Origin of the sequence: Kitasatospora sp. NPDC048365, from assembly GCF_043200835.1 — a bacterium.
In the GTDB taxonomy this organism is placed as follows: domain Bacteria; phylum Actinomycetota; class Actinomycetes; order Streptomycetales; family Streptomycetaceae; genus Kitasatospora; species Kitasatospora terrestris.
The window spans coordinates 57,672-112,464 of the sequence record NZ_JBICYJ010000014.1; the positions used below are offsets into that span (position 1 = coordinate 57,672).

Sequence of the window (54,793 nt, forward strand, 5' to 3'; positions counted from 1 at the left end):
TCAGGTCGGTGCCGAGGACGGGCCAGGTGCAGCGCTCCGGCCCGGCGAAGGCCCGGGTGGTGGCGAGCGTCCAGATGACCAGGGCGCCGAAGTAGATCCAGCCGGAGACCGGGTGGTCGAACTCGTGGAAGGAGTTCAGGTAGCGGAGCAGCGCGTAGGCGAGGGCGAGCACCCGGAAGTACGAGATGGCCCGCCAGAGCGGCAGTTCGACGGACATCCCGCCGCCCGCGAGCGAACCGAGGGCGCCGAGCGCGCCGCCGCGGGGGCGGACGACGGTCCGGCCCGCGGGGCGTACGTCGACGGCTCTGTGGTCGTCCATGTGTGCTGCTCTCCCCCGCCCGGACGTGGAGCTACTCGGCGTTCTTCTCGGACTCGGACGCGGACTCGGAGGCGGACTCGGCCTTGGCCGCCTCGGCTTCGGCCTTCTCGGCTTCGAGGGCGGCCTTCTCGGCCTCCTTCTCGGCCTTCTGCGTGGCCTTGCGCTCGGCGTCGGCGCGCTTCTTGTCCTCGGTGATCTGGCGCTTGGCGGCGGTCGCGTAGATGTCGACGTACTCCTGGCCGGAGAGCCGCATGATCTCGTACATCACCTCGTCGGTGACCGAGCGGAGGATGAAGCGGTCGTTCTCCATGCCCTGGTAGCGGGAGAAGTCGAGCGGGCGGCCGATCCGGATGCCGGGGCGGATGCCGAAGTTGGGGACGACCTGGCCGGGCGGCTGGACCTTCTCGGTGTCGATCATGGCGATCGGGATGACCGGGGCGCCGGTGGCCAGCGCGACGCGGGCCAGGCCGCCGACCTTGCCGCGGTACAGCTTGCCGTCGGGCGAGCGGGTGCCCTCGGGGTACACGCCGAAGAGCTCGCCGCGCTCGATCACCGCGATGCCGCTGCGGATCGCCGCCTCACCGGCGCCGCGGGCGCCGGAGCGGTCCACCGGGAGCTGGCCGACGCCCTTGAAGAAGGCGGCGGTCAGCCGGCCCTTGAGGCCCGGCGTGGTGAAGTACTCGGCCTTCGCGATGAAGGTGACCCGGCGCTTGAGCAGCGCGGGCAGGAAGAAGGAGTCCGAGAAGGAGAGGTGGTTGCTGGCGAGGATCGCCGGCCCCTCGTCGGGGATGTTGTCCTCGCCCTCCATCCAGGGCCGGAAGAAGATCCGCAGCAGCGGTGCGACGATCATCTTCATCAGTCGGTAGAACAACCCGGGCCTCCTGTTATGCGGACCGCACGATCCTAATGCCAGCTCGGTCCGGCCGGTGCACCGGCGGGGCCGGGATCGGGGCCGGAGCCCCGGTACGGGCGGAGCCGGGGCCTCTGTACGGCGCATCGCCACCGTGGGACGATTCTGCCCCCGCTCCGTTCAGTCATGAGTCCGGTCCGCGGCCCGTTCGAAGACGTGTCCGAGGTTCCGCCCGAGTCGAGGGAGCTCCACCGATGCCGCTGCTGCCGGGTGCCGAACCGTTCCGCCACCGCGCCGGGCCGGTGGGCGTCCTGCTGGTGCACGGCTTCACCGGGTCGCCGCAGTCGATGCGGCCGTGGGCCGAGCACCTGGCGGCCGCCGGGTACTCGGTGTCCCTCCCGCTGCTGCCCGGCCACGGCACCCGCTGGCAGGACCTGCAGGTCACCCGGTGGGAGGACTGGTACGCGGAGGCCGACCGGGCGCTGCGCGAACTCTCCGCCGAGTGCGAGCAGGTGTTCGTCTTCGCACTGTCGATGGGCGGCTCGCTGGCCCTGCGGCTGGCCGCCGAGCACGGCGACCGGATCGCCGGACTGGCCCTCGTCAACCCGTCGGTGCGTTCCGACAACCCCGCGAGTGTGCTGTTGCCGGTCCTCCGGCACCTGCTGCCGAGCCTGCCCGGTGTCGCCGATGACATCGCGAAGGACGACTCGGTGGAACTCGGCTACGACCGGGTGCCGCTGCACGCCGCCTGGTCGCTCAGCCGGCTGTGGCGGACCGTCCAGGCGGGAATGGGGAAGGTCACCCAGCCGGTTCTGTTGATGCACAGCCCGCAGGACCACGTGGTCTCGCCGGGCAACTCGGCACTCGTGCTCGCCCGGATATCCTCGACCGATGTGACGGAGCTGCTCCTGGAGCGCAGCTTCCACGTGGCCACGCTGGACCACGACGCCGGTCTGATCTTCGAGGCGAGCCTCGACTTCGTCCGGCGGCTCGCCCCGGTGGCCGCGGTCGAGGTCGACGCCGAGAACCACACGGGCTGAAAGGGCTGAAGGGCCGGCTTTGAACGACACCAGCAGGGCGGGCGGCGACGAGGAGCTGCCCCGCGAGACCACCGCCGCCCGCGACGCGGACGCGCACGCGGACACCCGGCCGAAGGCCGACGCCGAGGCGCAGCCCGACGCGGCGCCCGCCGACGCGGGCACGGGGACAAGCACGGGCACGGGGACGGGCACGGACACCGCGCCCGAGAAGGAGGCGCCGGAGGCCGTCCGGAGGCCGTCCATCGGCAGCCAGGCCGAGCAGGACGCGATCTTCGCCGCGCTGGTCGCGCAGTTCGACGACCCGGTCGACCTGAACAACCCGCAGTGGCCGGAGGTGGAGAACCTCCGCGCGCAGAACGAGCGCAAGCGGGCCACCGCCGCCGACCCCGGCCTCGCGGACTTCGCTCCCGAGCCCCGTCCCCGGCAGGGCGGCAACCCGTCCGCTGCGGCGGGTGCGGCGGTCCCGGCCGGCCCGCGCGACTACGAGGTCGCGGAGGACCCGGACGAGGGCCACTTCGTCCCGCCGGAGCCGCCGCCGCTGCCGCAGGCGGACACCACCGCCAAGTTCGCCTGGCTCGCGGTGCTGGGCGGTCCGGCGCTGCTGCTGTTCGACGCGCTGGTCTGGCGCGAGGTCTCGGGCTGGCCGGCCTGGGTCGGCGTCACCGCGTTCCTCGGCGGCTTCGCCACCCTGGTCGCCCGGATGAAGAACAACGACGAGGACGAGGGCCCGCAGGACCCGCACGACGGCGCCGTCGTCTGACCCCGGCACCGGCCCCGACCTCGGCCCCGGACGCGCGCGTCCGCCCGTTCCACGGCCGTCACCCGGCGGTGGGCGGCGGCGCGTCGCGGGTGGCCCGGGCGATGCGGTGGCGGGCGAGTTTGGCGAGGAGCAGGACGACCGCGGCCGCGATGCCGACCGCGGCCCAGGCCGGGAGCAGGGCGGCGGCGGGGACGAGGGCGCCGGCGACCAGCAGCAGGCTGGGCAGGTACCAGGCGGCGACCGACCTGGCCTCGTCGCCGTAGCGCAGGGCGATGGCGGCGTTGGCGGTGTAGAAGCCGAGGACGCCGCCGCACAGCGCCCAGCGGGCGCCGGTGGGCAGGGTGTGGCCGGGTTCGGCGACCGCGGTGCCGAGGGCGCCGGAGAGCACGGTGATCGCCGAGACCAGCAGGTACGGCAGGTACATCACGGTGTCGCGCATCGCCCGGTCGGCCCGGCCGGCCTGGGCCCGGTCGAGGCCGCGCAGGGCGCTGGAGGTGCCCCAGGCGAAGAAGACCATGGCGAGCTCGGCGACGACCACGAAGCCGAGCAGGGCGGCCGCGGCCGCTTCGGCGGTGAAGTGGTCGGCGAGGGTGGAGACGACGACGAAGACGCTCTCGCCGAGGACGATGACCACGAACAGGCCGATCCGTTCGACCAGGTGCTCGGTGGACAGCCGCTGGTAGATGTCCGGGGAGAGTCCGGTGCGGACGGCCAGCAGGACCACTTCCAGCGCGATGGCGAGGGCCCACAGGACGAACCGGGCGGGGCTCGGCACCGCGGCGGACACGGCCCACAGGGCGGCGGTGGCGAGCCCGTACGTCAGCGGGCGCCAGAGCGGCAGCGGGTTGTCGCGGCGGCGGGCGTGGTCCCACCAGATGGCGAAGATGGCGACCCGGACCCAGGCGGCGCCGAGCGCGTACGCCCAGGCGCGGTCGCCGAGGCCTTCGGGCGCGGCAGCGGCCATCAGGCCGAGGCCGGGCATGGCGCCCAGCAGCGTGGCCTGGATCCGGGTGGCGCCGGACCCGAAGACGTTGACCGTGACGGTCAGGTTGACCCAGGCCCACCAGGCGGGGAAGAACAGCACCAGGAAGGTGCCGAAGTCGGCGGCGTCGGGGTCGCCGTGCAGCCCGTGGGCGAGCACGGCGACGGTGACCACGAAGACCAGGTCGAAGAACAGCTCGAACCAGCCCGCCCGGTGGTCGTCCGGCTCCGTCCCCGGCTCCGCGCCCGCTCCCGCGCCCGCTCCCGGAACGCCCGCGCCCGCAGCCATCGCGTTCTCGCTCACGGGCCCCACTCTGCGGCAACGGGCGCCGGCCGGGCGCCTACTCGGCGCTTCCGATCACCGTGTCGCGCACCGCGAACCAGCGCAGCGAGTCGCGGATGCCGTCCTCCAGCGAGAACTGCGGCTTCCAGCCGAGCAGTTCGGCCGCCAGCGTGGAGCGGGTGTAGGCCCCGGCGGCGTCGCCCGGTCGGGGGCCGGTCTCGACGGTCGGCAGCGGCTCGCCGATCACCGACTCGAAGGCGGCGAGCAGTTCGCGGACGGTGGTGCCGTCGCCGGTGCCGAGGTTGATCACCCGGGAGGGGTGCTCGGCGGTCGCGACCTCGTCGAAGTGCCGGACGGCCCGCAGGTGGGCGTCGGCGAGGTCCCAGACGTGCACGTAGTCGCGGATGCCGGAGCCGTCGCGGGTGGGCCAGTCGGTGCCGGTGACGGCGAAGGTCTCCCCGGCGTGGTGGATGTCGATCATCTTGCCCAGCGCGTGGCTGGGACGGCGGACCTGGAGGCCGGTGCGCAGCTCGGGGTCGGCGCCGATCGGGTTGAAGTAGCGCAGCGAGATCACCCGCACGGTGCCGGCGGCGGCGACGTCGGCGAGGATCGTCTCGAAGATCGCCTTGGTGCGGGCGTACGGGCTGAGGGTCTCGATCGCGGAGTCCTCGTCGACCGAGAAGTCGCCCGGGTCGGCGCGGTAGATCGAGGCGGAGGAGCTGAAGATCAGGCGGGTGCAGCCGTTGCGCACCACGTGCTCGACGAACTGGATGCCCTTGGAGACGTTCTCCCGGTAGTAGCCGAGCGGGTTGGTGACCGACTCCGGGACGAGGATCAGCGCGGCGCAGTCGATCACGGCGTGGATGTCGGGGTGCTCGGCGAAGATCCGGTCGATCAGGTCCCCGTCGGCGATGTCGCCCTGGTAGAACGGGCGGCCCTCGGTGAACTCCCGCCGGCCGGTGACCAGGTTGTCGAGGACCACCGGGACGACGCCGCCGTCGAGGCACGCCGAGGCGATGGTGCTGCCGATGAATCCCGCTCCGCCTGCGATCAGAATCTTCATCCGCCGCACTCTAGCCGCACCCTAGCGCGCGTCCGGAATCCGGAGAACGGCGAGCACCGGCAGGTGGTCGGTGGCGGCGAGCAGGTCGGCGGGGTCGACGCCGGGCTCGTCGTGCGGGACGCCGCAGGAGAGCACCTCGATGCCGGGGCTCGCGAAGACGGCGTCGATCCGCTGGTAGGGGTTGTCGGGGACGGAGGTGAACTCGCCGCCCCACGGCGCGGTGGGGTAGCCGTCCTGGAAGGCCTCGGCCAGCCGCTGCCAGCCGGGTCCGTCCGGGTGCTCGTTGAAGTCGCCCGCGATCACCCCGAGTTCACCGGCCTTCAGCTGCTCGGGCAGGAGCGCGAACTGGCGCAGCCGCTCGGCGGGGTCGAGCGAGAGGTGGCAGCTGGTGACCGAGAACGGCCGGGAGTCGCCGATCCGGACCAGGGCGCCGGCGAAGCCGCGGGCGTGCAGGCCGCGGGTCTTCGGCAGCAGCCGGTCGCGGACCTCCAGCACGGTCACGCCGAGGCCGCCCAGCAGCAGCGGGCCGGCGGCGATCCGGCCGCCGCCGGAGAGGATCACCGTGCCGGTGGCGTGCGCCAGCCGGGCCGCCTGCTTGAGCGGCTTCCAGTAGCGCGGTGATTCCTGAACACAGATCAGGTCCGGGCGGCAGGCGCGGATCACCCGCACCAGCGCGTCCCGGTCGTCGCGCAGCGAACGGACGTTGTAGCTGAGCACCCGCACCGGAGTCACGCTGTCGATGCTAGAGCAGACCGGGGCGCGGGGCTCGGCCCCGCGCCCCGAATTGGCCGGAACCCGGCACGGGAATCCGCACCCGGAATCCCTCGGCCGGAACCCGGCGGCCACCCCCCGGTGCGATCCGGAAGGCGGGTCCTAGATCCGGGCCAGGTCGCCGGCGCCGGCGATGCCGGCGGCCGAGCCCATGGAGGCGAGCACGACCTCGGCGCGGGGCCGGGCCGGACCACCCGTCAGGTACTTCTCGAACGCGGCGGCCACCGGGTCGAGCAGCAGGCGGCCGGAGTCGGACACGCCGCCGCCGAGCACGAAGACGCCCGGGTCGAACAGCGCAGCCAGGTCGGCCATGCCGCGGCCCAGCCAGTCGGCCAGCTCGCTGTAGCACTCCAGCGCGAGCGGGTCGCCGTCCTCGGCCGCCTCGGTGATGTGGATGCCGCGGATGGTCTCGGCGACGCCGTCGTTGAGCTCCAGCATCCGCTTGCCGGCGATCGGGTCGGCGGCGGCCTTGTCGCGGCCGTAGCGGCGCAGCGCGCGGCCGGAGCCGTACTGCTCCCAGCAGCCGTGGCCGCCGCAGCCGCACTCCAGGCCGTCCGGGACCATGTTGAGGTGGCCGATCTCGCCGGCGACGCCGAAGCGGCCGCGGTGCAGCCGGCCGTCGAGGACGATGCCGCCGCCGATGCCGGTGCCGACGGTGATCAGGACCATGTCCTCGTGCGCGGCCGCGGCGCCGAAGCGGAACTCGGCCCAGGCGGCGCAGTTGGCGTCGTTCTCCACCACGGTGCCGAGGCCGGTGAGCTCCTCGACCCGCTGCTGGAGGGGCTCGTTCTCCCAGGCGATGTTCGGGGCGAAGATCACCGTGGAACGCTCCCGGTCGACGAAGCCGGGGGCGCCGACGCCCACTCCGGCCACGTCCGGGTACTGCTCCTTGAGCTCCCGCACGGCCTGCGCGATGGCGTCGACCGCCCACTGGGGGTCGGCCGGGGTGGGTACCCGGGTCTTCGCCAGGATCTCGCCGGATTCGTCGACCACGCCAGCCGCGATCTTCGTCCCGCCGACATCGACGCCAATGGTCAGAGCCATGTGTCCCTCAGCTATTCACTCGTTCCCGCTGAGCGGAACGCTACCGGTACACAGGGGTTCCCGTACACACCCAGGCCTACATTATTCGAAGACATTTCGCGGACTATGGCATGTCATGCCTTCAGAAGTCGTATCGGCGGTCTCGCTCCGTCACACATGATCGCCCGATCGTGACCTCCGCTGACCTGCGGCTTCACTTGTTGTCGGTGGCCTCGTCCAGGTCGATGCGCTCCGCCTCGGCGTGTCCGGAACCGGCCCAGCGGCGTTCATGGCCGGAGACGGCCGCCCGGTACGCGGCCAGCAGTTCACCCCCGGCCGCCGCGAGATGTCCGTACACCTCGGGGTTGTTCTCGCGCAGCCGCGCACCCACCTCCTGGGCCTTGGCGCCGACCGCGGAGGCGAACCGGCGCACCTCCTCCACCAGCTCGGCGGTCCGGTCGCCGGACTCCTCGGTCATCTGCACTCCTGTACCTAGGGCGCCATCGGGGTTACGCGAGCGCGGACGGCCACAGCTGCGGGTCGGGGGTGAACCGCACCGCCAGCACGCCGTCCGCGAGGCCGGCACCGCTCACCGTGCAACGGCGCAGCGCGGACGGCAGCGGCAGCAGCCGCCGGTAGGGGCCGACCCCGACCGCCAGCTCGTCGCCGCGCCGGACCAGGTCCAGCTCGGTGCGGTCGGCGCCGGGCAGCGGCAGGTGCCAGACCAGCAGCCCGTCCTCGGCCCGCCGGTCCTCGACCCAGGGCTCGGACGGCACCGGCACCGCCGGCACGCCCTCGCCGTACAGCTGCTCGGCGAGGGCCTCCAGTGCGGTCTCCGGCCGGCGGGTGACCAGCAGCGGGAGGTCGAGCCGCTCGCCGAGCTCGGCCAGCCGCTCCTGCTGGCGGGCGGCGTGCGCGGCCAGCCACGGGTCGGGCGAGGTCACCGCCTGCGCGGGGTAGGCGCCGTGGGCGACCACGGCGTCGGCGCGCAGGCCGTGCAGGGCGAGTCCGGCACGGATCCGGTTCAGCTCGCCGGGCGCCGGTCGGTCGGCGTCCACCGTCAGGCGCACGGTCAGACCGGGGGCGCGCACCGCGGCCTGCGCTCCGGTCAGTGCGGCACTCGCGGCGGTCCGGGCTTCGAACATCCACTCGGCGGGCATCGGCACGCCGGCCACCGCGGCGAGCAGCGGGCGCAGCGCGCGGGCGGCCTGGCGCTGCTCCGGGAGCAGGCGGGCCAGGTACCGCTCCAGCTGCTCGGGCAGGGCGAGGGCGGCGATCAGTTCGGCGGGCGGCGGCGCGGCGACGACCACGACGTCGGCCCGGTCGTCCGCCGCGGCGGCGCGCAGCGCCCGCAGCAGGGCGAGCGGGCGGGTGCCGGGGAGCGGGGTGAGCTCCTCCGGGTCGAGCGGCTCGGCGCCGATCAGGTCGAGGACGGGGGCCAGCCGCCCGCGGTAGCCCTCCAGCGCGTCCCGGAAGGCGGCCTGCTCGTCGATCCGGGCGACCGCCAGGTGTGCGGCGTACGCGGCGGGCTCGGCGGGGAGTCGGGTGTCGAGCAGGTCGTCGACGGTGCGGTGCGGGTCGTCGGCGGCCAGCAGCAGGGTCCGCCGGCCCTGCGCGGCGGAGTGCAGTGCGGTGGCGGCGGCGACGGCGGCCGAGGCGACGCCGCTGACCAGGATCGTCCGGGTGACCACGCCCCCGGTCAGCCCTCGACGCGCTTCTTCAGACCGGCCAGCGCCCGGTCGATGATGACCTTCTCCGCCTTGCGCTTGATCATGCCGAGCATCGGGATCTTGACGTCCACGGCCAGCTGGTAGGTGACCTCGGTGCCGCCGCCGCTGCGCGCGGCCAGCGTGTAGGAGCCGTCCAGGGAGCGCAGCATCTGGCTCTTGACCAGCGTCCAGGACACCTCGCGGTCGCCGTCCCAGGTGTAGGCGAGCACGTGCTCGTCGCGGATCGCACCGGCGTCGAGCAGCAGGCGGACCTCGGCGGCCCGGCCGCCCTCGGCGGAGGCCAGCACCTCGATCTCCTTGACCTCCCCGGTCCACTCGGGGTAGGCGGCGAAGTCGGCGATGACCGCCATGACCTCGGCCGGGGTGGCCTCGATGATGATGCTCGACCTGGTGTGCTCCGCCATGGCGGCCTCCGCGTCCTCTTCTGTACTGCAGCCCAGCGAAGGCTATCGCGGGTGGCGGACCCGCCGGTCGCCTGCCCGGTCGGCGGACCCCTGGTCTAAGGTGCGAGTCGGAACAATCACGACCTGACCTGCGATGTGACGCTTCGAACACCGGAGCCGACCCCCCTGGCCGAATCGACCTACCGGGCAGTAACGTCCTGCCGTCCCGCAGCGTCGCAGACGAGGAGCAGTCTTGCTCGAGTTCAGCCTTCCGGCCCGATTTCAGGTACCGAGCGGCGGTAACCTCTCCGACCTGGTCCACCAGAACGCCGAGCGGCACCCCGACACCGCCGTGCTCAGCCGCAAGGTGGACGGCCACTGGCAGGACCTCACCGCGGTCCAGTTCCTCGCCGAGGTGCACGCCGTCGCCAAGGGCCTGATCGCCACCGGCGTCCGCCCCGGCGACCGGGTCGCCGTGATGTCGCGCACCCGCTACGAGTGGACGCTGCTGGACTTCGCGATCTGGTGCGCGGGCGCGATCACCGTCCCGGTGTACGAGACCTCCTCCGCCGAGCAGGTCACCTGGATCCTCGGCGACTCCGGCGCGCTGGCCGTGGTCACCGAGACCGCCGTGCACGCCGCCGTCGTCGACTCGGTACGGGCCGAGCTGCCGGAGCTGAAGCACACCTGGCAGATCGAGGCCGGCGGCATCGCCGCGCTCGTGCAGGCCGGCCTCGACGTCCCCGACGCGACCGTGGCGGAGTACCGCGCCACCGCCGACGAGAACGCGATCGCCACCATCGTCTACACCTCCGGCACCACCGGCCGCCCCAAGGGCTGCCAGCTCACCCACGGCAACTTCATCGCCGAGCTGGGCAACGTGGTCGCCCGGATGCCCGAGCTGTTCCGCACCGGCGAGTCCTCCGTCCTGCTCTTCCTGCCGCTCGCCCACGTGCTCGGCCGGATCGCCGAGATCGCCGCCGCGATCGCCCCGATCAAGCTCGGCCACGTCTCCGAGATCAAGAACGTCACCGAGGAGCTCGGCTCCTTCCGGCCGACCCTGATCCTCGGCGTCCCCCGGGTGTTCGAGAAGGTCTTCAACACCGCGCGGGCCAAGGCCCAGGCCGACGGCAAGGGCAAGATCTTCGACAAGGCCGCCGACACCGCGATCGCCTACAGCCGCGCGCTGGACGCCGACGGCCCGGGGCTCGGCCTCAAGGTCAAGCACGCCGTCTTCGACAAGCTGGTCTACGGCAAGCTGCGCGCCGCGCTCGGCGGCCGCTGCAACGCCGCGATCTCCGGCGGCGCCCCGCTCGGCGAGCGCCTCGGCCACTTCTACCGCGGCATCGGCTTCAAGGTCCTGGAGGGCTACGGCCTCACCGAGTCCTGCGCCGCCACCGCCTTCAACCCCAACGACAAGCCGAAGATCGGCACTGTCGGCCAGCCGCTGCCCGGCTCCTCGATCCGGATCGCCGAGGACGGCGAGGTCCTGCTGAAGGGCCCGCAGATCTTCACCGGCTACTGGAACAACCCGGTCGCCACCGCCGAGGCGCTGCGCGACGGCTGGTTCGCCACCGGCGACCTCGGCAGCCTGGACTCCGAGGGCTACCTCACCATCACCGGGCGCAAGAAGGAGATCATCGTCACCGCCGGCGGCAAGAACGTCGCCCCCGCGGTGATCGAGGACCGGATCCGCGCCCACGCCCTGGTCGGCGAGGTCATGGTGGTCGGCGACCGCAAGCCCTTCATCGCCTGCCTGGTCACCGTCGACCCCGAGTTCTTCCCCCGCTGGAAGGAGCTCAACGGCAAGCCCGTCACCGCCACCGTCGCCGAACTCGCCGAGGACCCGGACCTGCTGGCCGCCCTGCAGGCCGCCGTGGACGACGGCAACCAGGCGGTCTCGGCCGCCGAGGCGGTCAAGAAGTTCCGCCTGCTCGACACCGTCTTCTCGGAGGACAGCGGCCACCTGACGCCGTCCCTGAAGCTGAAGCGCAACGTCGTCCTCAAGGACTTCGCCGCCGAGGTCGAGGGCCTGTACCGGAAGTAGCCGCCGGTACCCCGGAATTCCTGCGCCCGCGCTGTCACACCCGCCGGGCGGGATCCGTCGAGGGAGTGTCCGCACCTCTCGCAGCCGTTCAGGAATCCGGGGTACCCGCCATGTCCGTCGCCCACGTCGTCCTCGCCGTCGTCAGCGCCCTCTGGGTCGGCTTCTCGGGCGTCTCGCTCGCCCGCCGCGCCGAGTTCGTCACCCAGCCCCTGGTCGAGTACGGCGTCCCGCGCACCTGGTGGACCCCGCTCGCGCTGGCCAAGCTGGCCGGGGCCGCCGGTCTGCTGGTCGGCCTCGCCGTCCCGGCGATCGGCGTCGCGGCGGCGGTCGGCCTGATCCTCTACTTCCTCGGCGCGGTGGCCACCTGCGTCCGGGCCCGGTCCTTCAGGACCGTCCCGTTCCCGCTGCTCTACCTGGCCCCGGTCGCCGTCACCCTCGGCCTCGGCCTCGCCGCCTGACCTCTCCGACGCCCACCCGCACCCCCGCGACCGGCCGCCCGTCAGCCCGCTGACGGACCGCCGGTCGCGGCGTTCCCGGGGGCTACGGCGCGGCCAGCAGCGAGGTCAGCCGCTCGGCGAGCATGTCCCAGCGCCACGCGCGGTGGACCCAGCGCCGCCCCGCCTCGCCCATCGTGCGGCGCAGCGCCTCGTCCCGGAGCAGCCGGACGATCCGCTCCGCGGCCGCCCCGGCCTCCCGGCCGGGCACCACGTAGCCGGTCTCCCCCTCCAGGACCGCGTCCGGCGCCCCGCCGGAGTCTCCGGCCACCACCGGCAGCCCGGTCGCGGACGCCTCCAGGTAGACGATCCCGAGGCCCTCCACGTCCAGGCCGCCGCGCCGGGTCCGGCAGGGCATGGCGAACACGTCTCCGGCCCCGTAGTGCGCCGGCAGCTCCTCCCACGGCACCGCGCCGGTGAACACCACCGACCGCGCGACCCCGCGGGCCTCGGCCAGCTTCTCCAGGTCCGCCCGGTACGGCCCGCCGCCCACGATGAGCAGCACCGCGTCCGGCACGTCGGCCAGGATCTGCGGCATCGCCTCGATCAGCGTGTCCTGTCCCTTGCGCGGCACCAGCCGCGAGACGCACACCACCACCGGACGGTCCGTCAGCCCCAGTCGCGCCCGGATCTCCGCGCCGCCCGAGTCCGGCCGGAAGGTCTGCTCGTCGACGCCGGGGGGCAGCTGCACCATCCGCCGGGCCGCCTCCGGACCGACCGCCGCGGCGATCCGCGAACGGGTGTACTCGCCCAGGTAGGTCAGGGTGTCCGTGCCCTCGCCGATCCGGCGCAGCAGCTGCCGGGAGACCGGCAGCTGCGCCCACGCGGCCTCGTGGCCGTGCGTCATGCCGAGCAGCCGTCCGGCGCCCGCCCGGCGCAGCCGAGGCGCCATCAGGCCGAGCGGCGCGGCCGCGCCGAACCAGACCGAGGAGCAGCCCTCCGCCTTGAGGATCTCCGCCGCCCGCCGGGTGACCCGGGGCGTGGGGACCATCATCCGGGTCCGGTCCCGGATCACCGGAAAGGGCTGTTCGGCGTCGAACTTCGCGACCTCGGTCCCGTCCCGCCACTGAGAGGCATAGACCACAATGGACCCGGCCGGCTGGCGGATGGCCATATTGTGGACGAACGCCTGGATCCCACCGGGCCGCGGCGGGAAGTCGTTGGTGACGATGAGGGTCTTGTGCATCTGCCGCGGCTCGCTCGGTAGGGGGGTGCTCGGTGGACGGGTGGGTGATCCGTACGATAGGTCACCGCCGCGGTGTGTCGGGAACGAAGGTCTTGTCGGGAACGAAGCCTGCCCACGCAACCGTTTCTGCTCGGGGCCGGTCCTAGTAGGTGCCCACGGCGTACGAGACGAACCGAAGGAGCGTTGTGGAGTTGGCCCCGGCCGGCCGGACCGGCAGTACCGCGCATCTGGCGCTGCCCTCGGGCCCCGCTCCGACCCGCACCCGCGGGCCGCTCTGGGCGCTGACCGGGGGCTGGCTGGCCACCCGGACGCTGATCGTCCTGCTGATCCTGGGCATCCTCAAGATCTCCAACACCGACGTCTCCACCGACGTGTCGGTGATCTACCACGGCTGGTACGAGGTGCTGCGCACCGGTACCTTCCCGCTGGACGACGTCACCTGGCAGTACCCGCCCGGGGCCGCGCTGGTGATCCTGGCGCCGGGGCTGCTGCCCTGGTCGTACCTGACCTCGTTCTTCGTGCTCTGCGGCGTGCTGGACGCGCTGGCGATGTTCCTGCTGGTCCGGGCGGGGACGCGGAAGGGCCGCAGCTTCCTCGGCGGCTGGATGTGGGTGGCCGGCGTGCCGCTGCTCGGCCCGACCGTCTACTGCCGCTACGACATCCTGGTGACCGCGATCGCCATCGCCGGCCTGCTCGCGGTGGCGCGCCGGCCCGGCTTCGGCGGCCTGCTGCTGGGCCTGGGCGGCCTGCTGAAGATCTGGCCGCTGCTGGCACTGATCGGCACCCCGCGCGGCCGCCGGACCCGCCGCTCCTGGACGGCCGCCGCCGCGACCGCCGCGGCCCTGGGCTTCCTGCTGACCGCGGGGATGAACGGCGCCTTCGAGTTCCTGAAGTTCCAGACCGAGCGCGGCATCGAGATCGAGTCGCTGGGCGCCCTGCCGCTGCACTTCGCGCGGCTGACCGGCAACTGGCACGGCACCGTCACCATGAACTACGGCTCGGTCGAGATGCTCGGTCCGTGGGTGCCGGTGGTCTCCAAGGTGATGGTGGCGCTGACCGTGACCGGCTTCGGCTGGCTGCTGCTGTGGCGCCTGCGCGCGGGCCGCTGGCAGGCCTCGACCACGTACGACGCGGCGCTCACCGCGCTGCTGATCTTCACCGTGACCAGCCGGGTGATCTCCCCGCAGTACCTGGTCTGGATCATCGGCCTGACCGCCGTCTGCCTGACCGTGCGCGGCACCAGCCAGCGGCCGGTGGCGGTGCTGATCCTGATCGCCACCGTGCTCACCACGCTGGAGTTCCCGGTGCTGTTCGGGCAGGTGCACAAGAGCCAGTTCTGGGGCGTCCTGGTGCTCAGCGCCCGCAACCTGCTGCTGCTCGCCGCCACCCTGGTCTCCTGCCGCCGGCTGTGGCGCTCCACCCGCCGCCCCGACGCCGACCCGACCGTGGTCCTGCCGGCCGTCGAGCCGGTGGCCGGCTACCCGGTCCGCCCGGGGATCGCGTACGAGCAGGCCCTGCTGGACGACCTGGGCCAGCCGGCCGGGCGAGCCACCACCTGAAAGTTTCAGCAAGTTCTTGCGGGCCCGGTGGGCGCGCTGGCACGATCTTCGGCATGCCCGAACACGAGATCGCGTACGACGTCCTGATCGCCGGCGGTGTCGGGGTCGACACCATCGTCCGCGTCGATTCCCTGGAGATCCCCGCCGGCGACTCCGTCGGCGTCCCGCCGGTGGTCGACTACGTCGGCCACACCGGCAACGGCGTGGCCCTCGGCTGCCAGGCCCTCGGCCTGCGCACCAAGCTGATCGACTTCCTCGGCGACGACCCGCAGGGCGAACTCGTCCTCGCCGAGTACCGCCGCCGCGGCCTCGACTTCAGCCACCTGGTCTCCCCCGCCGGCACCCCGCGCGGGGTCAACCTGGTCGACGCCGGCGGCCGCCGGTTCTCCTTCTACGACGGCCGGCACCCGGCCGACCTGCGACTGCCCCGCGCGTTCCACCTCCCCCACCTGCGGCGCGCCCGGCACGTCCACCTCTCCATCACCGGCGTCACCCGCGACATGTACGACGACGTCCGCGCGCTCGGCCTCAGCTCCTCCACCGACCTGCACGCCTGGGACGGCCGCAACGAGCACCACCGCTGGTACGCGCTCCGCTCCGACCTGGTGTTCCTCTCCGCCGCCGGCTGCGGCGGCCGGCCGGAGGAGATCATGCGCGGCATCCTCGCGGACGGCGTCGCCCGCGTCGTGGTCGCCACCGCGGGCGCGGACGGCAGCTACCTGCTCACCCGCGAGGACCCCACCGTCCGCCACCACCCGGCGCTGGACCCCGGCCTCCCGATCGTCGACACCAACGGCGCCGGCGACTCCTTCGTCGCCGCCTTCCTCGCCGCCCACCTCGCCGGCCGCCCCCACACCACCGCCATGCGTGCCGGCACCCTCGCCGGCGCCCACGCCTGCACCACCGCCGGCACCCACACCAGCTTCATCACCGCCGCCGAACTCGAACCCCTCCTGCACACCGCCTGACCCGGCCCGCCCGGCCGCGCCGGGCGTGGTCAGCCGAGGCGGGCGGTCAGGTCCTTGGCCCACTGCCGGGTGAACTCCGCGACGCCGATCCCCAGCTCCGTGCGGAACGCCTTCTCCAGCTGGCCCGCCCCGGCCGCGGCGACGGCGCGGTAGAGCGCCACCAGGCGCGTCGCTCCCCCGTACTGCCGGGCGACCAGGTCGCAGGCCAGCCACGACATCTCGTACGCCTGCGCGATCCCGGCCGCCCCGGCGGCGAAGGCCGCGTCGTCCGGCAGCGCGGTCGGCACCCGCCCGGCCCGGACCTCGGCCGCCAGCTCCGGCGCGATCTGCCGGGCGGTCCGCCCGCTCTCCCGGTACGCCGTCCAGTCGGCGACGCCCTCGGAGAGCCACAGCGGCGTCCAGGCACGGGTGTCGGCGCGGGTGGCCACGTGGGTGGCCTCGTGGGTGACCACGACCCGCCGGCCGAGCTCGCTCAGGTCCCGGTACGCCTCGGGGTTGACCAGCACCCGGTCGGCCGGCGTCCGCACCGGCGCGCCCGCCATCGCCAGGGTGACCGCGGCTATGCCCCGGTAGGTGTCGGCGGGCACGTCCAGCAGCCGGGCGAACTGTTCCTCGGTCTCGGCGAGCTCCAGCAGCAGGTGCCCGCCCCACCCGGCGCCCCAGACCTCGCCGACCGCGGGCACGGCCCGGTCGGCGAGGCCCGCGACCTCGCCCAGCGCGTCGGCGTCGGCCACCCCGAGCACCAGGCACCGCTTGCCGGAGGCGGTCCGCACCGTCCCGCCGAGGTCCCACAGGGCCGCCGACCCGACCGGCTCCTCGCCGGCCACCAGCCAGCGCCCGCCGTCCCGGACCAGGTCGACCTTCCGCTGCAGCACCGCCGGGTAGTCGTCGACGCCGGCGAGCCGGAAGGCGAGCTCCACGGCCACCGAGGCGGAGACGGCCTGCGGGCCCGGCTCGGTGAACGAGGGACCGACCCGGTAGGCCAGCTCCGCGAACGGCACCCCCGCCGTCCGCCCGAGCAGGGCCGCCTGCGCCTCGGCCGCGCCGGGCGCGGAGCCGCCGAGCAGCGCCGCCCGGTCACCCGTGCGCAGCGCGGCCGCCCGGGCGGCGAGCAGCGTGTCCAGCTCCGCCCGGCCGAGCGACGGGCCGGCCGCCGGGCCGGACGGCGACCCGGTCGAGCCGGCGGAGGACGGAACGGTCGGCAGCGGGACGCCGACCGGCGCGGGGGCGGTCACCCGGGGCAGCGAGAGCTGCGCCAGGCCGCCGGCGGCCAGCAGCAGAGCGGCGCGGCGCGACAGCAGCGGCCGGCCCGCCCCCGGCCGGGGGGGGGGCCGGCCGTCGGCCGCGGGATCCGTGGAGCTCAGACCCGCACCACCCCGGTGACGGGCATCGCGTTGACGCTCTCGTACCGCACCGGCGCGCCCGGGTAGGGCGCGTGCACGACGACACCGCCGCCGGCGTACATGCCGACGTGGTGCATGTCCCTGTAGAAGATCACCAGGTCTCCCGGTCGTGCTTCGGCGAGGCTGATCCGCCGGCCGGCGGAGGCCTGGGCCTGCGAGGTGCGGGGCAGGGTCACTCCGGCCTGCCTCCAGCTCCAGTACATCAGACCGGAGCAGTCGAAGGCACGGGGGCCGGTGGATCCGTACACGTAAGGGGAGCCGATCTTGCTGATCGCGGCGGCGAGCGCGACGGCGGCCCGGTCGGAGGAGGGCGGCAGGGTGCCGAGGTCGAGCCGGTCGGTGCCCCGGGTAACGCGCTGCTCGGCCTCGCGGGCGTCGTCGTCGGCCATCCGGGCGCGCTCGGCGGTGCCGAGGCCGTTGAGCAGTTTCTGCGCCTTGAGCAGCCGCTGCCGGATCTCGTCCTTGGAGTCGGCGAGGGCCTGCCGGACCCGGTCGAGTTCGGCGAGCTTGCCGGTGGCCTCGGCGCGCCGCTGGTCGAGCCGGCCCTGCCGGTCGAGCACCTGGCGCAGGGTCTCGTTCTGCCGCTCGGTGGCCTGGTCGAGGGAGCGGGCACGGGCGAGGTAGCCGGCCGGGTCGGAGTCGAGCATCAGCCGGATGCCGGGGTCGATGCCGCCGGAGCGGTACTGGGCGGCGGCGACCACGGAGAGGTCCTGGCGGAGCCGGTTGAGCTCCTCCTGGCCGGAGGCGATCTGGTCCTGCAGCGCGGAGGTCTCGGCCTGGAGCCTGCGCTGGAGTTCCTGGGCCGCGTTGTACTTCTCGGAGGCCTGCTCGGCCTCGTCGTAGATCTGGTCGATCTGGGCCTTGACGTCCTGCCTGCTGGTCGGCTCGGCCTGGGCCGGTGCGACGGTCACGCCGATGGCGCTGGCCGCGGCTGCGGTGAGGGCCAGCGCGCAGGCCAGCCGCTGGACGCCCGGCAGGGTGGGGCGGCGGTGCAGTGACATGGGCCAGAGGCTAGCGAGTCGTCCCGATCTAGTCCAAACCCTTCCACCACCGAATATTTGACCCCAAATCGGACAGAAGTCCGACCGGTGTGCGAAGGGCCCGGCACCCCATGGGGGTACCGGGCCCTTCGGGAGCCACGGGGCGTCAGACCCGGACGATCCGGTTGATCGGCATCGCGGTCGCCGACTCGTAGCGGACCTGCGCGCCGGTGTGCGGCGCGTGGATGATCTGGCCGTTGCCGACGTACATGCCGACGTGGTGCTGGTCGCCGTAGTAGATGATCAGGTCACCGGGCTTGGCATTGGCGATGTTGCTGCCGACGCTGGTGCCGGCACCCGCCTGGGACTGCGAGGTGCGCGGGATCGAGACACCCGCCTTGGCGTACGCCCACTGCATCAGACCCGAGCAGTCGAAGGTGGACGGGCCGGCCGCGCCGTAGGAGTACCAGCTGCCCAGCTTGGACTGGGCGGCGGCGATGGCGGCGGCCGCGTAGCCGGAGCCGGCCGGCAGGTTGGCGGGGGCGGCGGGGGCCAGGTCGGCCCGCGGCGTGTCGCGCGAGGCGCGCTCGGCGGCGGCCTGGGAGCTGGCGGCGGCCTTGGCCTCGGCGGCGGCGAGGTCGTCGCGCTCCTTCTGGGTGAGCGAGTTCAGCAGCTCCTGGGCCTTGGCGAGCTTGCCCTGGATCTCTTCCTTGCCGGCCTTGAGGCTCTTGGTGGTCGAGTCCAGCTCGCCGAGCTTCTGCTCGGCCTCCTTGCGCTGCTGGTCGAGCTTGCCCTGCTCGTCCTTGAAGGCCTTCAGCAGGTCCGCCTGGGTGGCGCCGACCTGGTCGAGGCGGCCGGCCTCGCCGAGGAAGACGTCCGGGTTGCTGGAGAGCATCAGCTGGACGGTCTGCGGGATGCCGCCGGTGCGGTACTGCTCGACGGCGATGCCGGCCAGGGTGTCCTGAACCGTGGTCACCTGGGCCTGCTGGCGGGCGACCTGGTCCTGGAGCTGGGTGACCTGCTTCTGCAGGGTCTGCTGCTTCTCGACGGCGGCGTTGTACGCCTCCGTCTTGACCTCTGCCTGCTCGTTGAGCTCGTCGACCTGCTGCTTGACCTGGTCCTTGGTCGGCGCCGGGTCGGCGTGGGCACCGGCCTGGGCGGAGAGCGCCACCGCGGTGGCGGCGGCGGCGGTCAGGATCGAGATGCGGGCGCGGCCGACGGGCTTGGGACGACGATGGGACGCCACGAAGGCGGACTCCTTCTCCTCACACCGCCTACCAGGTGAGCTGACGGGTTCGGGCGAAGAGCTGCCCTACGGCGCCTCCCCGCCCGCTCGCGCGGCCGTCCTGGCGCCGATTCACCCCGGAGGAACTGGTGGTTCCCCGGCTCCGTTCCACAGCACCCCCGCAGGGGCTTCCCCGTGGGCAGACCAGCTGCCCCGCTGCTTCTCGGACTCGGCGGCGACCTCCGCCGTCGCCCGGGCTGGGCGATCGACTTCACGGTGGTCGAGGCATGACCCTAGTAACCCAACCGTGATCCGTTCAAATCCTTGTCAGAAAAAAATCTGAAAGAGGCTCAATTTCGATTTCAAATATGACCGCTTGTGATCACATAGTTACCGGCTGCTGATTTATTCGCATCATAAGCCCGGAAAACACAACGCCCGGACGTGTCGCAGATCACAGGGTGATCTCGACGCGTCCGGGCGTGTCACAGCCCGTCAGAAGCCGCGCGAAACGGTCAGACCCGACGAATGGTCTTGATCGGGAGGGTGTCGACGGCCATCACCTTCACCACGTCGCCGGTGCGCGGCGCGTGCACCACCAGGCCGTTGCCGATGTACATGCCCACGTGGTGGGCGTCGCCGTAGTAGATGACCAGGTCACCCGGCTGGGCGGCGGACAGCGGCACCCCGGTGCCGACCGAGGCCTGGGACTGCGAGGTGCGCGGCAGCGAGACGCCGGCCTGCTTGTACGCCCACACCATCAGGCCGGAGCAGTCGAAGGTGCTCGGGCCGGTGGCGCCCCAGACGTACGCCGAACCGCGCTTGCCCATCGCCGCGTTGACCGCGACACCGGCGTAGCCGCCAGGCTGCGGCAGGCTGGAGAGGTCGTAGCGGGAGTCGCTGCGGGAAGCGGCGGCACCGCCGCCGAGGATCGCGGCCCGGTCGGCGGCGCTGAGCTTGCTCAGCAGCTTCTGGGCCTCCTTCAGCTTCTCCTGGACCTGGTTCTTGGCGTCGTTCAGCGCCTGGGTGGAGCTGTCCAGCTCGGCGAGGACGGCCGCGGCCTCCTGCTTCTGCTGGTCCAGCCGGCGCTGCTGGTCCTTGAGCGTCCGGAGGGTGTCGGCCTGGGTGTTGGCGGCCTGCTCGAAGCTGGAGGCCTGCGCCAGGTACTTGTCCGGGTCGGTGGAGAGCATCAGCTGCATCGACGGGTCGACGCCGCCGGTGCGGTACTCGTCGGCCGCGACCGCCGCGAGGCCGGCGGCCAGGTCGGTCATCTGGGCCTGGCTGCGGGCGATCTGGTCCTGCAGCTGGTCGGCCTGCTTGTGCAGCTGGTCGGCCCGCTCCTTGGCACCGTTGTACTTCTCGGCCGCCTGCTCCTGCTCCTCGAGGAGCTTGTCGACCTGGGCCTTCACCTCGTCCTTGTTCGGCTGGGCGGGCGCGGCGTGCGCGCTCACCTGGGCCGACAGGGCGACCGCGGTCGCGGCGGCAGCGGTGAGCACGGATACCCGCGCACGGCTCGGCTGCTTGGGACGGCGGTGGGAGGCCAAGGGTGTAGCTCCTTCTTCCAGCTGGACTCACCCGTTCGGGCGATAGTCCGGAAAATAGGTTTGACGCCAGACCCTAGTGAACTCGGCGCTCCGGCGCCACTCCCCTACCCCCACGAACTTCCCAACCCGGGCGGGCTTCACGCGATCGACACATCGCGGCCACCCAGGCGCCCCGACCAGCACCGACGGAGCGCCTGAGCCCGGCTCAGCTCCGGGACAACCGATTCAGCAGCAGCACCGAGGCGACCGGTCGGGCACCGGCCTTGCGGACCCCGTCCGCCACCTCCCGGTCGGCCGAGACCACCACCACCGGACGGCCCTCCGGCTCGGCCCGCACCAGCCGGCGGATCAGCTCGTCCGCGGTCTCCCCGGTCCGGCTGAACCGCACCCGCACCCCGCGCGGCGGCGCCATGATCACCGGCACGTCCAGGTCCTGCCCGTCGAAGACGCAGGTCACCTCGGCCTGGGTGCGCTGGGCCAGCATCGCCAGCCCGCCCAGCAGCCGCAGCCGCTGCTGCTCCAGCGGCAGCGTCGGATAGCCGGTCTTGGTCACGTTGTAGCCGTCCACCACCAGGTGCACCTGAGGGATGGCCAGCAGCTGGTCCAGCAGCGCCGGGTCGTCCTCCGCCAGGCCCCGGCGGGCCACGTCGTTCGGCGAGGCCGAGCCCGGGACCACCGCCTCCACCAGGTCGGCCGGCCGGATCTGCGAGACCGGCAGCGCCAGCTCCCGCTGCAGGCCCTGCGCCGACTGCAGCACCGTGTCCAGCAGCAGCCGCAGCCGCATGTCCTCCACCGAGCGGCCCTCGCGGGCCGAGCGGCGGCCGGCCTCCACCGCCGCCTCCAGCTCGGTGACCCGGTGCCGCAGCCGGCGCGCCTCGGACTCCGCGGCGCTCCGCTCGGTCGCCACCGCGGTCCGCGCCGCGTCCAGCTCGGCCTGCAGCTTGCGGGCCTCCGCCTGCGCCCGCCGGGTGTCGCTCTCCAGCGTCCGCACCCGCTTGCGCAGCGACTCCACCTCGCGGCGCACCCCCTCGGCGTCCGCCCGGTGGCGCTCCTGCTCGGCCCGGGCCGCGCCGCGCGCCTCGGCCAGCTCCGCCTGGAGCTTCTCCACCAGGCGGCCGGCCTCGGCGGCCGCGCCCTCGGCGTCGACCCGCTCGGCCTCCTCGCCGGCCTCCGCGACCACCCGGGTCCAGCCGGGCGTGCGCAGCAGGTAGGCGGCGGCCGCCACGTCCATCGGGTCGGCGGCCGAGGGCACCGACCCGGCCTCCAGCGACTTCACCAGATCGGGCTGGCCGAGCCGCAGCCGTTCGGCTATCCGCAGCCGGAAGGCCGGCTCGGCCTCCAGTGCCGCGGCCAGCGCGGTCGCCGCGTACTTGGCCCGGCGGGCCGGCGTGAACTTGGCGTACTGGCGCAGCGAGGCGGGCAGCTCGGCCGGCGGGATGGCGCCGAGCGCGTCCGCGGCGATCCCGACCACCCGGCGCCGCACCCCCTCGGGCAGCGGCCGGTCCAGCACCTCGGCCGGCTCCTCGGCAGGCCCGGAACCCTCCGCCGGCCCGCTCGCTGCCTCCACCACGTCGTCGGCTCCGATCCTGATCACTGGGCGGTGCCGGTCGGCCGGTTGCCGACGCCCTGGAACTCACCGCTCCCTGCAATTGTCCCGTCTACCCTGCCCCACCGACAGCACCCCCGCTACGAGTCCGCCCCGCGGCCCACCCCGGACGGGGCAGAACGCGGGGCGGGGGTCGCCGGACGGGCCTGCGTCAGGCCTGCTGCTCGCCCTCGGCGGCAGCCTCCTCGGCACCCGGACGGGCCACCAGCTCGACCTGGTCCACCGCGTTGCACCAACGGCAGCGCACCGACTCGATGGTCTCGGCCAGCACCTCGGTCTCCTCGACCTTGGAGTCGCCGGACAGGTCGAAGTGCACGAAGTCGATCACCCGGGAGGAGCGGGTCACGTCGAAACGGGTCAGGTTGCCGCACAGCGTGCAGCGCCAGCGGGTCTCGTCAGTCGGCGCGGCGATGGTCACCAGGGGTCCTCTCGGCGGGTTCCGGCTCGGATCTCCAAGCCTATTGCCTGCACCGACGCGCCCGGGAACCGGTCCACGGCGCGGACACTTCACCCGTCCGCAGCACCCCGCGGTGTCGCCGGGGCGGCCCCGAGGAATGCTCCCCGGCATGGTGCTCCCCGTCCTCGACCGGGCCGCTCCGCCCGCCCCCGGGCCGGGCCCGGCCCCCGTGGTCACGTACGCGCTGATCGCCGTCTCGGCGCTGGTGCTGCTGCTCGGTCCGAGCGGCGTCAATCCGCTGTACGGCACCGGGGCCGCCCGGCTCTGCGCCGAGCAGCGCTACGAGCACCGCTGGGGGGCCGTCCCCGCCGAACTGATCGACCGTCGGCCGCTCTCCGCCGAGCGCCTCCAGCAGATCGCCCCGGTCACCCCGGACTGCGTGCTCTCCCCCACCCCGGGGAAGGTGCCCGCGCTCTCGGTGCTGACCTCGCTGTTCGTGCACGCGGGCTGGCTGCACCTGCTGGGCAACCTGCTCTTCCTCTTCGTCTTCGGCCCCGGGGTGGAGCGCAGGCTCGGCCGGGCCCGTTTCCTGCTCTGCTACCTGGCGATCGGCTACCTCGCCACGTACGGCTTCGCGCTGGCCGAGGCCCGTACCCCGGACGCGGTCCGGGCGCTGGTCGGCGCCTCCGGCGCGATCGCCGGGGTGCTCGGCGCGTACCTGCGGCTGTACCCGAGGGCGCGGGTGACCACGCTGGTGCCGGTGCTGCTCTTCCTGCCGCTGCGTTTCCCCGCCTGGCTGGTGCTCGGCCTGTGGTTCGCCCTGCAGTGGTGGTCGGTGCGCGACGGCGGCTCGGGCGTCGCGTACCTGGTGCACGTCATCGGCTTCACCGCCGGCTGGCTGTTCACCTGGGCCGCCTGCCCGCGGACCGCGGGCCCGCCGGCCGCCCGCCCGCCGACCGGGAGACGCGGCGACAGGGCGGCCGATACGCTGGCCGCACCCCCGTTTACAGGAGCGCCAGAGTGATCACTGCGATCGTCCTCATCAAGACCAGCGTCGACCGGATCCCCGAGATCGCGGAGGCCGTCGCCGCGATCGACGGGGTCAGCGAGGTCTACTCGGTGACCGGCTCCTGCAACCTGGTGGCGATGGTCCGGGTGCGCCGTCACGAGGACCTCGCCGAGGTGATCCCCGGTCAGGTGAACAAGGTGCCCGGCGTCACGCACACCGAGACCCAGATCGCCTTCCGCACCTACTCGCAGCACGACCTCGAGGCGGCCTTCGCGCTCGGCCTGGACGAGTAGCCCCCGCTCACCTGCCCGAGGTGTCGGCCACGCAGCGGCCGTCCTCGTTGCGGTAGGTCCACTTGGCGCCGTCCGCGACCAGCTCGCGGACGGCTGCCAGGAAGCGGTCCACGTGCTCCTCCGGGGTGCCCGCGCCGAAGCTCACCCGGATCGCGTTCAGGCTCCGCTCGCCCGGCAGCGACGGCTCCGGCGCCCCGCACTCGCTCGGCGCGGCCTCCTCGCCGCCCAGCAGGGTGCGCACCAGCGGGTGCGCGCAGAACAGCCCGTCCCGGACGCCGATCCCGTACTCGGCGGAGAGCGCCGCCGAGAAGTGCGAGCTGTTCCAGCCCTTCACCACGAACGACAGCACGCCGACCCGGGCGGCGTCCTCCCCGAACAGGCTGAGCACCCGCACCTCGGGCACCTCCGCCAGACCCTTCTTCAGCTTCTCGACCAGCTGCTGCTCGCGGGCCTCCAGCTCGTCGAAGCCCGCCTCGCCCAGCGCCCGGCAGGCGGAGGCGATCGCGTAGGCGCCGATCACGTTCGGCGAGCCGGCCTCGTGCCGGGCCGGGCCCTGCTGCCACTCCACCGCGACCGAGCCGTCCACCTCGCGCGCCACCGTCCGGCTCGCCCCGCCGCCGGCCAGGTACGGCTCGGCCGCGTCCAGCCAGTCCGCCCGGCCCGCCAGCACCCCGGCGCCGAACGGGGCGTAGAGCTTGTGGCCGGAGAAGGCGATCCAGTCCACGTCCAGCTCCCGCACCGACACCCGGTGGTGCGGGGCGAGCTGGGCCGCGTCCAGCACCACCCGGGCGCCGTGCCGGTGGGCGACCCGGGTCAGCTCGGCGACCGGCCACAGCTCGCCGGTGACGTTGGAGGCGCCGGTGACGCAGAACAGCTTGGGGCCCTCGGGGGCCCCGGCCAGCGCGGCGTCCAGGGCGGCGACCGCCTCGGCGTGCGAGCGCGGGGCGCGCAGGTACGACACCGTCAGGCCCTCGCGGCGCCACGGCAGCAGGGAGGCGTGGTGCTCGGTCTCGAAGGCGAACACCCGGGTGCCGGCCGGCAGCACCCCGGCGAGCAGGTTCAGCGAGTCGGTGGTCGCCCGGGTGAAGACCACCTGGTCGCCCGCGCGCAGGTCGAGGAAGTCGGCGACGGTGCGGCGGCTCTGCTCGAACAGGTCGGTGGACAGCTGCGAGAGGTAGCCGGCGCCGCGGTGCACGCTGCCGTAGTACGGGGCGTAGGCGGCGATGTCGTCCCAGACCCGCTGCAGGGCGGGCGCGCTGGCGGCGTAGTCGAGCGCGGCGTAGCCGACCTTCTCGCCGGAGGCCAGCGGCACCTGGACGTCGTGGCCGAGCACGGCAAGGGGGGCACAGATCTCGGTGGAAACGGCCATGGGATGCACTCCTCCTGGGGTAAGGACCCCGGGGTGCATCGACCGGTGGTCCGCGCTTGCCGCGCGGACGGATCGCCGCGAAGCCCGGTCTTCACCCAGGGCACCCCGCCACGGACGGAGGGTTGCCGGACAGCAAGCTGGGGCTTGTCGCTGCCACTCATGACCTAGTGCCAGACCCTAGCATGATCTTCGGGGGCTCGGCAGCCCCCGAAGACCACGCGTCGTTCGAGGGCTACTTGGTGGTCGCCTCGGCCCAGCGCTTGAGGGTGGCCTCGGCCGCGCCGGAGTCGATCGCGGCCACCGTGCGCTCCATCGCCGCGGCGATCTGCTCGGCCAGCGGAGCGTCCGTCAGGTCGAGCGCGACCAGCGCCGCGGCGCTGTTGAGCACGACCGCGTCGCGCACCGGACCGCGCTCGCCGGCGAACACCCGGCGGGCGACGGCCGCGTTGTACTCGGGGTCGGCCCCGCGCAGCGCCTCGATGCCCACCAGCTCGATCCCGACCTCGCGCGGGTCGAACTGCGTCTCGGTGACCGTGCCGCCCCGCACCACCCAGACGTGCGAGGTGGTGGAGATCGTCAGCTCGTCGAGCCCGTCGTCACCCCGGAACACCAGTGCGCTCGCGCCGCGGGCGGCGAGCACGCCGGCGATCAGCCCGGCCAGCCGGGTGTCGAAACAGCCGATCGCGTGTGCGGTGACCCGGGCCGGGTTGGTCAGCGGGCCGAGGATGTTGAACGCGGTCGGCACCCCGAGGTCCCGTCGGGCCGGGGCGGCGTGCCGCATCGCCGGGTGGAAGCGGGCCGCGAAGCAGAAGGTCAGCCCGACCTCCTCGGCGATCTCGGCGACCCGGCGGGTGCTGACGTCGGGGCTGATCCCCAGCTTCTCCAGCACGTCGGTCGCGCCGCTGGCGGACGAGGCGGCCCGGTTGCCGTGCTTGACCACCTTGGCGCCGGCCGCGGCCGCGACCACCGCCGACATGGTGGAGATGTTGACGGTCTTCGCCCGGTCGCCGCCGGTGCCGACGATGTCGACCGCGGGGCCGGGGATGTGCAGCGGCTCCGCGTGCGCGTACATCGACTCGACCAGACCGGAGATCTCCTCGACGGTCTCGCCCTTGGCCCGCAGCGCGACCATGAAGCCGGCCACCTGGGCGGGGCTGGCCTCGCCGCTCATGATGCGGTCCATCGCCCAGGCGGTGTCCGCCCGGTCGAGGTCCTCGCCGCGGAGCAGGACCGACAGGACGTCCGGCCAGGTGCGGACCACCTGCGCGGGGTCGCTACCGCCGTTCGCAGAGTGCACGTTCACCATGGCCGTCTCCAGCTCGTCTCGGTACCGGCGGAAGGCCGCCGGAAGGATGTGAGCCAGCCTAGCGAGAGCGACGGGAGCGATGCGGGCCGTTCCCGACCCGCATCTCTCCAGGTGAGACAGGTCCGACCGTCAGCGGTGCGCGGGCGTCCGGCGGGCCATGCGGGCGGTCAGCAGCGTGGTGGCCGCCGAGGCCAGCGCCACCGGGTCGACCGGGTGCGAGACGGCGGCGTCGGCCCGGCTCCAGGCGGCCAGCCAGGAGTCCTGCGGGCGGCCGATCAGCACCAGGACCGGCGGGCAGCCGTAGATCTCGTCCTTGAGCTGCCGGGTGAGTCCGAGCCCGCCGGCCGGCACGGCCTCGCCGTCCAGCACGCAGAGGTCGACACCGCCGCGCTCCAGCGCCTTCAGCACGGCCGGGGTGGTGGCGCACTCCAGGTACTCGATCGCGGGGAGGTCCGCGGCGGGCCTGCGGCCCAGCGCCAGGGTGACCTGCTCGCGGGTGTTGCGGTCGTCGCTGTAGACGAGAACGGTGAGCGTCTCGTCGGTCGTGTGCGCCATGGGCCCTGCTCCCGGGTGCTCGTCCTCTTATATGTGCCGCTCCGAACGGCCCAGTGTGATCCGGACCACGTTCACTCCGGATGCTACTCCCGCGCACCCCCGCCCGTGAGCCCCTGACGCGATCTCCTTCAACGCGCCACGCCCACCGGTCACCCGCCCGGGGGACGCCGCCACCGCCAGACCGAACAACCATCAGAAAACGGACGGAGCCCCAGGTGGGCATACCGCACGCACCGGACACTCCGAGGGAGACCCCCCGGCGTGAAGACGGAATAAGGGACCGACATAATGTCCGTCGTGGCGACAGCAACAGCAACAGAAACCGGACACGCGCACGGAGCGGTCAACCGGCCGAACCTGGTCAGCGTGGGAACCATCGTCTGGCTGAGCTCGGAGCTGATGTTCTTCGCGGCCCTGTTCGCGATGTACTTCACCCTCCGCTCCGTCAAGGGCGCAGAGTACTGGCACGAGAAGGCCGAAGCCCTCAACGTGCCGTTCTCCCTGACGAACACCATCATCCTGGTGCTCTCCTCCCTCACCTGCCAGCTCGGCGTCTTCGCCGCCGAGCGCGGTGACGTGAAGAAGCTCCGTTCGTGGTTCTACATCACCTTCGTGATGGGCGCGATCTTCATCGGCGGGCAGATCTTCGAGTACACCGAGCTGGTCAAGAAGGACGGCCTGTCGCTGTCCTCGGACCCGTACGGCACGGTCTTCTACCTGACCACCGGCTTCCACGGTATGCACGTGACGGGTGGTCTGATCGCCTTCCTGCTGGTCCTCGGACGGACCTACGCGGCGCGGCGCTTCACGCACGAGCAGGCCACCGCCGCGATCGTGGTGTCGTACTACTGGCACTTCGTCGACGTCGTGTGGATCGGCCTGTTCGCGACCATCTACCTGATCAAGTAACCAGCCGACCACGCCCCTGACCCGGTCTCAGCCGCCGGGACGTCGGGGCGGGCCGGCTGTCGACCGATCCTGACACCGGGGTTATTCCGTGAAAAAGCTCTCCGCACGACGGCGCCACCCACTGGCAGCGCTGGTCGTCCTACTTCTCGCCCTGGCGGCCACCGGGGGGCTGTACGCCGCGTTCGCGCCCGCCGAGAAGGCGCAGGCCGACACCTCCGCGCAGTCGCTCGCGATCGACGAGGGCAAGAAGCTCTTCGCCGTGGGCTGCTCCTCCTGCCACGGCCTGAACGGCCAGGGCTCCTCCGACGGTCCGAGCCTGGTCGGCGTCGGTTCCGCCGCGGTCGACTTCCAGGTCGGCACCGGCCGCATGCCCGCGCAGCAGCCGGGCGCCCAGGTCCCGCGCAAGAAGGTCATCTACTCGCAGCACGAGATCGACCAGCTGGCCGCGTTCGTGGCCTCGCTCGGCCCCGGTCCGGTCACGCCCGGCCCGAAGGCGTACACCCCCTCCACCGACCCGGCCGTGAACGGCGCGGAGATCGCGGCGGGTGGCGAGCTGTTCCGCACCAACTGCGCGCAGTGCCACAACTTCGCCGGCCAGGGTGGAGCCCTGACCAACGGCAAGTACGCGCCCTCGCTGGACGGCGTGGACCCGAAGCACATCTACGAGGCCATGCAGACCGGCCCGCAGAACATGCCGTCGTTCCCCGACACCACCATGCCGGAGGAGCAGAAGCGCCAGATCGTGGCCTTCGTCCGCCACACGACCAACGACGAGCCCAACCCCGGCGGTCTGACCCTGGGCAGCCTCGGTCCGGTGACCGAGGGCCTGTTCGGCTGGATCTTCGGTCTCGGCCTCCTCATCGTCATCGCGATCTGGGTCGCCGCCCACACCACCAAGGCCAAGAAGTCATGAGCCACGACATTTCCGACAACATGCCCGAGGCGCACGACGCCTCCCACGGCGCGGTCGCCACGCACGGAGACCCGTTCGCCGACCCGGGCCTGCCGGCCCACGAGCCGCGTCGCACCGACATCGACGAGCGGGCCGCCAAGCGCGCCGAGCGCCAGGTCTCCCTGCTCTTCATCGTGTCGATGCTGGCCACCATCGGCTTCATCGCCTCGTACGTGGTCTTCCCGATCGACGAGATCGTCTACATCTTCCCGATCGGCCACGTCAGCTCGCTCAACTTCGCCCTGGGCCTGACCCTCGGCGTGGCGCTGTTCTGCATCGGCGCGGGCGCGGTCCACTGGGCCCGCACGCTGATGTCGGACCACGAGCTGCCCGCCGAGCGTCACCCGATCGAGGCCGACGACGAGCTGCGCGCGGACGTCATCGAGCAGTTCAAGACGGGTGCCGCGGAGTCCGGCTTCGGCCGTCGCAAGATGCTCCGCAACACGCTGATCGGCTCGATGGCCCTGGTGCCGCTCTCCGGTGTCGTGCTGCTGCGCGACCTGGGCCCGCTGCCGGAGCAGAAGCTGCTGCACACCGGTTGGGACAAGGCGACCCCGCAGAACCCCATCGCGCTGGTGAACATGAACACCAACAAGCCGATGAAGGCCGAGGACATCATCCAGGGGTCCCTCACCTTCGCCAAGCCCGAGGGCCTGGAGGAGGACGCCGAGGACTTCCAGGTGCAGATCGCCAAGGACGCGCTGATGCTCGTCCGGATCGCCCCGGAGGACATCAAGGACAACCAGTCCCGTGAGCTGGGCTTCGAGGGCATCCTGGCCTACTCGAAGATCTGCACCCACGTCGGTTGCCCGATCTCGCTGTACGAGCAGCAGACCCACCACGCGCTCTGCCCCTGCCACCAGTCGACCTTCGACCTGGCGGACGGCGCTCGCGTCATCTTCGGCCCGGCCGGCCACCCGCTGCCGCAGCTGAAGATCACCACCGATGAGCAGGGCTACCTGGTCGCCACCGGCGACTTCGACGAGCCCGTCGGCCCGAGCTACTGGGAGCGTCCGCGATGAGCAGCGCAAGCGGCACCAGCACCGGTGCAAACAAGCCGAGCAGTACCCGCGCCAAGCCCGCGAACAAGGCGGAGTCGGCCGCGGACTGGGTGGACGGCCGCCTGGGCATCTACACCCTGGCCAAGTCCAACCTGCGCAAGATCTTCCCGGACCACTGGTCCTTCATGCTCGGTGAGATCTGCCTCTACACCTTCATCATCATCATCCTCACGGGTGTCTACCTGACGCTGTTCTTCAAGCCCAGCATGGCCGAGACCGTGTACCACGGCTCGTACGTGCCGCTGAACGGCATCCGGATGTCCGAGGCGTACGCCTCGACCATGAACATCTCGTTCGAGGTCCGCGGTGGTCTGCTGATCCGTCAGATCCACCACTGGGCCGCGATCGTGTTCGTCGCCGCGATGCTCGTGCACATGATGCGCGTGTTCTTCACCGGCGCGTTCCGCAAGCCGCGTGAGATCAACTGGCTCTTCGGCGCCGGCCTGCTCTTCCTCGGCATGTTCGACGGCTTCATGGGCTACTCGCTCCCGGACGACCTGCTCTCCGGTACGGGTATCCGCTTCATGGAGGGCGCGATCCTGGCGGTGCCGATCGTCGGCAGCTACATGGCGATGTTCCTGTACGGCGGCGAGTTCCCCGGCACCGACATCGTGCCGCGGTTCTTCACCATCCACGTGCTGCTCATCCCGGGCATCATGCTGGGCCTGCTGGTGGCGCACCTGATCCTGGTCTTCTACCACAAGCACACCCAGTTCGCGGGCCCCGGCCGGACCGAGAAGAACGTCGTCGGCATGCCGCTGATGCCGGTCTACATGGCCAAGGCCGGTGGCTTCTTCTTCCTGGTGTTCGGTGTCATCGCGGCCATCTCGGCCATCGCCACCGTCAACCCGATCTGGGCGTACGGCCCGTACCGTCCGGACCAGGTGTCCACCGACGCGCAGCCCGACTGGTACATGGGCTTCTCCGAGGGCCTGATCCGTGTCATGCCGGGCTGGGAGATCTCGGTCTGGGGCGGCCACACCCTCAACCTGGGCGTGTTCATCCCGCTGATGGTCTTCCCGCTGGTGCTGGCCGTCATCTGGCTGTACCCGTTCGTCGAGGCGTGGGTCACCAACGACAAGCGCGAGCACCACATCGCCGACCGTCCGCGCAACGCGCCGGTCCGCACCGCCTTCGGTGCCGCCTGGATCTCGCTGTACCTGATCCTGCTCGCCGGTGGTGGCAACGACCTGATCGCCACCCACCTGCACCTGTCGATCAACACCATCACCTACGCGGTCCGCATCGGCTTCTTCGTCGTCCCGGTGGTCGTGTTCGTGATCACCAAGCGCTGGTGCCTCGGTCTCCAGCGCCGCGACAAGGAGAAGGTGCTGCACGGCCGCGAGTCGGGCATCATCAAGCGCCTGCCGCACGGTGAGTTCATCGAGGTCCACGCCGAGCTCTCGGCGCAGGACAAGTTCAAGCTCACCGCGCACGAGCAGCCGCAGCCGATCGAGCTGCCCGCCGCGGTGGACGAGAACGGTGTCGCCCGCAAGGCCGGCGTCGTGGCCAAGACCCGCTCGAAGCTCTCCGAGGGCTTCTACGGCGAGTCCGCCCAGATCGCCAAGCCGACCGCCGAGGAGCACGCGGAGATCACCAGCGGCCACGGCCACCACTGATCAGCCACTGATCGCCACAGCCTGAGGGCCCCCTCGCCGAGGGGGCCCTCAGCGCATTCCAGGAGCGGAGCCACCCTCATGCAGTTGACGATCGACCACGACTCCCCCACGCCCCCGTACGAGCAGATCCGCCACGCGGTCGCCGAGCAGGCCCGCACCGGCACGCTGCCGGTCGGCACCAAGCTGCCCACCGTCCGCGCGCTGGCCGAGCAGCTGGGGCTGGCCGCCAACACGGTGGCCCGCGCCTACCGCGAGCTGGAGACGGACGGCGTGGTGGAGACCCACGGCCGGCGCGGCACCCTGGTCGCCGCCACCGGCGACACCGCGCACCGCCTGGCCGCCGCCGCGGCCGCCGCCTACGCCGAGCGCGCCGAACGCCTGGGCCTCTCCCTGGAGGAGGCCCAGGCGTCCGTGCTCACCGCCCTGGACGTCGCCTACCGGCAGCGTTCCTAGGGCTGCGGCACCAGCGCGCTCTGCACGCCGTTCCCGGTGGTCGCCGCCGTGGAGACCGGGGCACCGAGCGCGCTGTGCTTCACCCACTCGGCCCACGGGACGTTCCAGTCGCCGAAGCCGTTGCCGAACGGCTCCATCTCGTGGCCCTTGCTGTTGACCACCTGGACGATGTCGCCCACCCGGGTGTTCTGGAAGAACCAGTGCGCGTTCTCGGTCGACATGCCGGTGCACCCGTGGCTGACGTTGTCCTTGCCCTGGGAGCCCACCGACCAGGGCGCGGCGTGCACGTACTCGCCGCTCCAGGTGACCCGGGTCGCCCACTTCACGTCCAGGTCGTAGGACTCGCTGCTGCCCGCCGCGATGCCGATGGTCTCGCCGCTCATCCGGACGTCGGCCTCCTGGCCCAGCACCACCTTGATGCCGTTGCGGGTGGAGAAGCCGGGCTTGCCGGTGGTCACCGGGATGGTGTTCACCACCTGCCCGTTGCGGCGGTAGGTCAGCTGGTGCGCGGCGGCGTCGACCACCGCCTCCACCCGGTCGCCGGTCTTCAGCGACAGGGTCTGCGCCTCGCCGCCGTACACGCCGTCGGAGATCCGGACGCCCGCCCGGTCGAAGGACAGCTTCACGGTGGCGTTGGCGGGCCAGTACTCCTGCGGGCGGAAGTGCAGCTCCTTGTCGTCCACCCAGTACCAGGCGCCGGTCACGGCGGGCTGGGAGACGACGGTCAGGCCGCGTTCGACCTCCTGGCGGGCCGCCGGGTCCTTGACCGCCTCGGAGAGCTTCACGGTGAGCGGCTGGCCGACGCCGTAGACGCCGCTGCCGGAGGAGTCCGGGCCGAGCTCGGCGGTGAGCAGGTTCTGCGCCTGCTGGGTGGTGAAGGTGGCGGTGGTCTCGCCGCGGCCGCCCTTGCCGTCGTCGGCGGCGACCTTCACGGTGTAGCTCGTTCCGGCTCTCAGATGGCCGGTGGTCTTCCAGCTCTGCTGGTCGGCGGCGAGCTCTCCGGCGACCACCTGTCCGTCCGGCCCGGTGACCGTGACGTCGGTGATCCGGGCACCCGGCTCGGCGGTCACGGTGAAGGGCTGGGAGGGATCGACCAGCCCGGCCGCGGAGGTGTGCACCAATCCGGCGGCGTCGACCTGGTGGAAGGTGGTGACCGCCGTCTCGTTCCCGCCTGTGCTCTCCGCGGAGCAGGCCACGAGCGGCGTCAGAACGAGCATGGCCACCGCGAGGGAACGAGTGCTGGTGCCTATTCGACCTGTTCGAGTGCCGTTCAACGGAACCTCCCTGGGTCCGATCTGACTCGAAGCGTATGAACGGCTCATCCGTTCGGCACTCCGACTGATCCTTCCGGGGGAACGGCGGCGGGCCGGGCCCCCCGAAGGGAAGCCCGGCCCGCCGTGGTGCGAGGGGAACCTACTGGTTCTGGTTCTCGCCCCGGTAGAACTCGAAGACCCAGCCGTACAGGCCGACCAGGATGATCGGGATCGACCAGTAGAGCAGCCACCAGCCGAAGATGACACCCAGGAAGGCGAGGGCGCCACCGATGGCCAGCGACAGCGGCTGCCAGCTGTGCGGAGCGAAGAAGCCCACCTCGCCGGCGTCGTCCGCGACCTCGGCCTCGGGGTTGTCACCGGCACCGGTGTCGACCCGCTTGGCGGTGAAGCCGAGGTAGAAGCCGATGAAGGCGCACAGGCCGAACGCGAGGAACAGCGCGGTGGTGCCGGCCGCCTCCAGACCCGTGTCGGAGTTCATGGTCCACAGGCCGTAGACGACCGCCATCACCAGGATGAAGGCGGCGAAGCCCATGAAGATCTTGCCCTGCTCCTTCATCAGGCGTCGCCCTCCTTCTTGCCCTTGCCCAGCTCGGGACGGTCGTACTGCGCGGGGGTCACCCCGGCGAAGTGGCTGGCCGGCTCACCGTGGTTCTCCAGGTAGTCCAGCGCCGCGATCTCCGGGTGGTGCAGGTCGAACGCCGGGGATTCGGAGCGGATCCGCGGCAGCGTGGTGAAGTTGTGCCGCGGCGGCGGGCAGGCGGTGGCCCACTCCAGCGAACGGCCGTAGCCCCACGGGTCGTCGACCTCGATCTTCTCCCCGTACTTGGCGGTCTTCCAGACGTTGTAGAGGAACGGCAGGATCGACAGGCCGAGCAGGAAGGAGCCGATGGTCGAGATGGTGTTCAGCGTGGTGAAGCCGTCCGAGGCGAGGTAGTCCGCGTAGCGACGCGGCATGCCCTCGGCACCCAGCCAGTGCTGGACCAGGAAGGTGGTGTGGAAGCCGATGAACAGCGTCCAGAAGGTGATCTTGCCGAGGGTCTCGTCCAGCATCTTGCCGGTCATCTTCGGCCACCAGAAGTGGAAGCCGGCGAACATCGCGAAGACGACGGTGCCGAAGACCACGTAGTGGAAGTGAGCGACGACGAAGTACGAGTCCGAGACGTGGAAGTCGATCGGCGGGGAGGCCAGCAGCACACCGGTCAGACCACCGAAGAGGAAGGTGACCAGGAAGCCGATCGTCCACAGCATCGGGGTCTCGAAGCTGAGCGAGCCCTTCCACATGGTGCCGACCCAGTTGAAGAACTTCACACCGGTCGGGACCGCGATCAGGAAGGTCATGAAGGAGAAGAACGGCAGCAGCACCTGGCCGGTGACGTACATGTGGTGCGCCCACACCGTCACGGACAGACCGGCGATCGCGATGGTGGCCGCGATCAGGCCGGAGTAGCCGAACATCGGCTTGCGGCTGAAGACCGGGACGATCTCCGACACGATGCCGAAGAACGGCAGCGCGATGATGTACACCTCGGGGTGACCGAAGAACCAGAACAGGTGCTGCCACAGCATGGCGCCACCGTTGGCCGGGTCGAAGACGTGCGCGCCGAACTTGCGGTCGGCCTCCAGCGCGAAGAGCGCGGCGGCGAGGACCGGGAAGGCCAGCAGCACCAGCACGGCGGTCAGCAGGACGTTCCAGACGAAGATCGACATCCGGAACATCGTCATGCCGGGCGCGCGCATGCAGATGATGGTGGTGATGAAGTTGACCGCACCGAGGATCGTGCCGAAGCCGGAGAAGGCCAGACCCATGATCCACATGTCGGCGCCGATGCCCGGCGAGCGGACCGCGTCCGACAGCGGCGAGTACGCGAACCAGCCGAAGTCCGCCGCACCCTGCGGGGTGAGGAAGCCGGCCACCGCGATGACCGAGCCGAACAGGTACAGCCAGTAGGCGAACATGTTCAGGCGCGGGAAGGCGACGTCGGGGGCGCCGATCTGCAGCGGCATGATCCAGTTCGCGAAGCCCGCGAAGAGCGGGGTCGCGAACATCAGCAGCATGATCGTGCCGTGCATGGTGAACGCCTGGTTGAACTGCTCGTTCGAGAGGATCTGCGTCCCCGGACGGGCCAGCTCGGCGCGCATGACCAGGGCGAGGACGCCACCGATCAGGAAGAAGGCGAACGAGGTCGCCAGGTACATCGTGCCGATCGTCTTGTGGTCAGTGGTGGTCAGCCACTTGATGATCGCGTTGCCCGGCTTGCGGACGCGCTGGGCGCCGGCCGTGACGGCCCCGGAGCCCCCGCCGGCCGCAGCGGGCTCGTTGAGGATAGTCACTTCTCACCTTCAATGCCCGTGATGCCGGAAGGCACCGCGCCGGCCTGGCCCTTGGCCCGCAGCTCCTTGAGGTGCTGCTCGTACTCGTCGTGCGTCACGACCTTGACGTTGAAGAGCATGCGCGAGTGGTCGACACCGCACAGCTCCGCACACTTGCCCCGGTAGGTGCCGAGCGCGGTCGGGGTGACCTCGAACTCGTTCGTCACACCGGGCACGACGTCCATCTTCATCAGGAAGTCGATCGGCCAGAAGTCGTGGATGACGTCCCGCGAGGTGAGGCGGAACTTCACCGACTCGTTCACCGGCAGGTAGAGCGTCGGCTCGTTCTGCGGGGTGCCGACGTCGTACGCGGCGGTCGTGCTCGACGGGTCGGGAATCTCGGAGTTCTCGTAGTTGAACGCCCAGCTCCACTGGAAGCCCACCACGTTGATGGTGTGCTGCGGCTTGGCAGACACCTCGGTCAGGCGGGCCTCGTCGCGCGCGACGAAGTAGAACAGCACCGAGACGATGACGAGGGGGACCGCGGTGTACAGCGCCTCGATGGGCACGTTGTACCGGGTCTGAGCGGGGATCTCCACCTTGGTGCGGCTGCGCCGGTGGAAGATCACGCTCCAGAGGATCAGACCCCACATCAGTGCGCCGACCACCAGTGCCGCGATCCACGAGCCCTGCCACATGTGGAGGACCAGGGGGCCTTCCTTGGTGACGGGCGTCGGGAGGCCAAGCCTGGGGAGGTCGTTGGCCGAGCAGCCGGTGGCGGTCGCGATGACGAGGCCCAGTGCCAGCGCCTGAGGCAGCTTCCGCCGCATCGTGCGCCGCGGCGAGCGGTCGGAGCCGTTGGGACTCACGTAGCGCCTTCCCGAAGTCTCGCCCGCGACTCGCATCACCCCGGGAGTCGAGTCCTCCCCGGCGACCCGGTCACGGGCACGGTTTGAATGCTTATGCGGGCCAAACGCTACTCCATCCTTATGCGGCACTCACGAGCAGCCCCCGCTAACGCGCCGCCTGGGTACCCGATCAGCCCCCGCAGGGGTGGAGTCGCAGGTCATCGCAGCCGTAAGAGGGTCGCACGCCCGATCGGGGGAGGCTATTGCGACACGCGGGTGACGGACCGTCGGGAGCCCGTCCGGGGCCTTTCCGGTACGCCTGATTGGATGGGTTCCGTGCACTACTTCGACGTCGCGTCAACCGCCCCGCTCCACCCCGTCGCGCGGCAGGCGCTGACCGCCGCGCTCGACGAGGGCTGGGCCGACCCGGCCCGGCTCTACCGGTCGGGCCGTCAGGCCCGGATGCTGCTGGACGCCGCCCGGGAGACCGTCGCCGAGGCGCTCGGCGCCCGGCCCGACGAGATCTCCTTCACCGCCAGCGGCACCCAGGCCGTCCAGCTCGGCATGCTCGGCGCGCTGCGCGGCAACCGGCGGCGCGGGGCGCACCTGGTGCACTCGGCGGTGGAGCACTCCAGCGTCCTGCACGTCGCGGAGCGGCACGAGGCCGAGGGCGGTTCGGTCACCGCGGTCGGCGTGGACCGGCACGGCCGGGTGACGCCCGGGGCCTTCGCCGCCGCCCTCCGGCCGGACACCGCGCTGGCGGTGCTGCAGTCCGCCAACCACGAGGTGGGCACGGTGCAGCCGGTCACCGAGACCGCCGAACTGCTCGGCGAGGTCCCGCTGCTGGTCGACGCCGCGCAGAGCGCGGGCCGGGCGGCGCTGCCCGGCGGCTGGTCGCTGCTGACCGCCAGCGCGCACAAGTGGGGCGGCCCGGCGGGCGTCGGGGTGCTCGCCGTCCGCAAGGGCGTCCGTTGGTCCTCGCCGCTGCCCGCCGACGAGCGGGAGCGCGGCCGGGTGCCCGGGTACGTCAACGTGCCGGCGATCGTCGCGGCGGCCGCCTCGCTGCGGGCGGTGCGGGCCGAGGCGGCCGCCGAGGACGCCAGGCTGCGCGCGCTGGTCGACCGGATCCGGGCCCGGGTCCCGGGGTCCGTGCCCGAGGTGGAGGTGGTCGGCGACCCCGTCCACCGGCTGCCGCACCTGGTCACCTTCTCCTGCCTGTACGTGGACGGCGAGGTGCTGCTGGGCGAGCTCGACCGGGCCGGCTTCGCCGTCAACTCCGGCTCGTCCTGCACGTCGAGCACCCTGACACCGAGCCACGTGCTCGCCGCGATGGGTGTCCTGACCGAGGGCAACGTCCGCGTCTCGCTACCGCTCGGGGTGGCGGAGGAGGCGGTCGACCGCTTCCTCGACGTCCTGCCTGGGATCGTCGCCGGCGTCCGCGCCCCGCTCGGCCTCGACCTCCCCGCGCCGGAGCCCACGGTCGGGACCCTCGTCGTCGACGCCCTGGGCAAGCGCTGCCCGATCCCGGTGATCGAGCTGGCCAAGCGGATCGGGGACGTCCCGGTCGGCGGCACGGTCGTCGTGCTCGCCGACGACGCGGCGGCCCGGCTGGACATCCCGGCCTGGTGCGAGATGCGGGGCCAGGAGTACCTGGGCGCGGAGGGCACTCGCTTCACGGTCCGACGATCGTTCTGACACCAGGGGCTCAGTTCCCCGAGCCCCTGGTTGCATCACCGTGCGAGCTTGGCGGTGACCTCGGCGGCGGCGGCTTCGCCGTAGGCCTCGGTGAAGCGCTCGATGAAGTGGCCGCGGCGGAGCTCGTACTCCTGGGTGCCGACGGTCTCGATCACCAGGGTGGCGAGCATGCAGCCAATCTGGGCGGCGCGCTCCAGGCCGAGGTCCCAGGAGAGGCCGGCGAGGAAGCCGGCGCGGAAGCCGTCGCCGACGCCGGTGGGGTCGGCCTTGCGCTCCTCGGCCGGGCAGCCGACGGTGATGTCGGGCTCGCCCTTGCGCTGGATGCGGACGCCCTTCGCGCCGAGCGTGGTGACCCGGGTGCCCACCCGGTCGAGGATCTCCTCCGCGCTCCAGCCGGTCTTGGTCTCGATCAGCGCGGCCTCGTACTCGTTGGTGAACAGGTACGCGGCGCCGTCCACGATCTCCCGGATGTCGTCGCCCTCCAGGCGGGCGAGCTGCTGGGAGGGGTCGGCGGCGAAGGCGAACCCGCGGGTGCGGCACTCCTGGGTGTGGCGGACCATCGCGGCCGGGTCGTCCGCCCCGATCAGCACCAGGTCCAGCCCGCCGACCCGGTCGGCGATCGGCTTGATCTCGATCTGCCGGGCCTCGGCCATCGCGCCGGTGTAGAAGGACGCGATCTGGTTGTGGTCCTCGTCGGTGGTGCACATGAAGCGCGCGGTGTGGCGGGTCTCCGAGATGTGCACGGAGTCGCAGTCCACGCCGTGGCGCTCCAGCCAGCTGCGGTACTCCTCGAAGTCGGCACCGGCGGCGCCGACCAGGATCGGGCGCAGGCCGAGCACGCCCATGCCGAAGGCGATGTTCGGGGCGACGCCGCCGCGGCGGATGTCGAGCGCGTCCACCAGGAAGGAGAGCGAGACGGTGTGGAGCTGCTCGGCGACCAGCTGATCGGCGAACCGGCCGGGGAAGGTCATGAGGTGATCGGTGGCGATCGAGCCGGCGACGGCGATACGCACGGGGGTCTCCTTGGGCGGCCCGGAGGGGCCGAGAGCTGCGGCAACAACTCACCCACGGTACAGGGCGGCGACCGGGCGGCCGGTACGCCCCGAACAGGTACTACCCCGGAGTAGACCTGGTCTGTCGCGACGGGTCGGCCTAGGGTCGACAGCGGTGGGACCTTTCCGCCCGCCCTCTTGAGGTCCGCGGCAGCGTGGCCGCGGCCCGGCGATCGGAGCGTTGAACCGATGAAGCCCAGTCACTCCGCCGGTTGGATCCCGAGCACCTCGCGCGGCGACGCCGACCCGGACTCCCTCGAACTGCTGCTCTCCTCCTCGCGCCGGCTGATCCGGTTCTGGCCGCAGGCGGAGGCCCGGCCCGAGCCGTACCCGCCGCTGTCGACGGGGGTACGGGTGCCGGCCGAGGCCCGCCGAGTGGTCGCGGGGATGGCCGAGTACGGCGGCTGACCCCGGCCGCGGCACCCGGACGGAACCGAGTTCCTCCCGAGCACGTCAAACCCGGGCAGTGCCGCCGCAGCGCGCTGCACGACCCTCGGGAGGAACGCAGATCATGGACGAGCACAGGACCACCTCGAACCGCCGCCGGGCCGCCGTCATGGCGGGTGCACTGCTGGCCGCCGGCGTGTTGACCGCGTGCGGGAGCGGGTCGGGCGGTTCGGCGTCGAGCGCGGGAGCGAGTGTGAGCGGATCTCCGAGCAGCAGTGCCCCGTCCTCGCCGGCGCCGGGCAGCCCGTCCGCGAGCGCGTCGCCCGCGCCGTCGGCGAGCGCCTCGCAGCCGACCCCGCAGCCCACGACGCCGGGCATAGCGGTCGGCGAGCCGGACCCGACCGCGGTGAAGATCCCCGCCACCGGGTACCGGCTGCAGAGCCCGACCTCGATCACGGTCTTCTTCGAGGCCGGGATCTGCGACAAGTACGGGCTGAAGGTGGAGGAGGACACGCCTCCGATCCTGAAGGTCCGGGTGGTGATCACCCAGACGGCGCCGCGCGGCCAGGCCTGCCCGCAGGTGATCAAGGAGCAGTCGGTGACCGCGACGCTGACCAAGCCGGTGAAGAGCGGCGCGGTGGTCGACCTGGCCACCGGGCAGCAGCTCTCGCCGAACGTCACGGAGCCGGCCGGCGGGCCGCGCTAGCCACCGGCCCCGGACATGCCACGAGGGCGGCCCCGGTCGGTGTGACCGGGGCCGCCCTCGTGGTCGTTCGGGCTTAGCTGAACGAGTCGCCGCAGGCGCAGGAGCCGGTGGCGTTCGGGTTGTCGATCGTGAAGCCCTGCTTCTCGATGGTGTCGACGAAGTCGACCGTGGCGCCGCCCAGGTACGGGGCGCTCATCCGGTCGGTGACGACCTTGACGCCGCCGAAGTCCTTGACGACGTCGCCGTCCAGCGAGCGCTCGTCGAAGAACAGCTGGTAGCGCAGGCCGGAGCAGCCACCGGGCTGCACGGCGACGCGCAGCGCGAGGTCGTCGCGGCCCTCCTGGTCCAGCAGGGCCTTGACCTTGCCCGCGGCGGCATCGGTGAGGAGGATGCCACTCTCGACGGTGGTCTCGTCCTGGACGGTCATGCTTACTCCCGGTCTGTGACGACGTATGTGCCGCCAGTGCAAACCAGCGGCCTCCCGGATTCATTTCCGGTCGGTGGTGCGTTCGGGGGACGTTTTCGTCGCCCACTCCCCCACGCACTCCATGCTCGCACACCGCCGGAGGGTGGTCACGGTCCCGTCCGGGCAAACCACCCCCGGCGGGGCCGCCCGCGGACCAGGATGGACCCCGTGATGGTTCGCCCGCTCCGAGACACCGCGGCTGACGCCGAAGCCGTCCTGGCGGTCGCCCGGGCCGCGTTCGCCGACCTCGACGGGCGGTCACCCGACGAGCCCGTGACCGCCGCGGGCGCGCGGCGCGAGGTGCGCAACGCCGCCCGGGCCCGGCACCTCGCCCGGACCGATCCGGACGGCTGCTGGCTGGCCGAGCACGAGGGCGAGCCGGTGGGCGCGGCGCTCTCGCTGCGGCGGGAGGGCCTGTGGGTGCTCACCCTGTTCGTGGTCCGGCCGGAGGCCCAGGGCAACGGGGTCGGGCGGCTGCTGCTGGAGCGGGCCGCCGCGTACGGGCGGGGGTGCCTGCGCGGGATGCTGTGCGCCTCGCCGTCGCCGGCCGCGGCCCGGCGGTACCGGAAGGCCGGGTTCACCCTGCACCCGGCGATGCGGCTGACCGGGGCCGTCGACCGGTCCGGTCTGGTGGACCCGGGCGACATCCCGGTGCACCCGGGCAACGCGACCCAGCTGCACCTGCTGGACTCGGTGGACCGCCGGCTGCGCGGCTCGGCGCACGGCGTCGACCACGGGTTCATGCTCGCCCACTTCGAGGAGCTGTTGGTGGCCGACGCCCTGGCCGGCAGCGGCTACTGCTACCGCGACGGCGGCGAGGTGATGCTCCTCGCCGCCACCTCCAAGCGGATCGCCGCCCGCCTGCTGCGCGAGGCGCTGGCCCGCGTCCCGGAGGGCACCGAGGCCCGCGTCGAGTTCCTCACCGCCGAGCAGGAGTGGGCGGTGGACGTCGGCCTGGAGCTCGGCCTCGGCCTGCAGACCCGCGGCTACCTGGCGGTGCGGGGCATGAAGCCGCCGAGCCCGTACGTGCCGAACGGCGGCTTCCTGTGAGCCCTGCTCTCTCGGGCCCGGCTCACTTCATGGTGTCGAGGATCTCGTTCACCATCTCCATCGTGGTGCCCGGGTGCAGGAAGGCGAAGCGGGCGACCGTCTCGCCGTCCCAGCCGGTGGGGGTGACGAAGCCGATCTGGTCGGCGAGCAGCTGCTGGGACCAGCGGTAGTAGTCCTCGTTGGTCCAGCCCTTGCGGCGGAAGCAGACCGCGGAGAGCTGCGGGTCGTGCAGCAGCTCCAGGTGCTCGCTGTCGCGGATCACCTGGGCGGTGTCCCGGGCCAGCCCGAGGCCGGTCTCGATGGCGTCGGTGTACGCGTTGGTGCCGTGCACCGCGAGCGAGAACCAGAGCGGAAGGCCGCGGGCGCGCCGGGTCAGGTGGTAGGCGTAGTCGGTGGGGTTCCACTCGTCGCCCTCGGTGTGCAGGACGTCCAGGTAGGAGGCGTCCTGGGTGTGCACGGCGCGGGCGAGCTGCGGGTTGCGGTAGATCAGCGCGGCGCAGTCGAACGGGGCGAACAGCCACTTGTGCGGGTCCACCACGAACGAGTCGGCGTGCTCGATGCCGTTGTAGCGCTCGCGCACCGAGGGGGCGAACAGGCCCGCGCCGCCGTAGGCGCCGTCCACGTGGAACCACAGGCCGCGCTCCCGGGTGACCTCGGAGAGGCCCTGCAGGTCGTCGACGATGCCCTCGTTGGTGGTACCGGCGGTGCCGACCACCGCGATCACGGGCGAGCCAGCAGGATCGGTCGCAGTCGGGTCGGCGGCCAGGGCGGCGCGCAGCGCCTCGCCGGTGAAGCGGCGGTCGACGGTCGGCACCACGAAGGCCTCGACGCCGATGATGTTGAAGGTGTTCTTCACCGAGGAGTGCACCTGGTCGGCGACGGCGATCCGCAGCCGGGCCTCGGGGCCGACGCCGAGCCTGCGGCGGGCGGTGTCGCGGGCGACGACCAGCGCCGAGAGGTTGCCGGCCGAGCCGCCGGAGACGAAGGTGCCGCCGGCGCTCTCCGGCAGACCGGCCCGGTCCGCTATCAGCCGCAGCACCTGGTTCTCGGCGGCGATGGCGCCGGCCGCCTCCAGCCAGGAGATGCCCTGCAGCGAGGCGCAGGAGACGACCATGTCGAAGAGCAGCGCGGCCTTGGTCGGCGCGCACGGGATGAAGGACAGGTAGCGCGGGCTGTCGGCCGAGATCACCGCGCGGGAGAGCTCGTGGTCGTAGAGCTTGAGCACGTCCGCGGGGTTGTTGCCGTGCGCGTTCAGCAGGCCGTCCAGGTGGCGGCGCAGGTGCTCGCCGTCGCCGGGGTGGTCGAGCGGGACGGGGTTGTACTGCAGCCGCTCGCGCATGTAGTCGAAGACGAGGTCGACCAGCTGGTTGTCGGGCCGGTGCATGCGGTCGGGGGCTGCGAACACGGGTGTGCCTCTCGCTGCTGAGGGTGTCGGGGCGCCCGGTACTGAGGGGGTGTCCGGACATGATCAGCGTAGGCAGCGGGGGGGCACGGGCGCGCGTCGGAACGGGGCCGCACGGGGCAGCTTTCCGGCGTTTTCGGGGGCCGTACGCAGGAATCCTGCGCGCCGGAAACGGAAAACGTCAGCCGATCAACCGGGAGAGGACCACCGAGCTACGGCTGCGTTGCACGCCGGGCTCCTTGCGGATCCGCTCGATCACGGCCTCCAGGTGCCGGGTGTCGGCGGCCCGGAGGTGGACCAGCGCGTCCGGGTCGCCGGTGACCGTCCAGGCGGCGACCACCTCGGGGAACTGCCTCAGGCTGGCCAGCAGCTCCTCGGGCGAGGTCCGGGCGCGGCAGTAGACCTCGACGAAGGCCTCGGTGCGCCAGCCGAGCAGCGCCGGGTCGAGCACCACGGTGAAGCCGCGGACCACGCCGCGGGCCCGCAGCCGGTCGATCCGGCGGCGGACGGCGGTGGCCGAGAGGTTGGCGAGCAGGCCGATCTCGGCGTAGGAGGCGCGGCCGTCGCGGCTGAGGTGCTCCAGCAGCAGGCGGTCGGTGTCGTCCAGCGGCGCCCCGGCCAGGTCGGGCGGTACAGGAGTGCTCATGGCCAGGGCTCCACGGTGGTACGTACGAGGGTGTGCGAGCCGGGAGAAACGACTCTGCGGGGCCATTCTCGCCGAAGTCGGCCCTCAATCCACCAGAAGGACGATCTTGCCGCGGGTGCGGCCCTCGGCGTTGAGGGCCTGGGCGGAGGCGGCCTGGGAGAGCGGGAAGGTGGAGGCGACGGGGACGGTGAGCCTGCCGTCGTCGGCGAGGCGGGCGAGTTCGGTGAGGTCGGCGTGGTCGGGGCGGGCCCAGACGTAGTGGCCGCCGAGCGCGGCGACCCGGTAGTCGGCGACCGAGGCGATCCGGCCGGGGTCGGCGACCAGTTCGGCGGAGGTCTCCACGGCGTCGCCGCCGACCAGGTCGAGGGCGGCGTCCACCCCGCCGGGCGCCAGCTCGCGGACCCGGTCGGCGAGGCCGGGGCCGTGGGCCACCGGTTCGGCGCCGAGGCCGCGCAGGAAGTGGTGGTTGCGCTCGCTCGCGGTGCCGATCACCCGGCAGCCGCGCGCCTCGGCGATCTGGACGGCCAGGCAGCCGACCCCGCCGGCGGCGGCGTGCACCAGGACGGTCTCCCCCTCCCGCACGGCGAGCGCCTTGACCAGCGCCTGGTAGGCGGTGAGCCCGCACAGCGGCAGGCCGCCGGCCTGCGCCCAGTCGAGCGCGGCGGGCTTGCGGGCCAGGGTGCGCACCGGGGCGGCGACCAGTTCGGCGTACGTGCCGTGCTCGACCCAGTCCTTGCGGACGTAGCCGATCACCTCGTCGCCGGGCCGGTACTCGGTGACGCCGCCGCCGACCGCCTGGACGACGCCGGCGCAGTCGAAGCCCATGACGAGCGGGAAGTGGGCGTCCAGCATGCCGTCGAGGTGTCCGTCCCGGATCTTCCAGTCGACCGGGTTGACGCCGGCCGCCCGCACCCGGACCAGGACGGAGTCGGGCCCGATCTTCGGGTCGGGGAGCTCGGTGTACTCGACCACCTCGGGGCCGCCGTAGCGGTGGATCGCGATTGCCTTCATGCCGTCCAGCCAAGCCGGAAGACCTGGAATTCTCGCGCGGGAAACATCCAACCTGGTGAGCGGTGCTCGTCACATCGACAGGACGGCCATCGTCACTGTGACGCTAACCGGTTATCATAGATAGCGTCAGATAGACGAGAAGGCTGGTAGACAGTGCCGGCCGCACAGGAGGGCACACGCCCGTGACCACCACCGTAGAGACCCCCCACGGCGTCGACCCCACCCCGACGCCGCTCGCGCTGCTGCTCCTCGGCCGCCAGGCCGATCCGAACAGCGAGCGCGGCGTCGAGTGCCCCGGCGACCTGCCCGCAGCCTCCGACCCGGACCTGGTCGAGCGCGCCCGCGCCGCCAAGGCCGCGCTCGGCGACCGCGTCTTCATCCTGGGCCACCACTACCAGCGCGACGAGGTCATCGAGTTCGCCGACGTCACCGGCGACTCGTTCAAGCTGGCCCGCGACGCCGCCGCCCGGCCCGAGGCCGAGTACATCGTCTTCTGCGGTGTGCACTTCATGGCGGAGTCCGCCGACATCCTCACCACGGACGCCCAGCAGGTCGTGCTGCCCGACCTGGCGGCCGGCTGCTCGATGGCCGACATGGCCACCGCCGAGCAGGTCGCCGAGTGCTGGGACGTGCTCACCGAGGCCGGGATCGCCGACGTGACGGTGCCGGTGTCGTACATGAACTCCTCCGCCGACATCAAGGCCTTCACCGGCAAGCACGGCGGCACCATCTGCACCTCGTCCAACGCGAAGCGCGCGCTGGAGTGGGCCTTCGAGCAGGGCCAGAAGGTGCTCTTCCTGCCCGACCAGCACCTCGGCCGCAACACCGCCGTGCTGGACCTGGGCCTGTCGCTGGACGACTGCGTCCTCTACAACCCGCACAAGCCGAACGGCGGCCTGACCGCCGAGCAGCTGCGGGACGCGAAGATGATCCTCTGGCGCGGCCACTGCTCGGTGCACGGCCGGTTCTCGCTGGACTCGGTGAACGAGGTCCGCGAGCGGATCCCCGGCGTGACCGTGCTGGTGCACCCCGAGTGCAAGCACGAGGTGGTCACCGCCGCCGACATGGTGGGCTCGACCGAGTACATCATCAAGGCGCTGGACGCCGCCGAGCCCGGCTCCAAGTGGGCCATCGGCACCGAGCTGAACCTGGTCCGCCGCCTGGCCAAGGCGCACCCGGACAAGGAGATCGTCTTCCTGGACCGCGCGGTCTGCTTCTGCTCGACCATGAACCGGATCGACCTGCCGCACCTGGTCTGGGCGCTGGAGTCGCTGGTCGAGGGCCGGGTGCCGAACGTGATCACCGTCGACCCGGAGACCGAGAAGTACGCCAAGGCCGCGCTGGACCGGATGCTGGCCCTGCCGTAGCCCCTCGGGAACACCGGAAGGGCGGGCCCCCGCGGGGGCCCGCCCTTCCTGCTACGAGAAACCGGTTACTCCGGGAGGCCCGGAATCAGGCCGTCGCCCTCGTCCCTGAGCATCGCCTTGACCTCGTCGACGGTCGCCTCCGCGTCCGGGAGGATCAGGTCGGACGGCTCCAGCGAATCGTCCGGCAGCGGGCTGCCGAACTCGCGGACGGCCTCCAGCAGGCTCGCGAGCGCGGCCCGGAAGGCCTGCTCGTCGCCCGACTCCACGGCGGTGAGCAGCTCGTCGTCGAGCTGGTTCAGCCGGTTGAGGTGGCCCTCGGCGACCTCGAACTGGCCCTCACCCATGACCCTCATGATCATGCCGGTGCGTCTCCCTGTTCGGGTTACTTGTTGTAGTTGATCTTCGACGGGTCCTGCTGGCCCTGCTCGATGGCCTGCGGCGCGGACGCCGGGGAGCCACCGGTGAGCTCGGCCTTCATCCGGGCCAGCTCCAGCTCGACGTCGCTGCCGCCGGCCACCCGCTCCAGCTCGGCCTCGATGTCGTCCTTGCGGCCCAGACCGCTGGCGTCGTCGAGCGCGCCGGAAGCCAGCAGCTCGTCGATCGCACCGGCCCGCGCCTGCATCTGGGCGGTCTTGTCCTCGGCCCGCTGGATCGCCAGGCCGACGTCGCCCATCTCCTCGGAGATGCCGGAGAAGGACTCGGCGATCCGGGTCTGCGCCTGGGCGGCGGTGTAGGTCGCCTTGATGGTCTCCTTCTTGGTGCGGAAGGCATCCACCTTGGCCTGCAGCCGCTGGGAGGCGAGCGTGAGCTTCTCCTCCTCGGCCTGCAGCGCCTGGTACTGGGTCTCCAGGTCGGTGATCTGCGACTGGAGGTTGGCCTTGCGGGTCAGCGCCTCCCGGGCCAGGTCCTCGCGGCCCAGCGAGAGCGCCTTGCGGCCCTGGTCCTCGTACTTCGCGGACTGCTGCTGGAGCTGGGTCAGCTGGAGCTCGAGGCGCTTGCGCGAGGTGGCCACGTCGGCGACGCCCCTGCGCACCTTCTGCAGCAGTTCCAGCTGCTTCTGGTAGGAGTAGTCGAGCGTTTCGCGCGGGTCCTCCGCCCGGTCCAGGGCCTTGTTCGCCTTGGAGCGGAAGATCAGCCCCATACGCTTCATGATTCCGTCGCTCATGGGCTCCGATAGCCCCCTTCTTCGGGCCTGCGGGTTTGCGTCTCGTAACAGGTCGAGTGTATGCGCGGCGGCCTTCTCACCGCAGTGCACGAGCCTGCAACAAGACTGCTACAGGGCTGTGCGCCGCGGCATCGTCCGCGAGGTGGAGACGCCCCTGAGACCATGATCCGCCGACCGGTCGGCCACCCGTAGGGGGACGCGCCGGGCCGCCCGGAATGTGATTGATATCGGTTCGGGTCCAAGGGCCTGGGGGAAAGCGCCCGGTCAACACGTACGCTGGGGGTGTGTTCCGACGCCGCTCCGAAGATTCCTCCACCGCCACCGCCGTGATGGCCGTCGAGGACGACAAGAACCTGCCCCGCGACCCGCAGGCCCCGAAGGGCCGGCCCACGCCCAAGCGCAGTGAGGCCGAGGCCAACCGGAAGACCCGGGTCACCGTCCCGAAGGACCGCAAGGAGGCGAACCGCCAGGCCCGCGACCGCATGCGGACCGAGCGCGACAAGCAGCGCCAGGCCCTGCTCGACGGTGACGAGCGCTACCTGCCGGTCCGTGACAAGGGCCAGGTCCGCCGCTTCACCCGCGACTTCATCGACTCCCGCTGGTCGGCCGCCGAGTTCTTCCTGCCGTACGCGGTGGTCGTGCTGGTGCTCTCGATCGTCCGGGTGCCGGTGCTGCAGCTCGCCTCGACGCTGCTCTTCATGCTGTTCTTCGTGGTCGTCATCCTGGACTTCGTGCGCCTGGGCCTGACCCTGCGCAAGAGCCTCGCCGAGCGCTTCCCGAACGAGAACACCCGCGGCGCCGTCGCCTACGGCCTGATGCGCACCCTGCAGATGCGCCGACTGCGGCTGCCCAAGCCGCAGGTCAAGCGGGGCGAGCGGCCCTGACCGCGGAGGCCGTGCCGCCGTACTGGGCCCATCCGGTCGCACCGGACGGGCCCGGTCGGCATGCGGCCCTCCCCGGGGCGCTGCCCGCGCAGGGCTTCGGCCGGCACGACCGGCTGCCCGCCCGCGGCGTCGCGTACCACAGCGGCGCCGGCGCCTGGCTGGAGCGGCAGGGGGGCCTGCACAACCTGGTCCGCCAGGAGCTGGTCGCCCGGCAGCTCGCCGAGCAGCTCGCCGGACTCACCGGCCTGCGCGTCCTCGACGTCGGCTGCGGCCAGGGCACCCAGGCCCTGCGGCTCGCCCGGGCCGGCCACCTGGTCACCGGGATCGACGCCGACCCCGCGATGCTCACCGCCGCGCAGACCGCGCTGGCCGCCGAACCCGAGCCGGTCCGCCGACGGGTCCAGCTGCTCACCGGCGACGGCCACCAGTGCGGTCGCTGGTTCGGGCCGCGCAGCTTCGACGTGGTGCTCTGCCACGGCGTCCTGATGTACCTCGCCGACCCCGACCCGATGCTCGCCTCGATGGCACGGATCCTCGCCCCCGGCGGGCTGCTCTCCCTGCTGGTGCGCAACGCCGACGCGCTCGCCATGCGGGCCGGGCTCACCGGCGACTGGCGGGCCTGCGCCGAGGCCTTCGACGCCACCCGCTACACCGACCGCCTCGGCCTGCCCGCCCGCGCCGACCGGCTCGCCGACCTCACCACCACGCTCGGCGAGCTCTCCGTGCCGGTCCGGCACTGGTACGGGGTCCGGGTCTTCACCGACACCACCCCCGACGAGGCCGCGCCCGTCGACGGCCGCCGGCTCGCCCAGCTCCTCGACGCCGAGGAACGGGCCGGGCGGCAGGACCCCTACCGGGCGGTGGCGGCCCTGCTGCACGTCGTCGCCGGGAAGTAGCTCCCCGCCGCCGGGTCCTACTCGGCCTCGTGCAGGCTCATCGGGTAGATCTCCCGCTCGTCCTCCAGCAGGACCACCCGGTCGATGCCCTCGTCCAGCAGGCGCTTCCACTCCTCGCCGATCCACGACTCCGCGTCGCCCTGGCTGGAGAACTCCTCGGCCCCGCCCGCCGGGGTGACCACCGTGCCGTCCGCCGTCTCGTACCGCCACGTCCACACCATGCCCGGCTCCTCCCGCGCTCGCTTCTGCGCCTGTCGCGCTGCGAACAGTAGCGTGCCCGGTGCGGCGGCCCGCATGCCTGCGTTCGCGACCCGTCCGGCAGGATGGCGGGCATGGTGCTTGCTCGGACGTTGATTCTCGGTGGGGCCCGGTCGGGGAAGTCGACCCGGGCCGAGCAGATGCTGGCGGGCCACGAGGACGTGCTGTACGTCGCCACCAGCGGCCTGCGGGACGGCGACGCGGAGTGGGCGCAGCGGGTCCGACTGCACCGCGAGCGGCGGCCCGGCAGCTGGCGGACCGCCGAGACCTGCGAGCTGGAGGCCGTCCTGGCCGACGGCTCGGACCCGGCGCCGGTGCTGATCGACTGCCTGGCGCTGTGGCTCACCGCCGTGATGGACCAGCACCGGGCCTGGGAGGACGAGGTCTGGTACGGCGGCGGCGAGGCGGCCGTCACGGCGCGCTGCGAGGCGCTGGCGAAGGCCTGGGCCGCCAGCGGGCGCACCGCGATCGCGGTCAGCAACGAGGTCGGCATGGGCGTCGTCCCCGCGACCGCCGCCGGGCGGCGCTTCCGGGACACCCTGGGCCACCTCAACATGGCGGTCGCCGACGCCTCCGAGAGGGTGCTGCTGGTGGTCGCCGGACAGGTGCTGACCATCAAGTCAACGGACGTATAGGCTGCCTCGCGATGGACACCACCGTGGATCTCGATACCTTCTCCTCCGCCGTCGAGCGGCCCGACGAGGGCGCCCGGCGAGCCGCCGAGGAGCGCTGGCAGCAGCTCGCGATGCCGGCCGGCGGCCTCGGCAGGCTGCAGGAGCTCGGCGCCTGGCTCGCCTCGGTGCAGGGCGAAGCACCGACCCGGCCGCTGGCCGCCGCCAAGGTGCTGCTGTTCGCCGGTGACCACGGCGTCGCCTCGCTCGGCGTCTCCCGCCTCGACCCGAGGACCGGCACCGCCGACCGGGTGCGCGCCGTCCTCGACGGGACGGCGCCGGTCGCCGTCCTCGCCCGCCGTTACGGCGCCGGGGTGCGGGTCGTCGACATGGCCGTCGACGCCGACCCGGCGGAGTTCCCCGAGGACGTCGTGCGCCACCGGGTGCGCCGCGGCTCCGGGCGGATCGACGTCGAGAACGCGCTCACCGAGGCCGAGGCCGTGCAGGCCTTCCGGGCCGGCGTCGCCGTCGCCGACGAGGAGGCCGACGCCGGCACCGACCTGGTGCTGCTCGGCGACCTCGGGGTCGGCTCGACCACCGTCGCCGCCGTACTGGTCGGCGCGCTGTGCGGCACCGACGCGGCCGCCGTCACCGGGCGCGGCTCCGGGATCGACGACCGGATGTGGATGGTCAAGTGCGCCACCGTGCGCGACGCGCTGCGCCGCGCCCGGCCGGTGCTCGGCGACCAGATCGCCCTGCTGGCCGCCACCGGCGGCGCGGACTTCGCGGCGCTCACCGGCTTCCTGCTGCAGGCGTCGGTGCGCAAGCTCCCCGTGGTGCTGGACGGTGTGGTCACCGCGGCGTGCGCGCTGGTCGCGCAGCGGATCGCGTTCCGGGCCCCCGAGTGGTGGCGGGCCGGCACCGCGAGCGGCGAGCCCGCGCAGGTCAAGGCGTACGACCGGCTGACCCTGACGGCGCTTCAGGAGATCGGCGTGGCCATGGGCGAGGGCACCGGCGCGGTGCTCGCGCTGCCGCTGCTCCAGGCCGCCTCCGACACCCTGGCCGAGCCGGTGGCGGTGCCGTCCGCGAAGCCGCTCGCGCCTCGGGCGCCGGCGAAGCTGCCGACGGCGGCGGAACTGCTCGGCCGGTTCTGAGAACCGGGGTGAAGCTCCTCGTTCCCGGCCTGCGGTTCGCCTTCGGCACGCTCTCCGTGCTGCGGGTGCGGGTGGACCGGTGGGACCGGGAGGCCGGCGGCGCCGCGATGGTGGTCGCGCCGGCGGTCGGGGTGGTGCTCGGCGCACTCGCGGCGGGCGCCGGGGCGCTGCCGGCGTGGCGCGGCGGCCCGCTGCTCGGCGCGGTCGGCGCGGTGGCGGTGCTCGCGGCACTGACCCGGGGCCTGCACCTGGACGGGCTGGCGGACGTCGCCGACGGGCTGGGCAGCGGCAAGCCCGCCGAGGACGCGTTGCGGATCATGAAGCAGTCGGACATCGGCCCGTTCGGCGTGCTGACGCTGCTGCTGGTCCTGCTCGCCCAGGTCGCGGCACTGGCCGGGGAGTTCGCCGGCTCGCTGCGGGAGGGCGCGCTCGCCGTCCTCACGGCCGCGGTCACGGCGCGCTGCGCGCTCGCCTGGGGCTGCCTGCGGTCGGTCCCCGCGGCGCGGCCCGGCGGGCTGGGCGCGATGGTGGCGTCCACGGTCCGCCCGGCGGCGGCGCTCGGGATCTCCGCGCTGAGCGCGGCCGCGCTCGGGGCGGCCGCGTGGGCCTCGTCGGCCGACGGCTGGGCGGCGCTCCGCTACCCGGCGGCGGTGGCGGTCGGACTGGGCACCGCCTGGCTGCTGCTGCGGCGCTGCGTACGGCGGCTGGACGGGATCACCGGGGACGTGCTCGGTGCGATGGCGGAGACCGCGGCGACCGGGGTGCTGGTCGCACTCGCCGTCAGCTGACCGGTCGCCAGGAAGGGACGGAAGCGGTGCGGGAACTTTCGTGGGAGGAACTGGCCGCGTACCGCGCCAGGGTCCGCGGCTGCCTGCTGGGCGGGGCGATCGGGGACGCGCTCGGCTTCCCCGTCGAAGGGCTGTCGCTGGGCACCGTCCGCGCCCGGTACGGGCCGACCGGCGTCACCGGGCCGGTCCAGGACCGCACCAGGCGGACCGGCCTGATCAGCGACGACACCCAGATGACCCTGTTCACCGCCGAGGGCTGGCTGAACGGCTACCGGCGCATCCGGGCCAAGGGCATCAGCGGCGCCGAGGTCGAGCTGGTCAAGGACGCGTACCTGCGCTGGCTGGACACCCAGGACTTCGACGGCCCACCGCCGCACGACGGCACCCGGCACCGCGGCGGACCGCTGCGCGGGGAGCTGTGGCTGTACGCGCGCAGGGCCCCCGGCCTGGCCTGCCTGTCCGGACTGCGGGAGGGCCGGGCACCGGATCCGCGCAGCGTGATCGACGGCACCCCGGGGCCGGTGAACCCCGGTTCCAAGGGCTGCGGCACGGTGATGCGCTCGGCGCCGTTCGGCTTCACCGAGGGCGAGCCCCGGGCCTCGTTCGAACTCGCCGCCCGGTGCGCCCAGATCACCCACGGCCACCCGACCGGCTACTACGCGGCCGGCGCCTTCGCCGCGATGATCAGCCACCTGGTCGGTGGGGAGCCGCTCGGTGACGCGGTGCGGCTCGCCATGGAACTGCTGGCCGGCTACCCCGGGCACGAGGAGACCTCCGCCGCCCTGCACCGCGCCGTCGACCTCGCGGCGACCGGCGGACCGGCGACCCCCGAGACGGTGGAGTCGCTGGGCGCGGGCTGGGTCGCCGAGGAGGCGCTCGCCATCGCGGTGTACTGCGCGCTCGCCCGCACCGAGTACTGGACCCACCGGACGCCGATCGAGTCGGCCCTGCTGCTCGCCGTCAACCACTCCGGGGACAGCGACTCCACCGGCTCGATCTGCGGCAACCTGCTCGGCGCCCGGCACGGCGACGGGCTGCTCCCGCCCCACTGGCTCGCCCTCGTCGAGGGCCGGGCCGTGATCGCCGCCCTGGCCGACGACTTCGCGGCCGCCGTCCACCCGGGTGAACGGCGGCCCTGGGAGTACTGAACGCTTCGCGGCGTTCCTGTCCGACCGGTAGGGGCGGGCGTAGGCCCATTCGTCGAGCAGGGTGCGGTTGAAGCGTCCGAGCTTGCCGTTGGCCTGGGGCCGGTAGGGCCGACGGCCTCGGTCTCCTGTCCCGGAGCCGGGTGCAGGGCAGGCGTCTCAGCGCTCGGCGGGGGCGGCGCGCCGGTCTGCTTGCCGGGAATCGGATCGCGATCAACGGGGTTGGTGGGGGACGAGCCGTTATTGGAGGGGTCATGCGAGCGATTCAGGTGTACGAAGTGGGCGGTCCCGAGGTGCTGCAGGAGGCCGAGGTGGACCAGCCGCGGCCGGGTCCGGGCGAGGCGCTCGTGGAGGTCGCCGCATCCGGGGTCAACTTCCTCGACGTCTATCACCGCGAAGGCCGGTACAGCCTCCCGCTGCCCTTCACCCCGGGCTCCGAGGGCGCCGGCACGGTCGTCGAAGTCGGACCCGGCGTCACCGACGTCGCAGTCGGGGACCGGGTCGGTTGGGTGGAGATTCCCGGCACGTATGCCGAGCGGGCCGTCGTGGACTCCTCCCGGCTGGTGTCGCTGCCCGACGACATCGGCTTCGAGACAGCCGCCGCCGTGCTCCTCCAAGGCATGACCGCGCACTATCTCGTCAAGGACGCCTACCCGGTCCAGGCGGGCGACACGGTGCTCGTGCATGCGGCTGCCGGCGGCATGGGGCTGCTTCTGACCCAGCTCGTCACCCATCTCGGCGGCAGGGTGATCGGCACGACGTCGACCACGGCGAAGGCCGAGCTGGCGAAGCGTGCCGGGGCCGCCGAGGTGGTCCTCTCCTCCGCAGTCGACGATCTCGCAGCCGAGGTGAGGCGGCTCAACGGCGGTCAGGGACTGCCGGTCGTCTTCGACGGCGTCGGCGCGCACACCTTCGATGCGAGCCTCGCCAGCCTGCGAACCCGCGGCCATCTCGTGCTCTTCGGCGCGGCAAGCGGTGCCGTGCCGCCGTTCGATCCGATCCGGCTCGCCCACGGCGGTTCGCTGACCCTGATCCGGCCCAGCCTCGGGGACTTCATCGCCGATCGGTCCGAACTGCTCCGACGGGCCGCCGATGTGTTCGAGTGGGTGCGCTCCAAGGCGCTCGAGGTCACCGTGACGGGCCGCTACGCACTGTCCGAGGCCGCCCGGGCCCACAGCGATCTGGAGGCTCGGCGTACCACCGGCAAGCTGCTCGTCGTACCCGATGCGGCCGCTGTTGGACGCCGCGAGGAGACGCAGGGCTGATCGCGGGTGACGAGGTCGGGGATCTTGGAGACTGCGATGTCGAGGGCATGACCGACCGTCATCGCCAAGATCCCCCGACAGCGTCAGGCACTCAGCCGGGGGCGACCGCTGGTCCGTCAGGGAGCGCTCAGCCGTGGTGCCGGTGCCAGGCGTCGGCTGCGGCCTGCTGGTCGGCGACCGTCGCCACTGCCTCGGGCGGGGCGTCGGCGAAGATCGAGACCTGCTGCGGGTGCTCGCCGGGCGCGGTCGGGGCCAGCAGGTAGCCCTCCTCGCCG

Annotated in this window: 57 protein-coding genes, 1 pseudogene and 2 riboswitches (2 of these 60 only partly in view); of the genes and pseudogenes, 25 read left to right on the plus strand and 33 right to left on the minus strand. The window is 72.5% G+C overall.

The genetic code is table 11. From position 1 onward, the window contains the following. A protein-coding gene (gene macS / locus ACGFX4_RS16670) for a MacS family sensor histidine kinase (RefSeq protein WP_393074490.1) crosses the window boundary here: on the minus strand, positions 1-217 show its beginning. It extends 905 nt beyond the left edge of the window; only the first 217 of its 1,122 coding nucleotides appear in the window; it begins with the start codon at positions 215-217; its stop codon lies beyond the left edge, outside the window. Between the two features lie 133 nt (positions 218-350). Then, positions 351-1,175, minus strand: a complete 825-nt coding sequence (locus tag ACGFX4_RS16675) for a lysophospholipid acyltransferase family protein (RefSeq protein WP_393074492.1) — start codon at positions 1,173-1,175, stop codon at positions 351-353. A gap of 248 nt (positions 1,176-1,423) precedes the next feature. Here ACGFX4_RS16675 and ACGFX4_RS16680 point away from each other — a divergent pair, with 248 nt between their 5' ends. Together ACGFX4_RS16680 and ACGFX4_RS16685 are read left to right on the plus strand one after the other, a co-directional pair. Further along, positions 1,424-2,209: an alpha/beta hydrolase gene (locus tag ACGFX4_RS16680; RefSeq protein WP_393074227.1), complete on the plus strand. Its 786-nt coding sequence runs from the start codon at positions 1,424-1,426 to the stop codon at positions 2,207-2,209. Between the two features lie 19 nt (positions 2,210-2,228). Then, entirely contained in the window at positions 2,229-2,969 is a 741-nt protein-coding gene (locus tag ACGFX4_RS16685; RefSeq protein ID WP_393074230.1) for a hypothetical protein, read from the plus strand. Between the two features lie 58 nt (positions 2,970-3,027). On the opposite strand, the gene ACGFX4_RS16690 is transcribed toward ACGFX4_RS16685, so the two are convergent. The 7 genes from ACGFX4_RS16690 to ACGFX4_RS16720 all read right to left on the minus strand — a co-directional run bounded on the left by ACGFX4_RS16690 (position 3,028) and on the right by ACGFX4_RS16720 (position 9,224). Further along, entirely contained in the window at positions 3,028-4,254 is a 1,227-nt protein-coding gene (locus tag ACGFX4_RS16690; RefSeq protein ID WP_393074233.1) for a low temperature requirement protein A, read from the minus strand. Between the two features lie 37 nt (positions 4,255-4,291). Beyond that, entirely contained in the window at positions 4,292-5,296 is a 1,005-nt protein-coding gene (gene galE / locus ACGFX4_RS16695) for a UDP-glucose 4-epimerase GalE (protein WP_393074236.1), read from the minus strand. A 21-nt stretch (positions 5,297-5,317) separates the two neighbouring features. Beyond that, entirely contained in the window at positions 5,318-6,028 is a 711-nt protein-coding gene (locus ACGFX4_RS16700) for an endonuclease/exonuclease/phosphatase family protein (protein ID WP_393074239.1), read from the minus strand. 141 nt (positions 6,029-6,169) lie between these two features. Next, positions 6,170-7,111, minus strand: coding sequence for an ROK family glucokinase (locus ACGFX4_RS16705; protein ID WP_393074242.1), 942 nt, complete (start codon positions 7,109-7,111; stop codon positions 6,170-6,172). Positions 7,112-7,304: 193 nt separating this feature from the next. Continuing rightward, positions 7,305-7,568, minus strand: a complete 264-nt coding sequence (locus ACGFX4_RS16710; protein ID WP_393074244.1) for a DUF5304 family protein — start codon at positions 7,566-7,568, stop codon at positions 7,305-7,307. Positions 7,569-7,599: 31 nt separating this feature from the next. Then, a complete protein-coding gene (locus tag ACGFX4_RS16715) occupies positions 7,600-8,781 on the minus strand; it encodes an ArsA-related P-loop ATPase (RefSeq protein WP_393074247.1) in 1,182 nt (393 codons plus the stop codon). Between the two features lie 8 nt (positions 8,782-8,789). Further along, a complete protein-coding gene (locus ACGFX4_RS16720) occupies positions 8,790-9,224 on the minus strand; it encodes an SRPBCC family protein (RefSeq protein WP_393074250.1) in 435 nt (144 codons plus the stop codon). 232 nt (positions 9,225-9,456) lie between these two features. Between ACGFX4_RS16720 and ACGFX4_RS16725 the strand changes: the two genes are divergently transcribed. Together ACGFX4_RS16725 and ACGFX4_RS16730 are read left to right on the plus strand one after the other, a co-directional pair. After that, positions 9,457-11,250, plus strand: a complete 1,794-nt coding sequence (locus ACGFX4_RS16725) for an AMP-dependent synthetase/ligase (protein ID WP_393074252.1) — start codon at positions 9,457-9,459, stop codon at positions 11,248-11,250. Between the two features lie 110 nt (positions 11,251-11,360). Then, complete coding sequence (locus ACGFX4_RS16730) at positions 11,361-11,708, plus strand: DoxX family protein (protein ID WP_393074255.1); 348 nt, start codon at positions 11,361-11,363, stop codon at positions 11,706-11,708. An 82-nt stretch (positions 11,709-11,790) separates the two neighbouring features. Here ACGFX4_RS16730 and ACGFX4_RS16735 read toward each other — a convergent pair whose 3' ends face one another. Further along, entirely contained in the window at positions 11,791-12,930 is a 1,140-nt protein-coding gene (locus ACGFX4_RS16735; RefSeq protein WP_393074258.1) for a glycosyltransferase family 4 protein, read from the minus strand. A gap of 185 nt (positions 12,931-13,115) precedes the next feature. Between ACGFX4_RS16735 and ACGFX4_RS16740 the strand changes: the two genes are divergently transcribed. Beyond that, positions 13,116-14,489, plus strand: a complete 1,374-nt coding sequence (locus tag ACGFX4_RS16740) for a glycosyltransferase 87 family protein (protein ID WP_393074260.1) — start codon at positions 13,116-13,118, stop codon at positions 14,487-14,489. 53 nt (positions 14,490-14,542) lie between these two features. Next, entirely contained in the window at positions 14,543-15,457 is a 915-nt protein-coding gene (locus ACGFX4_RS16745; protein WP_393074263.1) for a carbohydrate kinase family protein, read from the plus strand. Positions 15,458-15,486: 29 nt separating this feature from the next. On the opposite strand, the gene ACGFX4_RS16750 is transcribed toward ACGFX4_RS16745, so the two are convergent. The 6 genes from ACGFX4_RS16750 to ACGFX4_RS16775 form a co-directional block, all read right to left on the minus strand. Then, positions 15,487-16,692, minus strand: a complete 1,206-nt coding sequence (locus ACGFX4_RS16750; RefSeq protein ID WP_393074266.1) for a hypothetical protein — start codon at positions 16,690-16,692, stop codon at positions 15,487-15,489. Between the two features lie 125 nt (positions 16,693-16,817). Then, the gene (locus tag ACGFX4_RS16755) at positions 16,818-17,861 is read right to left on the minus strand and encodes an NlpC/P60 family protein (protein ID WP_393074269.1); all 1,044 of its coding nucleotides are present in this window, start codon (positions 17,859-17,861) and stop codon (positions 16,818-16,820) included. A 145-nt stretch (positions 17,862-18,006) separates the two neighbouring features. Next, a complete protein-coding gene (locus tag ACGFX4_RS16760; protein ID WP_393074272.1) occupies positions 18,007-19,086 on the minus strand; it encodes an NlpC/P60 family protein in 1,080 nt (359 codons plus the stop codon). Between the two features lie 10 nt (positions 19,087-19,096). Further along, positions 19,097-19,251: riboswitch (cyclic di-AMP (ydaO/yuaA leader) on the minus strand. A 329-nt stretch (positions 19,252-19,580) separates the two neighbouring features. Beyond that, positions 19,581-20,609: an NlpC/P60 family protein gene (locus ACGFX4_RS16765; RefSeq protein WP_393074275.1), complete on the minus strand. Its 1,029-nt coding sequence runs from the start codon at positions 20,607-20,609 to the stop codon at positions 19,581-19,583. 205 nt (positions 20,610-20,814) lie between these two features. Further along, the gene (locus ACGFX4_RS16770; protein ID WP_393074494.1) at positions 20,815-22,176 is read right to left on the minus strand and encodes an NYN domain-containing protein; all 1,362 of its coding nucleotides are present in this window, start codon (positions 22,174-22,176) and stop codon (positions 20,815-20,817) included. Between the two features lie 190 nt (positions 22,177-22,366). Beyond that, a complete protein-coding gene (locus ACGFX4_RS16775) occupies positions 22,367-22,633 on the minus strand; it encodes a hypothetical protein (protein ID WP_345696668.1) in 267 nt (88 codons plus the stop codon). Positions 22,634-22,781: 148 nt separating this feature from the next. Here ACGFX4_RS16775 and ACGFX4_RS16780 point away from each other — a divergent pair, with 148 nt between their 5' ends. Both ACGFX4_RS16780 and ACGFX4_RS16785 read left to right on the plus strand, forming a co-directional pair. After that, positions 22,782-23,636, plus strand: a complete 855-nt coding sequence (locus ACGFX4_RS16780) for a rhomboid family intramembrane serine protease (RefSeq protein ID WP_393074279.1) — start codon at positions 22,782-22,784, stop codon at positions 23,634-23,636. Then, positions 23,633-23,914, plus strand: coding sequence for an Lrp/AsnC family transcriptional regulator (locus tag ACGFX4_RS16785; protein ID WP_393074282.1), 282 nt, complete (start codon positions 23,633-23,635; stop codon positions 23,912-23,914). Before ACGFX4_RS16780 ends, ACGFX4_RS16785 begins: the two co-directional genes overlap by 4 nt. A gap of 7 nt (positions 23,915-23,921) precedes the next feature. Here ACGFX4_RS16785 and ACGFX4_RS16790 read toward each other — a convergent pair whose 3' ends face one another. From ACGFX4_RS16790 to ACGFX4_RS16800, 3 genes are all read right to left on the minus strand, one after another. Beyond that, positions 23,922-25,283, minus strand: coding sequence for an aminotransferase class V-fold PLP-dependent enzyme (locus ACGFX4_RS16790; protein WP_393074284.1), 1,362 nt, complete (start codon positions 25,281-25,283; stop codon positions 23,922-23,924). 47 nt (positions 25,284-25,330) lie between these two features. Continuing rightward, positions 25,331-25,448, minus strand: a riboswitch (SAM riboswitch). Positions 25,449-25,515: 67 nt separating this feature from the next. Continuing rightward, entirely contained in the window at positions 25,516-26,589 is a 1,074-nt protein-coding gene (gene trpD / locus ACGFX4_RS16795) for an anthranilate phosphoribosyltransferase (protein ID WP_393074287.1), read from the minus strand. Positions 26,590-26,718: 129 nt separating this feature from the next. Next, entirely contained in the window at positions 26,719-27,144 is a 426-nt protein-coding gene (locus ACGFX4_RS16800) for a hypothetical protein (protein ID WP_393074290.1), read from the minus strand. A gap of 288 nt (positions 27,145-27,432) precedes the next feature. Here ACGFX4_RS16800 and ACGFX4_RS16805 point away from each other — a divergent pair, with 288 nt between their 5' ends. The 5 genes from ACGFX4_RS16805 to ACGFX4_RS16825 all read left to right on the plus strand — a co-directional run bounded on the left by ACGFX4_RS16805 (position 27,433) and on the right by ACGFX4_RS16825 (position 32,138). Then, on the plus strand, positions 27,433-28,053 hold the full coding sequence (locus ACGFX4_RS16805) for a heme-copper oxidase subunit III (protein WP_393074292.1): 621 nt from the start codon (positions 27,433-27,435) through the stop codon (positions 28,051-28,053). A gap of 88 nt (positions 28,054-28,141) precedes the next feature. Further along, entirely contained in the window at positions 28,142-28,966 is an 825-nt protein-coding gene (locus tag ACGFX4_RS16810) for a c-type cytochrome (RefSeq protein WP_393074294.1), read from the plus strand. Beyond that, a complete protein-coding gene (locus tag ACGFX4_RS16815) occupies positions 28,963-30,027 on the plus strand; it encodes a Rieske 2Fe-2S domain-containing protein (RefSeq protein ID WP_393074297.1) in 1,065 nt (354 codons plus the stop codon). Before ACGFX4_RS16810 ends, ACGFX4_RS16815 begins: the two co-directional genes overlap by 4 nt. Further along, positions 30,024-31,685 (plus strand): cytochrome bc complex cytochrome b subunit, encoded by a 1,662-nt coding sequence (locus tag ACGFX4_RS16820; protein WP_393074300.1) that lies wholly within the window; start codon positions 30,024-30,026, stop codon positions 31,683-31,685. The genes ACGFX4_RS16815 and ACGFX4_RS16820 overlap by 4 nt, the downstream gene beginning before the upstream one ends. Positions 31,686-31,763: 78 nt before the next feature. Continuing rightward, on the plus strand, positions 31,764-32,138 hold the full coding sequence (locus tag ACGFX4_RS16825; protein WP_345696678.1) for a GntR family transcriptional regulator: 375 nt from the start codon (positions 31,764-31,766) through the stop codon (positions 32,136-32,138). On the opposite strand, the gene ACGFX4_RS16830 is transcribed toward ACGFX4_RS16825, so the two are convergent. The 4 genes from ACGFX4_RS16830 to coxB form a co-directional block, all read right to left on the minus strand. Continuing rightward, a complete protein-coding gene (locus ACGFX4_RS16830; protein ID WP_393074304.1) occupies positions 32,135-33,355 on the minus strand; it encodes an Ig-like domain-containing protein in 1,221 nt (406 codons plus the stop codon). The genes ACGFX4_RS16825 and ACGFX4_RS16830 overlap by 4 nt on opposite strands. Before the next feature lie 196 nt (positions 33,356-33,551). After that, positions 33,552-33,968 (minus strand): cytochrome c oxidase subunit 4, encoded by a 417-nt coding sequence (locus ACGFX4_RS16835; protein ID WP_393074306.1) that lies wholly within the window; start codon positions 33,966-33,968, stop codon positions 33,552-33,554. Further along, positions 33,968-35,743: a cytochrome c oxidase subunit I gene (ctaD, locus tag ACGFX4_RS16840; RefSeq protein WP_393074309.1), complete on the minus strand. Its 1,776-nt coding sequence runs from the start codon at positions 35,741-35,743 to the stop codon at positions 33,968-33,970. Before ctaD ends, ACGFX4_RS16835 begins: the two co-directional genes overlap by 1 nt. Then, complete coding sequence (coxB, locus tag ACGFX4_RS16845) at positions 35,740-36,591, minus strand: cytochrome c oxidase subunit II (RefSeq protein WP_393074312.1); 852 nt, start codon at positions 36,589-36,591, stop codon at positions 35,740-35,742. The genes ctaD and coxB overlap by 4 nt, the downstream gene beginning before the upstream one ends. A 306-nt stretch (positions 36,592-36,897) precedes the next feature. On the opposite strand from coxB, the gene ACGFX4_RS16850 reads away from it, so the two are divergent. After that, positions 36,898-38,265: a cysteine desulfurase/sulfurtransferase TusA family protein gene (locus ACGFX4_RS16850; protein ID WP_393074315.1), complete on the plus strand. Its 1,368-nt coding sequence runs from the start codon at positions 36,898-36,900 to the stop codon at positions 38,263-38,265. A 35-nt stretch (positions 38,266-38,300) separates the two neighbouring features. Here the strand turns inward: ACGFX4_RS16850 and ACGFX4_RS16855 are convergent, their stop codons facing one another. Then, positions 38,301-39,278, minus strand: a complete 978-nt coding sequence (locus ACGFX4_RS16855; RefSeq protein ID WP_393074317.1) for a carbohydrate kinase family protein — start codon at positions 39,276-39,278, stop codon at positions 38,301-38,303. 228 nt (positions 39,279-39,506) lie between these two features. On the opposite strand from ACGFX4_RS16855, the gene ACGFX4_RS16860 reads away from it, so the two are divergent. Next, positions 39,507-39,725, plus strand: coding sequence for a hypothetical protein (locus ACGFX4_RS16860; protein ID WP_393074320.1), 219 nt, complete (start codon positions 39,507-39,509; stop codon positions 39,723-39,725). Positions 39,726-39,828: 103 nt separating this feature from the next. Further along, a complete protein-coding gene (locus ACGFX4_RS16865; protein ID WP_393074323.1) occupies positions 39,829-40,410 on the plus strand; it encodes a hypothetical protein in 582 nt (193 codons plus the stop codon). A gap of 73 nt (positions 40,411-40,483) precedes the next feature. Here the strand turns inward: ACGFX4_RS16865 and ACGFX4_RS16870 are convergent, their stop codons facing one another. Beyond that, on the minus strand, positions 40,484-40,837 hold the full coding sequence (locus ACGFX4_RS16870; protein ID WP_253799021.1) for an iron-sulfur cluster assembly accessory protein: 354 nt from the start codon (positions 40,835-40,837) through the stop codon (positions 40,484-40,486). A 207-nt stretch (positions 40,838-41,044) separates the two neighbouring features. On the opposite strand from ACGFX4_RS16870, the gene ACGFX4_RS16875 reads away from it, so the two are divergent. After that, a complete protein-coding gene (locus ACGFX4_RS16875; RefSeq protein WP_393074326.1) occupies positions 41,045-41,926 on the plus strand; it encodes a GNAT family N-acetyltransferase in 882 nt (293 codons plus the stop codon). 22 nt (positions 41,927-41,948) lie between these two features. Here ACGFX4_RS16875 and ACGFX4_RS16880 read toward each other — a convergent pair whose 3' ends face one another. The 3 genes from ACGFX4_RS16880 to ACGFX4_RS16890 form a co-directional block, all read right to left on the minus strand. Further along, positions 41,949-43,331 (minus strand): pyridoxal phosphate-dependent decarboxylase family protein, encoded by a 1,383-nt coding sequence (locus ACGFX4_RS16880; RefSeq protein WP_393074329.1) that lies wholly within the window; start codon positions 43,329-43,331, stop codon positions 41,949-41,951. Between the two features lie 178 nt (positions 43,332-43,509). Further along, positions 43,510-43,974 (minus strand): Lrp/AsnC family transcriptional regulator, encoded by a 465-nt coding sequence (locus tag ACGFX4_RS16885; protein ID WP_393074332.1) that lies wholly within the window; start codon positions 43,972-43,974, stop codon positions 43,510-43,512. Between the two features lie 84 nt (positions 43,975-44,058). Next, positions 44,059-44,985 (minus strand): NADP-dependent oxidoreductase, encoded by a 927-nt coding sequence (locus tag ACGFX4_RS16890; RefSeq protein WP_393074335.1) that lies wholly within the window; start codon positions 44,983-44,985, stop codon positions 44,059-44,061. Positions 44,986-45,167: 182 nt separating this feature from the next. On the opposite strand from ACGFX4_RS16890, the gene nadA reads away from it, so the two are divergent. Beyond that, positions 45,168-46,352, plus strand: coding sequence for a quinolinate synthase NadA (nadA, locus tag ACGFX4_RS16895; protein ID WP_393074337.1), 1,185 nt, complete (start codon positions 45,168-45,170; stop codon positions 46,350-46,352). A gap of 65 nt (positions 46,353-46,417) precedes the next feature. On the opposite strand, the gene ACGFX4_RS16900 is transcribed toward nadA, so the two are convergent. Both ACGFX4_RS16900 and ACGFX4_RS16905 read right to left on the minus strand, forming a co-directional pair. Next, entirely contained in the window at positions 46,418-46,711 is a 294-nt protein-coding gene (locus tag ACGFX4_RS16900) for a hypothetical protein (RefSeq protein WP_393074340.1), read from the minus strand. A 23-nt stretch (positions 46,712-46,734) separates the two neighbouring features. Beyond that, the gene (locus ACGFX4_RS16905) at positions 46,735-47,517 is read right to left on the minus strand and encodes a PspA/IM30 family protein (RefSeq protein WP_393074342.1); all 783 of its coding nucleotides are present in this window, start codon (positions 47,515-47,517) and stop codon (positions 46,735-46,737) included. A gap of 284 nt (positions 47,518-47,801) precedes the next feature. Here ACGFX4_RS16905 and ACGFX4_RS16910 point away from each other — a divergent pair, with 284 nt between their 5' ends. Then, on the plus strand, positions 47,802-48,401 hold the full coding sequence (locus ACGFX4_RS16910) for a DUF3043 domain-containing protein (protein ID WP_393074345.1): 600 nt from the start codon (positions 47,802-47,804) through the stop codon (positions 48,399-48,401). A gap of 185 nt (positions 48,402-48,586) precedes the next feature. Beyond that, positions 48,587-49,297: a class I SAM-dependent methyltransferase gene (locus ACGFX4_RS16915; RefSeq protein WP_393074497.1), complete on the plus strand. Its 711-nt coding sequence runs from the start codon at positions 48,587-48,589 to the stop codon at positions 49,295-49,297. A 17-nt stretch (positions 49,298-49,314) separates the two neighbouring features. Here ACGFX4_RS16915 and ACGFX4_RS16920 read toward each other — a convergent pair whose 3' ends face one another. Then, positions 49,315-49,518: a hypothetical protein gene (locus tag ACGFX4_RS16920; RefSeq protein ID WP_393074348.1), complete on the minus strand. Its 204-nt coding sequence runs from the start codon at positions 49,516-49,518 to the stop codon at positions 49,315-49,317. Between the two features lie 111 nt (positions 49,519-49,629). On the opposite strand from ACGFX4_RS16920, the gene cobU reads away from it, so the two are divergent. From cobU to ACGFX4_RS16940, 4 genes are read left to right on the plus strand one after another with little or no spacing between them, the layout of a single operon-like run. Next, positions 49,630-50,190 carry a bifunctional adenosylcobinamide kinase/adenosylcobinamide-phosphate guanylyltransferase gene (gene cobU / locus ACGFX4_RS16925; RefSeq protein ID WP_393074350.1) on the plus strand — a complete coding sequence of 187 codons (561 nt, stop codon included), beginning with the start codon at positions 49,630-49,632 and terminating at the stop codon, positions 50,188-50,190. A gap of 11 nt (positions 50,191-50,201) precedes the next feature. Next, positions 50,202-51,320, plus strand: a complete 1,119-nt coding sequence (locus tag ACGFX4_RS16930) for a nicotinate-nucleotide--dimethylbenzimidazole phosphoribosyltransferase (RefSeq protein ID WP_393074352.1) — start codon at positions 50,202-50,204, stop codon at positions 51,318-51,320. 8 nt (positions 51,321-51,328) lie between these two features. Continuing rightward, complete coding sequence (locus ACGFX4_RS16935) at positions 51,329-52,108, plus strand: adenosylcobinamide-GDP ribazoletransferase (RefSeq protein ID WP_393074355.1); 780 nt, start codon at positions 51,329-51,331, stop codon at positions 52,106-52,108. Between the two features lie 26 nt (positions 52,109-52,134). Beyond that, entirely contained in the window at positions 52,135-53,256 is a 1,122-nt protein-coding gene (locus ACGFX4_RS16940) for an ADP-ribosylglycohydrolase family protein (RefSeq protein WP_393074358.1), read from the plus strand. Positions 53,257-53,274: 18 nt separating this feature from the next. Here ACGFX4_RS16940 and ACGFX4_RS16945 read toward each other — a convergent pair. Continuing rightward, a pseudogene (locus ACGFX4_RS16945) lies at positions 53,275-53,367 on the minus strand (integrase core domain-containing protein); the annotation flags it as partial. 140 nt (positions 53,368-53,507) lie between these two features. Between ACGFX4_RS16945 and ACGFX4_RS16950 the strand changes: the two are divergent. After that, on the plus strand, positions 53,508-54,518 hold the full coding sequence (locus ACGFX4_RS16950) for a quinone oxidoreductase family protein (RefSeq protein WP_393074361.1): 1,011 nt from the start codon (positions 53,508-53,510) through the stop codon (positions 54,516-54,518). A gap of 127 nt (positions 54,519-54,645) precedes the next feature. Here the strand turns inward: ACGFX4_RS16950 and ACGFX4_RS16955 are convergent, their stop codons facing one another. Beyond that, positions 54,646-54,793: the 3' end of a hypothetical protein gene (locus tag ACGFX4_RS16955; RefSeq protein WP_393074364.1), read on the minus strand. Its footprint extends 3,149 nt past the window's final position; the window shows 148 of its 3,297 coding nt (coding positions 3,150-3,297); its start codon lies beyond the right edge, outside the window; its stop codon occupies positions 54,646-54,648.

What these genes read in the sequence shown, in the direction of transcription:
- ACGFX4_RS16675 (WP_393074492.1), bottom strand. Translation starts at nt 1,175, where the DNA reads ATGAAGATGATCGTCGCACCGCTGCTGCGGATCTTCTTCCGGCCCTGG.
- ACGFX4_RS16680 (WP_393074227.1), top strand. Translation starts at nt 1,424, where the DNA reads ATGCCGCTGCTGCCGGGTGCCGAACCGTTCCGCCACCGCGCCGGGCCG.
- galE (WP_393074236.1), bottom strand. Translation starts at nt 5,296, where the DNA reads ATGAAGATTCTGATCGCAGGCGGAGCGGGATTCATCGGCAGCACCATC.
- ACGFX4_RS16705 (WP_393074242.1), bottom strand. Translation starts at nt 7,111, where the DNA reads ATGGCTCTGACCATTGGCGTCGATGTCGGCGGGACGAAGATCGCGGCT.
- ACGFX4_RS16710 (WP_393074244.1), bottom strand. Translation starts at nt 7,568, where the DNA reads ATGACCGAGGAGTCCGGCGACCGGACCGCCGAGCTGGTGGAGGAGGTG.
- ACGFX4_RS16720 (WP_393074250.1), bottom strand. Translation starts at nt 9,224, where the DNA reads ATGGCGGAGCACACCAGGTCGAGCATCATCATCGAGGCCACCCCGGCC.
- ACGFX4_RS16730 (WP_393074255.1), top strand. Translation starts at nt 11,361, where the DNA reads ATGTCCGTCGCCCACGTCGTCCTCGCCGTCGTCAGCGCCCTCTGGGTC.
- ACGFX4_RS16735 (WP_393074258.1), bottom strand. Translation starts at nt 12,930, where the DNA reads ATGCACAAGACCCTCATCGTCACCAACGACTTCCCGCCGCGGCCCGGT.
- ACGFX4_RS16745 (WP_393074263.1), top strand. Translation starts at nt 14,543, where the DNA reads ATGCCCGAACACGAGATCGCGTACGACGTCCTGATCGCCGGCGGTGTC.
- ACGFX4_RS16755 (WP_393074269.1), bottom strand. Translation starts at nt 17,861, where the DNA reads ATGTCACTGCACCGCCGCCCCACCCTGCCGGGCGTCCAGCGGCTGGCC.
- ACGFX4_RS16780 (WP_393074279.1), top strand. Translation starts at nt 22,782, where the DNA reads ATGGTGCTCCCCGTCCTCGACCGGGCCGCTCCGCCCGCCCCCGGGCCG.
- ACGFX4_RS16790 (WP_393074284.1), bottom strand. Translation starts at nt 25,283, where the DNA reads ATGGCCGTTTCCACCGAGATCTGTGCCCCCCTTGCCGTGCTCGGCCAC.
- trpD (WP_393074287.1), bottom strand. Translation starts at nt 26,589, where the DNA reads ATGGTGAACGTGCACTCTGCGAACGGCGGTAGCGACCCCGCGCAGGTG.
- ACGFX4_RS16800 (WP_393074290.1), bottom strand. Translation starts at nt 27,144, where the DNA reads ATGGCGCACACGACCGACGAGACGCTCACCGTTCTCGTCTACAGCGAC.
- ACGFX4_RS16805 (WP_393074292.1), top strand. Translation starts at nt 27,433, where the DNA reads ATGTCCGTCGTGGCGACAGCAACAGCAACAGAAACCGGACACGCGCAC.
- ACGFX4_RS16815 (WP_393074297.1), top strand. Translation starts at nt 28,963, where the DNA reads ATGAGCCACGACATTTCCGACAACATGCCCGAGGCGCACGACGCCTCC.
- ACGFX4_RS16820 (WP_393074300.1), top strand. Translation starts at nt 30,024, where the DNA reads ATGAGCAGCGCAAGCGGCACCAGCACCGGTGCAAACAAGCCGAGCAGT.
- ACGFX4_RS16825 (WP_345696678.1), top strand. Translation starts at nt 31,764, where the DNA reads ATGCAGTTGACGATCGACCACGACTCCCCCACGCCCCCGTACGAGCAG.
- ACGFX4_RS16830 (WP_393074304.1), bottom strand. Translation starts at nt 33,355, where the DNA reads ATGCTCGTTCTGACGCCGCTCGTGGCCTGCTCCGCGGAGAGCACAGGC.
- ACGFX4_RS16835 (WP_393074306.1), bottom strand. Translation starts at nt 33,968, where the DNA reads ATGAAGGAGCAGGGCAAGATCTTCATGGGCTTCGCCGCCTTCATCCTG.
- ACGFX4_RS16850 (WP_393074315.1), top strand. Translation starts at nt 36,898, where the DNA reads ATGGGTTCCGTGCACTACTTCGACGTCGCGTCAACCGCCCCGCTCCAC.
- ACGFX4_RS16860 (WP_393074320.1), top strand. Translation starts at nt 39,507, where the DNA reads ATGAAGCCCAGTCACTCCGCCGGTTGGATCCCGAGCACCTCGCGCGGC.
- ACGFX4_RS16865 (WP_393074323.1), top strand. Translation starts at nt 39,829, where the DNA reads ATGGACGAGCACAGGACCACCTCGAACCGCCGCCGGGCCGCCGTCATG.
- ACGFX4_RS16870 (WP_253799021.1), bottom strand. Translation starts at nt 40,837, where the DNA reads ATGACCGTCCAGGACGAGACCACCGTCGAGAGTGGCATCCTCCTCACC.
- ACGFX4_RS16885 (WP_393074332.1), bottom strand. Translation starts at nt 43,974, where the DNA reads ATGAGCACTCCTGTACCGCCCGACCTGGCCGGGGCGCCGCTGGACGAC.
- ACGFX4_RS16890 (WP_393074335.1), bottom strand. Translation starts at nt 44,985, where the DNA reads ATGAAGGCAATCGCGATCCACCGCTACGGCGGCCCCGAGGTGGTCGAG.
- ACGFX4_RS16900 (WP_393074340.1), bottom strand. Translation starts at nt 46,711, where the DNA reads ATGATCATGAGGGTCATGGGTGAGGGCCAGTTCGAGGTCGCCGAGGGC.
- ACGFX4_RS16905 (WP_393074342.1), bottom strand. Translation starts at nt 47,517, where the DNA reads ATGAGCGACGGAATCATGAAGCGTATGGGGCTGATCTTCCGCTCCAAG.
- ACGFX4_RS16920 (WP_393074348.1), bottom strand. Translation starts at nt 49,518, where the DNA reads ATGGTGTGGACGTGGCGGTACGAGACGGCGGACGGCACGGTGGTCACC.
- cobU (WP_393074350.1), top strand. Translation starts at nt 49,630, where the DNA reads ATGGTGCTTGCTCGGACGTTGATTCTCGGTGGGGCCCGGTCGGGGAAG.
- ACGFX4_RS16930 (WP_393074352.1), top strand. Translation starts at nt 50,202, where the DNA reads ATGGACACCACCGTGGATCTCGATACCTTCTCCTCCGCCGTCGAGCGG.
- ACGFX4_RS16950 (WP_393074361.1), top strand. Translation starts at nt 53,508, where the DNA reads ATGCGAGCGATTCAGGTGTACGAAGTGGGCGGTCCCGAGGTGCTGCAG.